General features: G+C 44.1%; 29 protein-coding genes and 1 tRNA gene. 3 read left to right on the forward strand and 27 right to left on the reverse strand.

The features are described from left to right. The 6 genes from DDR33_RS12840 to DDR33_RS12865 all read right to left on the reverse strand — a co-directional run. A partial coding sequence (locus DDR33_RS12840; RefSeq protein ID WP_202913736.1) for an AMP nucleosidase occupies positions 1-856 on the reverse strand: 856 nt, incomplete at its 3' end. A 50-nt stretch (positions 857-906) separates the two neighbouring features. Next, positions 907-2,148, reverse strand: a complete 1,242-nt coding sequence (gene clpX, locus DDR33_RS12845; RefSeq protein WP_109416206.1) for an ATP-dependent Clp protease ATP-binding subunit ClpX — start codon at positions 2,146-2,148, stop codon at positions 907-909. Continuing rightward, positions 2,141-2,845: an ATP-dependent Clp endopeptidase proteolytic subunit ClpP gene (gene clpP / locus DDR33_RS12850; RefSeq protein ID WP_109416207.1), complete on the reverse strand. Its 705-nt coding sequence runs from the start codon at positions 2,843-2,845 to the stop codon at positions 2,141-2,143. Before clpP ends, clpX begins: the two co-directional genes overlap by 8 nt. A 106-nt stretch (positions 2,846-2,951) precedes the next feature. After that, positions 2,952-4,298 (reverse strand): trigger factor, encoded by a 1,347-nt coding sequence (tig, locus tag DDR33_RS12855; protein ID WP_109416208.1) that lies wholly within the window; start codon positions 4,296-4,298, stop codon positions 2,952-2,954. A 64-nt stretch (positions 4,299-4,362) separates the two neighbouring features. After that, positions 4,363-4,444: transfer RNA gene (locus DDR33_RS12860), tRNA-Leu, on the reverse strand. Positions 4,445-4,590: 146 nt separating this feature from the next. Beyond that, positions 4,591-5,469, reverse strand: coding sequence for a response regulator (locus tag DDR33_RS12865; RefSeq protein WP_158280738.1), 879 nt, complete (start codon positions 5,467-5,469; stop codon positions 4,591-4,593). 250 nt (positions 5,470-5,719) lie between these two features. Here DDR33_RS12865 and DDR33_RS12870 point away from each other — a divergent pair, with 250 nt between their 5' ends. The 3 genes from DDR33_RS12870 to DDR33_RS12880 all read left to right on the forward strand — a co-directional run bounded on the left by DDR33_RS12870 (position 5,720) and on the right by DDR33_RS12880 (position 8,169). Further along, positions 5,720-6,259: a YciE/YciF ferroxidase family protein gene (locus DDR33_RS12870; RefSeq protein ID WP_109416210.1), complete on the forward strand. Its 540-nt coding sequence runs from the start codon at positions 5,720-5,722 to the stop codon at positions 6,257-6,259. A 12-nt stretch (positions 6,260-6,271) separates the two neighbouring features. Next, complete coding sequence (locus tag DDR33_RS12875) at positions 6,272-6,730, forward strand: ferritin-like domain-containing protein (protein WP_109416211.1); 459 nt, start codon at positions 6,272-6,274, stop codon at positions 6,728-6,730. A gap of 110 nt (positions 6,731-6,840) precedes the next feature. Further along, a complete protein-coding gene (locus DDR33_RS12880; protein WP_109416212.1) occupies positions 6,841-8,169 on the forward strand; it encodes a sigma-54-dependent transcriptional regulator in 1,329 nt (442 codons plus the stop codon). A 4-nt stretch (positions 8,170-8,173) separates the two neighbouring features. On the opposite strand, the gene DDR33_RS12885 is transcribed toward DDR33_RS12880, so the two are convergent. The 21 genes from DDR33_RS12885 to DDR33_RS12985 form a co-directional block, all read right to left on the reverse strand. Further along, positions 8,174-10,654 (reverse strand): hybrid sensor histidine kinase/response regulator, encoded by a 2,481-nt coding sequence (locus DDR33_RS12885; protein WP_109416213.1) that lies wholly within the window; start codon positions 10,652-10,654, stop codon positions 8,174-8,176. A 24-nt stretch (positions 10,655-10,678) separates the two neighbouring features. After that, entirely contained in the window at positions 10,679-12,097 is a 1,419-nt protein-coding gene (locus DDR33_RS12890; RefSeq protein WP_109416214.1) for an exonuclease domain-containing protein, read from the reverse strand. A gap of 21 nt (positions 12,098-12,118) precedes the next feature. Next, positions 12,119-14,194: a cation:proton antiporter gene (locus DDR33_RS12895; RefSeq protein WP_109416215.1), complete on the reverse strand. Its 2,076-nt coding sequence runs from the start codon at positions 14,192-14,194 to the stop codon at positions 12,119-12,121. 185 nt (positions 14,195-14,379) lie between these two features. Then, positions 14,380-16,737, reverse strand: coding sequence for a glycoside hydrolase family 3 N-terminal domain-containing protein (locus DDR33_RS12900; protein WP_109416216.1), 2,358 nt, complete (start codon positions 16,735-16,737; stop codon positions 14,380-14,382). A 3-nt stretch (positions 16,738-16,740) separates the two neighbouring features. Then, positions 16,741-19,401, reverse strand: coding sequence for a glycoside hydrolase family 2 protein (locus tag DDR33_RS12905; protein ID WP_238387793.1), 2,661 nt, complete (start codon positions 19,399-19,401; stop codon positions 16,741-16,743). Between the two features lie 101 nt (positions 19,402-19,502). Further along, on the reverse strand, positions 19,503-21,788 hold the full coding sequence (locus DDR33_RS12910) for a GH92 family glycosyl hydrolase (protein ID WP_109416218.1): 2,286 nt from the start codon (positions 21,786-21,788) through the stop codon (positions 19,503-19,505). Positions 21,789-21,927: 139 nt separating this feature from the next. After that, complete coding sequence (locus DDR33_RS12915) at positions 21,928-23,013, reverse strand: family 10 glycosylhydrolase (RefSeq protein WP_109416219.1); 1,086 nt, start codon at positions 23,011-23,013, stop codon at positions 21,928-21,930. Beyond that, positions 23,010-24,107: a carbohydrate-binding family 9-like protein gene (locus tag DDR33_RS12920; RefSeq protein ID WP_109416220.1), complete on the reverse strand. Its 1,098-nt coding sequence runs from the start codon at positions 24,105-24,107 to the stop codon at positions 23,010-23,012. The genes DDR33_RS12915 and DDR33_RS12920 overlap by 4 nt, the downstream gene beginning before the upstream one ends. Before the next feature lie 14 nt (positions 24,108-24,121). Further along, complete coding sequence (locus DDR33_RS12925; RefSeq protein ID WP_109416221.1) at positions 24,122-25,546, reverse strand: alpha-L-fucosidase; 1,425 nt, start codon at positions 25,544-25,546, stop codon at positions 24,122-24,124. 153 nt (positions 25,547-25,699) lie between these two features. Continuing rightward, on the reverse strand, positions 25,700-27,316 hold the full coding sequence (locus DDR33_RS12930) for a SusD/RagB family nutrient-binding outer membrane lipoprotein (protein WP_109416222.1): 1,617 nt from the start codon (positions 27,314-27,316) through the stop codon (positions 25,700-25,702). An 18-nt stretch (positions 27,317-27,334) separates the two neighbouring features. Further along, positions 27,335-31,030 carry a SusC/RagA family TonB-linked outer membrane protein gene (locus tag DDR33_RS12935; RefSeq protein WP_238387794.1) on the reverse strand — a complete coding sequence of 1,232 codons (3,696 nt, stop codon included), beginning with the start codon at positions 31,028-31,030 and terminating at the stop codon, positions 27,335-27,337. 11 nt (positions 31,031-31,041) lie between these two features. Next, on the reverse strand, positions 31,042-32,037 hold the full coding sequence (locus tag DDR33_RS12940) for a FecR family protein (protein ID WP_109416223.1): 996 nt from the start codon (positions 32,035-32,037) through the stop codon (positions 31,042-31,044). 125 nt (positions 32,038-32,162) lie between these two features. Then, positions 32,163-32,753, reverse strand: coding sequence for an RNA polymerase sigma factor (locus tag DDR33_RS12945; RefSeq protein WP_109416224.1), 591 nt, complete (start codon positions 32,751-32,753; stop codon positions 32,163-32,165). Positions 32,754-32,794: 41 nt separating this feature from the next. Continuing rightward, positions 32,795-33,979 (reverse strand): ROK family protein, encoded by a 1,185-nt coding sequence (locus DDR33_RS12950; protein WP_109416225.1) that lies wholly within the window; start codon positions 33,977-33,979, stop codon positions 32,795-32,797. Positions 33,980-34,094: 115 nt separating this feature from the next. Continuing rightward, positions 34,095-34,823, reverse strand: coding sequence for a copper homeostasis protein CutC (locus DDR33_RS12955; RefSeq protein WP_109416226.1), 729 nt, complete (start codon positions 34,821-34,823; stop codon positions 34,095-34,097). A gap of 26 nt (positions 34,824-34,849) precedes the next feature. Further along, positions 34,850-35,479, reverse strand: coding sequence for a nitrogen regulation protein NR(II) (locus DDR33_RS12960; protein ID WP_109416227.1), 630 nt, complete (start codon positions 35,477-35,479; stop codon positions 34,850-34,852). Positions 35,480-35,484: 5 nt separating this feature from the next. After that, positions 35,485-36,312 (reverse strand): alpha/beta fold hydrolase, encoded by an 828-nt coding sequence (locus tag DDR33_RS12965; RefSeq protein WP_238387795.1) that lies wholly within the window; start codon positions 36,310-36,312, stop codon positions 35,485-35,487. A 52-nt stretch (positions 36,313-36,364) separates the two neighbouring features. Then, positions 36,365-37,387 carry a N(4)-(beta-N-acetylglucosaminyl)-L-asparaginase gene (locus tag DDR33_RS12970; RefSeq protein WP_109416229.1) on the reverse strand — a complete coding sequence of 341 codons (1,023 nt, stop codon included), beginning with the start codon at positions 37,385-37,387 and terminating at the stop codon, positions 36,365-36,367. Continuing rightward, positions 37,387-38,559, reverse strand: a complete 1,173-nt coding sequence (locus DDR33_RS12975) for an alpha/beta hydrolase (protein WP_146198760.1) — start codon at positions 38,557-38,559, stop codon at positions 37,387-37,389. Before DDR33_RS12975 ends, DDR33_RS12970 begins: the two co-directional genes overlap by 1 nt. Before the next feature lie 4 nt (positions 38,560-38,563). Continuing rightward, entirely contained in the window at positions 38,564-41,020 is a 2,457-nt protein-coding gene (locus DDR33_RS12980; protein ID WP_109416231.1) for an alpha/beta hydrolase-fold protein, read from the reverse strand. Between the two features lie 157 nt (positions 41,021-41,177). Further along, the gene (locus DDR33_RS12985; protein WP_109416232.1) at positions 41,178-42,812 is read right to left on the reverse strand and encodes a beta-N-acetylhexosaminidase; all 1,635 of its coding nucleotides are present in this window, start codon (positions 42,810-42,812) and stop codon (positions 41,178-41,180) included. Positions 42,813-42,909 lie beyond the last annotated feature (97 nt).

Consider the following 42,909-nt stretch of genomic DNA (forward strand, 5'->3'; position numbering starts at 1 on the left):
TAAGGTGCTTCACAGTAAGCCCATTATTAATAAGCTGTTCCAGTGAATCAATACCTATCCGAAGATGAGTTTCCACAAATTTTTCTGTAACTTTTGAATCACTTTCAGCTGTCTTAACACCTTCCGGGATCATTGGTTGATCCGATACCAGCAGCAGTGCTCCTGTAGGGATCTTATTAGCAAATCCTGTAGTAAAGATCGTAGCCGTTTCCATGTCCACAGCCATTGCTCTTAGTGACTTCAGATATCTCTTGAATTCTTTATCATGCTCCCATACGCGACGGTTTGTTGTATAAACCGTACCAGTCCAGTAGTCCCTGGAATGATCCCTGATAGTTGTAGAGATCGCTTTTTGCAGGGCGAACGCCGGCAGCGCAGGTACTTCAGCAGGCAGGTAATCATTAGATGTACCCTCACCTCTTATTGCTGCTATCGGAAGGATCAGATCACCTATACTGTTTTTCTTCTTTAACCCTCCGCATTTTCCAAGAAAAAGCACAGCCTTTGGCTGAATGGCGCTAAGCAGATCCATCATAGTAGCCGCCAGGGGACTTCCCATCCCAAAATTGATAATGGTGATCCCGGCAGCCGAAACACTCTGCATAGGTTTATCAAGCCCCATTATCGGAGCATTATCATGCCACTCAGAAAAAAGCTGCAAATACTTAGAAAAGTTAGTCAGGATAATAAATTCCGTAAACTGATTTAGCGGTCTTCCTGTATATCTCGGAAGCCAGTTAGTAACGATCTCCTCTTTGGTCTTCAAGCCTTTTTTTACCGGTGTTTCCACCTCTTTTATCTTCTTTGCCTGTTCTACCACTTCAGGATCTTTCTTTATTTCCTTTTCTTCATTCATAATTATAAACTTTTATATACAAAAAACCCCGAATCTCTTCGGGGCTCTTGTTATGCAACTTTAAGTTTTTTAATATCCGACTTTGCGAACTTTTCAACCGCATAGTCGAGTGTGATAAACAACTCCTTCCCTTGCGGCTTGTCCGACGGCAGCTCAAACATTGCGTCAATCATGATAGCTTCACATATGGAACGGAGTCCCCTTGCACCAAGCTTAAACTCCATGGCCTTGTCCACTATAAACTCAAGCACTTCTTTTTCAAACTCGAGTTGTATCGTCTCGTACTCAAACAGCTTCTTGTATTGTCTGACGAGTGAATTTTTAGGTTCTGTCAAAATATTCAGCAAAGCAGCCCGGTCCAGCGGGTTCAAATGTGTAATTACTGGCAGACGACCTATAAGCTCCGGAATTAATCCGAAAGACCGAAGATCCTGGGGAGTGATGTACTTGTACAGGTTCTTAAGATCTATATTGACATCATCCTTCTTTACCTTGTAACCAACAGTTTGAGTTCTCAGACGGTTAGCAATCTTTTTCTCAATTCCATCAAAAGCTCCGCCACAGATAAACAGAATATTATTCGTGTTCACTGCTATCATCTTTTGATCAGGATGCTTGCGCCCCCCCTGAGGCGGAACATTCACAATAGTTCCTTCCAGGATCTTAAGAAGCGCCTGCTGCACACCTTCACCCGATACATCCCTTGTAATAGATGGATTATCGCTCTTCCTTGCAATCTTATCAACCTCATCGATATAGACGATCCCCCTCTCAGCTGCTGCTACATCATAATCAGCCGCCTGAAGAAGCCTGGTCAAAATACTCTCAACATCCTCTCCTACATATCCGGCCTCTGTAAGCACAGTTGCATCACAGATACAAAAAGGAACATGAAGGATTTTTGCTATAGTTTTAGCCAGTAAGGTCTTTCCCGTTCCTGTTTCCCCAACCATGATGATATTAGACTTCTCAATCTCAACCTCGTCTTTCTCAATCTTCTGGTTTAATCTCTTATAGTGGTTGTAAACAGCAACAGATAAAACCTTTTTAGCATCATCCTGACCTATTACATACTGGTCGAGATGACTCTTTATCTCAAGCGGCTTCATCAGTGTAAGCGCCGAATGAGCAGTTTTACTCTTTCTGGTAGACAGTTCCTCCGCAAGAATCTGATTAGCCTGGGCAACACATTTATCACATATGTGTGCATCAAGCCCTGCTATAAGCATCAGTGTATCCTGCTTACCTGAACCGCAGAAAGAGCATTTTATATCCTTTGAACTTTTACTCATTGTTTACTTTGTTTTCCCCAAGGACTTCATCAATCATTCCGAATTCCTTAGCTTCACTTGCAATCATCCAATAGTCCCTGTCCGAAGCATCGTGAACTTTCTGATATTCCTGTCCCGAGTGACTTGAAATAATATCGTAAAGCTCTCTCTTCAGCTTTAAAATCTCGCGGGCTGTAATCTCGATGTCAGATGCCTGCCCCTGCACTCCTCCAAGAGGTTGATGAATCATTACTCTTGAATGAGATAATGCGGCTCTTTTACCGGCAGCTCCCGCGCAAAGTAGAACAGCAGCCATTGAAGCAGCCATACCTGTACAGATTGTTGCAACATCCGGCGAAATATATTGCATGGTATCATATATTCCTAAGCCGGCATACACCGACCCTCCTGGAGAGTTCACATAAATCTGAATATCGCGTTTCGCATCAGTCGACTGAAGAAACAACAACTGAGCCTGAATGATGTTCGCATTACTATCATAAATCGCATCCCCAAGGAAGATAATTCTGTCCATCATCAACCTCGAGAAAACATCCATCTGCGCAACATTAAGCTGGCGCTCCTCGATAATATAAGGAGTCATTGACATAGGAAGAGCGTTTTTTTCTACCCTGGCAATGAAACTATCTACATGCTGACTGCCGATGCGATGATGTTTAACTGCGTATTTACGAAATTCGTTTTTATCAATATTCATTCGATTAAAAGTTATGTGGTTACTAAGTTAATTTAATTCATGTACAATGCCGGTAATAATTCTGTAAAAGATTAATGGCATAAGTACCACTTATAACCAATATCTTTTAATTCAGTTCCAGAAACTTGCTATATTCTATGTCCTGCTTATCTAATGTAACAACAGTTTTCAGGAAATCAAGGACTTTCGCAGTCTTCACCTCTTCAAAGATCTTGTTTGCATTTTCCTTGTTCTGTAAAAACTGAACAGTATACTGTGCCAACTGATCTTCAGGAAGAGCCTGAGGACTATACATCTTGAACTGAGCATCTAATCTTTGTTTTGCCGTTTCAAAGACGTCTTCATACTTAATTTCCAGGCTATTTGCAGTGATAACTTTGTTTTCAATGAGAGTCCATCTCAAATTACGCGCAAAATCATCGTACCCTTTTTCCAGCTCATCATCCGTCAAATTCTGATTAGTAGCCTTCAGCCAGCGTTTCAGAAAATCATCAGGGAGCTCAAGCTGAAACTTTTCAAGTCCGAATTTTACAATATCATTATGCAGTTTCTGGTCTGCATTCTGAGCCATCATAGATTCGATTTCCGCGCGGATTTTCTCTACAAACTCTTCCTCACTTGTCACCACACCAGCACCAAACAGCTTGTCGAAAAACTCCTGATCCAAATCAGCTTCTTCCAGCCTGTTAACATTTTTTACAGTAAGGCTGAATTTCGATTTAAGCTCACGGGCGTCCTCTTCAGAAATATTCAGAAGCTTCGAAATCTGAAATGCATCACCATCAAATGCTTTCTGAACATCTAATTCAACAACATCATCCTTTTTAAGACCGGTTAACGACTTCTTGATCTCTTCGTCCTTTATCTGGTCGAGTCTCACAGAAGCTGTGCTGTTTATTCCATCTTCAAAAACAGAGCCATCCGGAGATAACTGCGCCAACTGGGCATAAAGAACATCGTCATCTGACGAAACTTCCGGATTTGACATTTTGCCATAACTTTTTCTCAGGTTTTTAATCCTTGATTGAAGTGTTTCTTCATCTGCCTGGATATTGTAATAAACAAGCTTATCAGCCGAAGAGAAATCCAGTTCGAACTCAGGAGCAAGCCCAATCTCGTAATCAAACTCGAAATCGTCATTGTAATCCCAGTTAAACTCTTTACTTTCATCTACTTTAGGAAGCGGCTGCCCAAGAACATCGAGTTTACTTTCAGTAATATAGTTTGTAAGAGAATCGTTCAGGAGGTTATTTATCTCATCAACCAGTATACTTTTGCCGTACATCTTTTTAATATGTGCAGACGGCACCATACCGGGTCTGAAACCAGGAAGTTTTGCCTTCTTCGCCTGGACCTTAATAGCCTTCTCAACCCTATCGCGGTAGTCTTCAGGTTTAATACTTACTTTAACTACAGTGTTCAGGTTATCGATTTTCTCTTGTGTGATATTCATTTTGCGACATTTAATTCATTTAGCTCTATACAAAAATTCCCCCCGCTCTGCGGAGGGAATTAAGTGCGGAAGAAGGGACTCGAACCCCCACGCCTCTCGGCGCCAGATCCTAAGTCTGGTGCGGCTACCAATTACGCCACTTCCGCATTAGGATTAATTAATTTGGAATGCAAAAGTACGTTTTCCTCGCATATCTTCCAATATTTTTTTTCCAAAAGATTAAATAAAAAACATATCTCATTGTTTATCTGAAAGATGCAGTTATCAAAAAAAGAGGGAAAAGTTAAATTCATTATGCAATACCGCCTATTCGCGTATATTTTACTATCCGGCTATGCAGAATTTCCGGATCAAAGGGCTTGGTAAGAACTTCGTCAGCTCCGGATCTCAGCGCTTCAGTTCTCTCTTCTTCCAGGATAGACGCCGTCAGTGAAATGATCGGAATCCTATTAATTTCATCTGTCTGCTGCGATCTTATTATCCTGGTCGCTTCAAATCCACCCATCACAGGCATATAGGTATCCATCAGGATCAGATCGTATTTATTCTCACTTACTTTAGCAAGCACCATCTCGCCGTTATCTGCTATATCTACATCAATGTTCCAGGAAGACAATACTTTTTTTATCATAAACTGGCTGATGGAATTATCTTCCGCAACCAGTATACGTAGATTTTCAAACTTACTAAGCTCCTTCCGAACACTCTTCCTCTCCGGAACACACCTGTCCTTCAGAAGCGTAAGTTCATTTTGAACCCTGCCAGCCTCTGCCTTTTGCTGTTCCAGCTCATTCTTAAGCCTCACTAATGAAAGAAAAAGATCAAATTTAGCATTGACGATATCCGGATTTAAAGGCTTATATAAATAATCAACCCTGCCAACAGAAAACCGGTTAAACGTATTGCGCGAACCAATCAGATTCGTAGTCAGAAATATAAAGGACATATCCTTCAAATAACTGACACTATTAATATTTTTAACAACCGACAGATCGGTCATTTCAGCCATCTCAAGATCCACAACGGCAATAGCAATACTGTCCTCCGAACAAACTTTAAGAGCCTCGGCAACGCTGGAGGTTTTCACCAGTTCAACATTATCGCGTTTTAATAATGTCTCAAGTAAAAGAACATCTTCTGTCTTTTCACAGACCAACAAAACCTTCATCATGTTCATCGTATCAAATTTAGTCTTTGCTATTCATGAATACTATGACATAAGTCAATTTACGGCTAAAAAAAGCTATTAATCGACAAACGCCTGGTATCTAATCATTATTCCGGCATTAAACCGCCGCACAACGCTCAGTCCTGTATACGTTTTTGCCTGTTAAAAAGGTTTCAAAAATCAAGTTACACTTTACAAAAACTCTTTATCACCTCCCCTGTTAAAACGTAAAACAACCTTAAAACTAAATACCATGAAAAAACAAGAATCAAAGACAAGCAACATGCAAATGGAAGAGTCAGGGTTAAAAAACCTGTTTAAAGATGAACTAAAAGACATCTATTGGGCTGAAAAACACCTGGCAAAAGCACTGCCGAAGATGGCAAAAGGAGCTACTTCTGAAGAGTTGAGGACATCTATTGAGCAGCATTTAACCGAAACGGAAAATCAGATAGCCAGACTCGAACAGGTCTTCGAAATACTGGGAGTAAAAGCTGCGGGTAAAAAATGCGAAGCCATGGAAGGGCTCGTTGAAGAAGGCAAAACCATGCTGGAAGAAACCGAAACCGGAAGTATGACCCGAGATGCGGCTATTATCTCTTCTGCGCAAAAAATAGAGCACTACGAAATAGCGTCTTATGGCACTCTTCGCACCCTCGCTAATACCCTTGGACTTACAGAGGCTGCAAATCTTCTTGAGCAAACACTGAACGAAGAAAAGAACACAGATGTGAAGTTAACACAAATCGCTGAAAGCTTTGTTAACGAATCTGCAGGTAGCGAAAAAGAATAGCCTGAAAATTATATGGAAAACACGAATGAAAGAACAGTAGCCAATTTAAAACATCTTCTTTCTATATGTAATGATGGAAAAGAAGGATATAAAACTGCTGCTCAAAATTCTGACTCAGATGAACTCAAAGCACTCTTCTCAACCTACTCAATCCAGCGGGCAGGTTTTGAGATGGAGTTAAAGAAGTGTATTCATCAGTGCAACGCCGATCCGGATAATGAGATCGGAGGCCCGCTGGGCGTTCTTCACAGGGCCTGGATGGAGATCAAGACAATGCTGACCGCCAACGATAACAAAGCCATACTGGAAGCTTGTGTTACGGGTGAAAAAGCAGCAGTAGAGTCTTATTCAAAAGCGCTGGAAGATCCGGAACTTCAGACAGAGGTCAGGGAAATCCTGCTCGTACAATTAAACGGTGTCAGAGACTGCCTAAAGAATATTGAGTCACTTCAGCAGCGCTATGCTGCTTAAAAATTCGGAAATGGGGTGCATACTTTATGCCCCCATTTTTTTCGGCTAATCCCGATTAATATTCAGCTTTTCTTATTTTTGTCACGGGGTATAATAGCCCCTTTTCTAATATGGCCGATATCTTACTGGTTGAAGACGATACAACATTTTCCCTGATCCTTGAAAACTATTTACAAAAAAAAGGGCATAAGATTGTAGCTAAATATGATGTTAAGAGTGGTATAAAAGCACTCGAACAGAAACAATTCGATCTTCTCTTGCTTGATTATCGTCTTCCTGATGGAAATGGACTCCAGGTATTGTCTGCCGCCGGAGAAAAAGGACAACAAGTTCCGGCAGTTATCATGACCAGCTTTAATGATGTAAGAACTGCAGTGAGGGCAATGAGATCAGGAGCGTTCGATTACATCACTAAGCCGGTGAACCCAGATGAACTCAGCATGATTCTGAACGAAGCTCTCGAAGAGAAAGAGCCGGCTCAACCTAAACGAAAAAGCTCGCCATCTCCGTTTATAGAAGGAGAAAGCGAAGCATCCAGGAAACTTCACGAATATATCGGACTCGTTGCCCCTACTGATATGACGATCATCATCCAGGGGGAAAGTGGAACGGGGAAAGAATATGTAGCCAGTTCGATTCATAAGGCGAGTAAAAGAACGGATCAGCCGTTTATCGCTATCGACTGCGGATCTTTATCCAAAGATCTTGCAGCGAGTGAATTATTCGGGCACATAAAAGGCGCTTTCACCGGAGCCCTGCAGGACAAAAAAGGCCAGTTTGAAGCAGCAAACGGCGGAACGCTTTTCCTTGATGAAGTTGGCAATCTCAGCTACGATGTTCAGGTTCAACTATTAAGGGCCATACAGGAAAGGGTCATTCAGCCGCTTGGCAGCAACAACCGGATAAAAGTAGATGTACGGATCATCACTGCTACCAATGAAGATTTGTTAAGCGCAGTCAGCAAAGGGGATTTCCGTGAAGATCTTTATCACCGCCTGAATGAGTTTAAAATCCAGGTCCCGGCGCTCAGGAACCGGGAAAACGATCTCTCTATATTTATAAAGCATTTTATTGACCTCGCTAACACAGAACTCGACCGGAATGTTAAACGGCTTTCACCCGAAGTGAGCGGAATTCTAATGAAATACGACTGGCCGGGAAACCTGCGGGAACTTAAAAACGTGATTAAAAGGATGGTGCTGCTCACAAAAGGAGAAGAAGCAGGAGTAGAAGCTCTGCCGGACGAAATGATAAGCTCCGTTAATCAGGTTTCAAAACCGTCTGGTTCTGATCTTAAAGCGATCAACGAGGCAAACGAAAAAGAGCTGATCATTGAGACTCTCAGGAAAGTGAAATACAACAAATCGCAGGCAGCCAAACTGCTTAACATAGATCGCACAACCCTTTACAATAAAATAGAAAAATACCAGATAGAATAAGCTTTCAAAGCCTGAGGGAATCAAGTTCTTCCGTATACCCGGCAATTCTTCCTTTCAAAGCATTGTCGAGTATAGGGTTATTATTCAAATTTATTTCTTCAGCTCTGAATTTAGCAGCAAGATCTTTAGCTCCTACCTGAGCTGTCCGGCCTGCAATCCTGTGCAACAGTAAGGATACCTCTTCTATTTCATCCTTTTTTATCGCTTCTTTCAATTGAAGGATATCCAGACTTGTATCCTGTTCAAAACGCTGAATGATTCTGGCGATCAGATCCTGGTCACCAAAAGCCATTTTCTCTATCACGCTCCGTTCGGCTTTCGCATTCTTAACTTCATCTTTTTCTGCCGGAATCTTATTACTTCCTGGGCTCAAAAGACCAATCAGCTCAAATTCACGAAAGGGCTTCATCAGCAGTCCATCAAACCCGTATTCCAGGATCTTCGCCCGCTCTTCAGGCAGAGCCTGAGCAGTAAGGGCATAGATCTTCACATGGTTTTTTAGTTTTTTCCTCAAAAGTCCGCACAGTTCTGAACCGTTCATCTGAGGCATTCTCATATCCATTAAAACCACTTGCAGATCTTCCGGCGGCTCCTCGTTCAGAATATCTTCCGGCAATCGAAAACAGTTGTGTCTGATATGATGCTTATCAAACAAAGAACAACACAATTGCAGGATAAATTCATCATCATCTACAATCCACACAAGTCCCTCGAACTCATCATGCCCGGGCTTCATCCCTTCAGCCTTCTTACCAGTCTCCTTCACAGCCACATACTTTAGTTTCACAGTAAAACACGACCCCTTACCCGCTTCACTGCTTGCTTCCACAGTACCGCCCTGGCCTTCAGTCAAAGCTCTTACAATGCTCAGACCGAGTCCCGTACCATTGGCATTAACAGACACCGGCTCCTCGCCCTGCTCAAATTCATTAAAGATCTTTTTTAAGTCCTCATCTTTTATCCCCCTGCCGGTATCCCGTACTTCAAAAGTAAAAAACTGCTTCCTTTTGACGCCGCGGTTATGTACAGTTAAAGATACCTCGCCATCCCGGGTAAACTTAATCGCGTTTCCCAGTAGGTTAAATAAAATCTGTTTCAGCCTGAAAGGATCTCCTATAATAAAATCTACGTCCGAAATCTCTTTTACTAAAACTAAACGCAGCAACTTTCTTTCGGCCTGGGGGCGCATTACCATCATCACTTCATCAAGCAACCTTGAGATACTGAATGTGCTCCTTGTAAATTTAAACTTACCTGAAGTGATCCTGCTATAGTCCAGAACCTCATTCACGATATGAAGCAGATGCACAGACGAATGATAAATGGCATCCAGATCCTTCCTGTCTGGTTTTTCCTGCCCTCTCACCTGCTCCGCATAGCCGATAATGGATTGAAGCGGAGTGCGGATTTCATGACTCATGCTCGACAGGAATCGTTGTTTTGCAGTACTGTGATATTCTGCTTCATCCCTGGCAGTTTCAAGTTCTTCACGATATACGTTGCTTCTGCTGATATCCGTAAGAATAAGGTAAGCAAAAAAAGCAGTCACCAATATAAAACCGATCATAATCAGCTCAATGCTTCTGGCACTTCTGTTCACTACATCTGTAGCTCTCCCATTGTTAAGATCAACCTGCCGTATAGCCTCCTTTTCCACCTCCTGGAGAACGATTAACATTTGGTTGATTAAAATATTTCCCGCATTTGACAGCTCAATCTCCCGGTTTATAAATATAGAACTGCGTTGCCTCTGCTTCTTTTCAATGGTCTTCACAGCCTTCTCCATCGCCTGGATCACGCTGTCAGAACTGGCATGTGCAACCGTATCAACCGTTATGCTGACCTCTTCTTTTACAACCTGCTGCTCCTTGTCATTCTTCTTTCTCCCGAAGAGCTTGTTAAAGAATCCCCGGTCTTTGTCCTTTTTATTTTCACCTTCGGGTACAACAGTAGTAGTAGAGAACTTCTGCTCTGTTGTTACAACCGTGCTGTCTATCTCCGTAGAACTTTTACCAATAAGGTCGTTAAGAGAACTAAGCTGGGTTGTAAAATCTTTTCCATTTACCAGTCCTTCCCTCACCTTAAGATAACTGATAAATAAGCGGTCCCGCTCAGCAAGCAGCCCTCTGATTTCTTCAATACGCTGAATCTGGGAAGAATCTGAATGATAGAGTTTTTTAAGGGAATCCAGGCTGGCCCTCAGTGAATCAGATTCTCTAAGAAAGGCCCTGGAAGAAACAGATTTATTCCTGAAAGCCTGCGAACGCTGCACCTGGTCCAGTCTGGTGATATCACGAAAAAGATTATTCACAAGAGTAAGTTTCTTGTCCGGCGCTGAAATACTTTGAACAGTAGAAAGCATTTCATTAAACGCCACCTTACTTACCGCCCAGGCCAGAATTAACGCAACGAGACCAACACCAAAAGCGATAATGACCTTTCTCTTGATCGTATTGGTATAAGTACTACTTTCAGGATTTGCCATTTTTTTCCTTTTCCCGGTATATCCCTAAACTAAAAACTCCGGCTGAATGTTTGAAACGGCGATTGCTTCCTCCTTACTCTTCGAAACTACCTTCCATGGAAATCTTGAAGCATGATCAAGGATTAAATTCCTGATGTAGTCATTCGACGGACAAGGATTCAGAAGTACTTTAACAGCCCCTAAGTCTGTAACAGGATGAGCAGAAGGCACATACCCCATTCCGTAAAGATTCCCCTGCTCCATCAGAATAACACCCTTTTCATCATTATTCCGCCCTTTATCAACCAGTAAAAACGACGGTGAAGAGACCTTTAGATAAGAAATCGACTCTGCAACCCTCGCATTGTAATCTTCATATAACTCATTTCCTTCACACACTCCCCGGCAATAATGGTTCGATATGCCGGTACACGGATCATTGTTCACCTGAATGAAACATAGCTTAGGGCACAACTCAAACTTTCTAACCAGAGACATCAGGATATTTCTTCCCTCGCTAAGGCTATTGAAAGAAAATAAAGGAAAGGAGTTCTTCCGCCGTTTGTCAATCATCAGTCGCGAATATCCTCTCTGATCTTCATAGCTATACAAACCATAGAGCTGTTCATAACGCTTCATCGCCCGGTTATTGGAAGGCCATAAGCGTTTAATCTCAATCGCTTCCAGAATAAAGGCCATCAGCTCGGTACCACATGGCTCATAACTTACAGAACATATATTTTTCAGGAACTCCTGCCTTTGCCTTCCGGGATTGTTGCCGGTAAAATGCGACACCACACGCTTTTTAATATTAACCGCTTTCCCGACATAGATCACACGTCCTTTACTGTCTTTAAAATAATAAACACCCGGCGTAGAGGGCAATGCATCAATATCATCTCTGCAAAGGCCCGGAGGCAACTGTTGTTCTTTCAGCTTACCATTAAGCAGCAGGTTGACATAACCACTACTATCCTTCTGCAACAAAAGTGTAAAAAGCGTAGCTGTGGCCTTTGCGTCCCCGGCTGCCCGGTGTCTGCTGTCATTCAGAATATTAAGATGAGAACAAAGCTTCCCCAGACTGTAAGAAGATAATCCCGGAAAAATCTTCCGGCACAGACGGACAGTGCAAAGCTTCTTACATTGAAGATCGAACCCATATAACGAAAGATGATGTTTCAAAAATGAATAGTCAAAATTGACATTATGGGCAACGAATATTTTGTCACAGAGCAGTTCATAAATTTCGGATGCAACATCTTTAAATTCAGGGGCGTCCGCAAGCATCCCGTCATGAATTCCGGTAAGAGCGCGAATATAAACAGGAACTGGGATCCCCGGATTGATCAGGGTCTCATAATGGCGCACAACATGATTACCGTCATGTATTAAAACGGCAATTTCAGTGATACCGTTGGCAGATGCATGCCCTCCCGTTGTCTCAATATCCACTATTGCATACATCTTACAAAGATAAATATAAGCTTACAACTCTCCTATCGAGCCCAGGGGAGTGTCCTCGTACGAATAAACACTCACCTTTGGGTAGACAAGGATCTTGGTCACCGATCCCAAATAACGTTCCAGTTTGGTCTGCAATCCGTCAAATGCTTTCTGGTAAGATTGTGATTCTTTTCTTGCCGCAACAAAAACGAGAAGATCATCAGGTTTAAGCCGGCTCTTTATTGCATCTGTATCTTCCAGATCAAACTGATCCGCAAAGTTAAAATGCGCCGTAATCTTTCTTTCATCCAGGAAACTTGTTACAGCCGCCTGGGTCTTCAGATTACAATAGCAATAAACCGGGGCTGAGAGTTCTTTAGCCAAAAGGCAAACTTTTGATAACCACACAGAAAAACCAGCTTCCGATTCAGACAGGGGGGGACATAAAAGGACGATCCTGTCATGCACCGCAATCGGTCTCGTCAAATGACAAATAAACAGGTTCTTATCTGTACCTTCTATAATGGTTTCCGTTTTGTCCCCCATAAACTTATTCAGAAAAGTCGTCTTCCGCGGCCAGCCCGACATAATAATGGTGGCTCCCTTCTCTCTCGCTGTGCGGATCACACCGCTTGCTGCATTATAATCAATGGTGGTGATCACGTCGATGCCGGCTTCTGCCGCCGCTGCATAATGCAGTAAACCGTCCAGCCTCTTGCGGGCAAGTCTCAGATTATTCTCGGCATCTTCGTTATTATGAACTACAGATAAAAGCCTTATAGGATTTGCAGAACCCTTTTCCTTCAGCAGCACAGCCAGATCAAGCATCGCTTCCAGCTTATCAAAATTGGCTATCGGTACAAGAATATTCTCCGGTTCTTCCAGGTCTGTATTCTCCGGCAAATATTCTTCCTCTGTAGCCATGATTTTTTTAGCAGCATGCTCTGTAGCAAACGACGCAACAATACATGTTGCAAGAATAAGAATGATGGTACCATTAAGAATGCTTTTATCGATAATTCCTGCATTATATCCTACCAGAATAATTGCCAGCGTAGCAGCGGCGTGGGCACTGCTCAAACCAAATATCAGCAGAGATTGAGCTTTCGTGTATTTGAACACCGCACCTGTCAGCACAGAAGCAAGCCATTTACTTGAAATTGCTACTGTAGTCAGCGCTCCGGCAACAATTAACGCCTCCGGCCCTTCCAGCAACACTCTTAGATCTACAATCATCCCGACACTGATCAGGAAGAACGGAATAAACAGGGCATTACCAGTGAATTCTATTCTATTCATTAATGAAGAAGAGGACGGAATGAGCCGGTTAAGAGCCAACCCCGCAACAAAAGCCCCGATAATAGGCTCAACCCCTGCGAGCTGCGCCAGGAAAGCAGCAAAAAACACAACCGAGAGGACGAAGATATAGTGAGATGTCTTCTCACTCTCAAGTCTGGTAAAAAACCACTTGGTTATCTTCGGTATGAACAGGAACATGATTACAGAAAAAAGGGCCAGCGAAAGAACCAGTTGAATCCAGAACTGGTAATTCAACGATCCCTCACTTGATCCCATGATCACAGCCAGAATAATCAGCACAGCAGTATCAGTAAGGATCGTTCCCCCTACAGTTATTGCCACAGCCTCATTTCTTGATACGCCGTAACGCGTAACTACCGGATAAGCTACCAGGGTATGAGTAGCAAACATGCTCGCTGTCAGAATAGATGTAGACCAGGAGAAGCCAAGAAGATAATAACATACTGGCAATCCCAGCATCAGTGGTATAATAAAGGTGAAAAAGCCAAATGCAAAACTCTTATACTTTTTCTTCCTGAACTCATTCATATCAAGCTCCAATCCGGCGATAAACATGATGTAGAGGAGCCCGATGGTGGAAAAAAGATTAACTGCAGAATTTTTCTCCAGTACATTAAATCCGTTAGGCCCTATCACGATTCCAGATACGATGAATCCTATAATACCGGGCACCTTTATCTTCCCCAGGATCAAAGGAGCCAGCAGGATAATAAAAAGAATCACGGAAAATACAAGGACTGGACTTTTTAAAGGGAGTTGAAATTCAGACAGAAGATGATTAACGACACTATTACTCATAAGCTAGCTTCCTTACGGAAAATTCACACTTTTAAAGATGCTGAAATGCCTTAGCAGCATACCAGTTTTTATAAGCTATCCGTAAAGGTAGTAAATAATAGTAAAGGCAAAAACGCATCTAAGATGTCCGCAACTTAAGCCGCAGTTCTAAAAACGGACCGGGCATCTCCAGTTGACATCGGATCTTAAAGCTCCAGAACTCTCTGTAACCTTATATCTTCAGAAGAAGCTCCGATCATGACGGTAAATTCTCCGGGCTCGGTTACCCACTTCATTTCTGAGTTCAGCAACATAAAATCTTCCGTGTTTAAATCAAAACTCAGGTCTTTTTGTTCGCCTGCTTTCAGGTGCACCCGTTTAAACCTCTTCAGTTGCTTCAAAGGAGTGACCACCGAACTTACATGATCCCTTAAATACAACTGCACCACTTCATCTCCATCTTTCGAACTGCTGTTTCGGATCCTGCATCTTACTCTAACTGCAAGGCTGTTATTGCTTCCGCTCTTTTCTATTGACAAACCCGAATACCCGAAACTGGAATAGCTCAATCCATATCCAAAGCAATAAAGCGGTTTAGAATCTACTTCTACATAATCATGGGGAGTTGGTTTCTTCTGATTGTAATACACCGGCAATTGCCCAACAGACTTCGGCACAGATACGGGTAGTCGCCCGGCTGGGTTATAATCACCAAACAAGACATCAGCAATCGCATTCCCTCCCTCCTGCCCCGGATACCAGGCATCCAGAATAGCCGGTACATTACTTGCTGCCCAGTTAATATTAAGAGGCCGTCCTTTAATCAACACCAGCACTACCGGAGTTCCTGTTTTAACCACTGCCTTCAAAAGTTGAAGTTGTCTGCCCATTAAGTCAAGAGAAGACCGGTCGAACCCTTCCCCGCTTTCCATGTCACTCACCTTAACGTCCGATGCAGTAACTTTAGCAGCCCCAGTGCTCTGGTATTCCGTTTTAAAGTCTCTGGCACTTGATCCGCCTAGCACAACCACTGCTACCTCAGCGTTCCTGGCAGCTTCCGCAGCCTTTGCAATTTCATCTATTGTTGTATCTCTTATAGCACAGCCTTTCACATAGCGTACACTTACTGTTTTTCCTACCCTGGCTCTGATCCCTTTCAGTACAGTCACAATGGCCTGATCAGACTGGGGTGCTGTATAATCACCAAGCTGGTTATATATATTATCAGCATTCGGACCAATCACGGCAATACTTTTCACATCTTTCTTAAGTGGCAACAGGTTATTTTCATTTTTCAAAAGGATCAGGGACTCTTGTGCAACCTTCCTGGCCATTTCAACATTTGCAGCTTTTCCAACCTCTCTTGCTGCTTTTGCCGGATCAACATACGGGTTTTCAAACAAGCCCATCTCAAATTTTATCCTGAGCACTCTTGCCAAAGCGGTATCCAGCACCGCCTGACTTACTTTTCCTTTCTTCACCGCGTCAGCCAATGCACTTCCATACCCATAACCGCTTAAATCAGCATCCAATCCCGCATTGATAGCCAGAGACGCTGCGTCAGCGGCTGTAGCCGCCACCTGGTGGTTATTTACTAGTCCTGAAATGCTACCCAGATCAGATACTACAAATCCGTTGAATCCCCAATCTGCACGCAAAATATCTTTCAGCAATACAGGATTAGAAGAACAGGGTATCCCGTCTACCGAATTATAAGCGGTCATAACAGACAAGGCTCCTGCCTTTACAGCCCGCTTAAACGGCGGCAGATACGCTTGATGAAGCTCTCTCTCTCCAACGGTCACGCTTCCACCATTATGCCCACCCTCGGGTACTCCATATACAGCAAAATGCTTCAGGGTAGCAACCACGTTCTTCCCCGACTTGAGGTCGCTTCCCTGAAACCCCTGAACCATCGCCTCTCCCATTGCGCCATTCAAGACAGGGTCTTCTCCATACGTTTCCTCCACACGCGACCATCGCGGTTCGCGTGCCAGGTCCAGGACAGGTCCGTATCCGATATGAGCCCCCTGGAGTCTCGCCTCCGAAGCAATAACTTCAGCCATCCGTTTTATTAGTTCAGGATTCCAGGTACTGCTCTGACCTATCGATGTAGGAAACACAGTTGTACCGATTGCCATATGACCATGCGGACACTCTTCTGCAAGCAGAAGAGGAATACCCAAACGTGTTTTTTCCACGGCATATTTCTGTAGGGCATTGGTCGCCTTAGCTGCAAGGAACGGGTTCAGTCCCGTCTTCAGCGTTTTCTTCGTCCATGGATCAGCCCTCAACGTAGCCCATAACATCCCGGTATGCTGGTCCGCCTGCGCCTTCCGGTATACATCGCTGACAGAAACTTTATCCCCCTGCTTTTCATACATTTCCCACCCCAGCAGAACAGAAAGCTGTCCAACTTTCTCCTCAAGAGTCATACGTCCGATAAGATCACTGACCCGGCTTTCTACGGAAGCCTTGGCGTCTTTGTACAGGGGGCTTCTTTGCCCGCGAACAACAATGCTGAAAAAAAACAGGGAAACACAAAGCAACAACGATCTCTTCATAACTTATTTCACCGGTATTTTTTGTTCAGCCACATTCCAGCCTTTTACCGAAACAACAGGTACAATAGTCGAAGATGCCGGATAGTCAATGCGGATAGTCTTCTCCGATCCGGGGACAACAGATACATAATTATCGTCAAAAAATGACGGCAGAATCCGCTTGCCTGTCGACTGATCCAGCACCGATATCCGGTTAAAAAATGCAACAGGACTATGTGAAGGATTTCTCAGTTTCACTTCTATCTTACCCCTGCCTGTAGTTTTTACTTCTGTCACCACCGCTGCCTGTTTCATCTTGCCAAGACCCGAGTATTTGCCATTCTGATCCGGAAACCAGTAAAAATTATCACAAAGCACTTTTTGATCCTTATCCAGCACCTGCAATAAAAGAAAAGCGCCATCATCCTTACCCATCTCATCCAGCTCTTTTTTCACCGATAAGATCTTTTTTACTGACGAGGGTTCCATATAGGCAAAAACCTGGGTAATAAGCTTCTCCTTTCCAGCCATATCGAATGATTTAATCACCACCATCAGGTCCCTGTGTTGCTTAAAACCATTGTTCACCAGCATAACAGTTCCGTCAACAGGATTGCACATCAGGTTTAAAGGCCGGCTCCCGGCACGAAGCCCATACAGGCAGGCATTGGGATCAAGGTAATAATCATACATCTGCCCCCTCATTGCCGTCCATGGATTCTGTGTTTTCCAGATGATGACACCGGTATACCAGTCCCACATATGCGAACTGAATCCCTCAATAAGTCCCCGGTACTGATCATAATTTACCAGCTGAGCCTTCATAGCGAAATCATGAATATCATCAGGCTTCCCGTAAGGTTCAATAGACTGTTCATAACCAACCCCGGTATAAGTATGATACGTCCAGACAGAATCAGCTTCCTCCGAAGGTTGCTGGCCAGGACGAGGAACAGGAACTTTCATATTCTCTTTCGGAATAAATCGCTCAAGCGATTCATAATCTCCTACTCCCACAGACCCAACCTCTGAGTTAAAAGGCCAGGTCCTCTTTTCCCAGAATGAACTGACCGGCTGAATGGTATAAGGGCCGTCCCCGTTTCCGCCGATAAAATTATACGACATCTCGTCGGAATTAGAATAATCTATAAACCAACGGGTGCCGTCAAGTTTGGGAAGAATAGAATCCCTTAAGGGGACAAGGATATCGTCAGGGGGCATGATCTCATTCCCCCCGCACCACATAGCAAGCGACGGATGATTACGAACCATTTTGATCATTTCTGCCGCAGATTCAAGGAACAAACCATGGTCATCCGGATATTTCCGACGGGTCCATTGATCCTCCTTTTTCATCGGATCCAGCCAGCGCCCGTTACAATCACCCGACATCCAGAAATCCTGCAATACGAGTAAACCATACCGGTCACACGCTTCATAAAACTCAGGCCGTTCCACCAGCGCTCCCCCCCAGATCCGGATCAGGTTGAGGTTCATATCCCGGTGATAGCGGATCTCCGCATCATACCGTTCTTTAGAAAAGCGAAGCATAGCATCCGAAATAATCCAGTTCCCTCCTTTAATAAATATCTTTTGCCCGTTAACCAAAATCTGCTTGCTTCTTGTAAGCGGATTCCAGTCCGTCTGAATTTCTCTCACGCCGAAACTCAACGCCTCCTTATCAGACACACTGCCATTCTCAATAAACTGTAACTCCGTGGAATAAAGATTTTGAGGACCATATCCCGCAGGCCACCACAACCTGGGGCTCTTAAGGTTCAGACCTGGTAAATCAACCTGCACTGTTCGCCGCGCAGCGATACTCACCTTCTTGGATATTTTATTTCCTTCCAGTACATATTGAAGTACTCCTTCAACCACCCGGTCAGACGTATTTTCCACCTCCGCCGACATCCTGATGATTGCCGGACTTTGTGTGCCCTCCGGCAACCTCTTTCCCGGAACCCGCGTCACCAAATGCGGATCCTTTATATTCACAGTACCGGTTCGCTCGATATAAACTTTATCCCAGATACCCGTGTTGCGGTCACGAATAGGTCTGATCCAGTCCCATCCGGCAACATACTGATGCGATACATTCCGGGCAATTATTCCATCTCCTCCCTGCCCGCCATTAGGGTTTCCAACAGGATCGGGAGGATATACAATCACCGCCAAACGATTATTCCCCGTCTTTGATAAAAGCCGCGTAATATTAAACGACTTCCGTAGAAACATCCCTTTAAAAGGCTCTGCATTCACCTTTTTCCCGTTCAGGAAGATCTCACAGCTATAGTTAATACCCCTGAAGGTCAGCCAAACCTGTCTGCCGCCCCCCGGATAACCTTCTTTAAAATCTTTCGCAAACCAATAAGTATAATAATCCCTTCCTGTGTGATAAATGTCCGGAATCCTCTCATTGTTCATTCCCCAGAACGGATCAGGTACTTCCTTATTTTCCAGCATAGACCCGAGAACCGTTCCCGGAACCACGGCAGGTTTCCATCCGGTCAGTTGATAAGTGTCAGCAGAGATCGCCGTTCCCCTCTCCTTTACCTCCCCTGCGAGCCTCATCTTCCAGCCCGAATTCAGTTCATACCGGTCTTGCCCGTAAACCAGCGTACCAACCATCAGCCCAGTCAGCACAGGCATCAAATACTTAAAAATACCAGGTTTTCTAAACATAAAAATACTTTATAAACAATCCCCTCACTCGCACAACCCCACATCTCCTTACCCAGACTCCCCCATCCCTAACTTTAAACTTTTAACTCTCCACTTTTAACTCACAAAGGTCTGTCCCCCCTTCCAGTCCCCCACCCCGACGGCTTACTGCCCATTACAACAGACATCGTTCCACCCTTCACAATATCACTATACAGGATATACGACTTGCTATAAGGCTTACCATTCAGCTCAATACTTTGAACATATTTATTGGAGACTGAATTGTTTTTCACACTTATCCTGAAAGACTTTCCTTCCCCGACATTCAGCGTAGCATCATTCATCACAGGGCTTCCAATTACAAAAACTCCGTTCGTTGGGTTAACCTGGTAAAGCCCGAGAGCCGAAAGAACATACCAGGCCGACATCTGCCCTACATCCTCATTCCCGCACAGACCATCAAACTTATCCGTGTACAAATGATCGAGAATATATCTTACCCTGTCCGCAGTCCTCCATGGTTTTCCTGCATAATGATATAAATAAGCGATATGATGACTCGGCTCATTGCCATGAGCATATTGACCGATCAACCCGCTGATATCTGGAGACGCATGCGCGCCCAGATCCCCTTTGATCGTAAACAAAGAATCAAGCTTTTTCAAAAAGCGGTCCTCTCCTCCAAGAAGTCCGATCAGTCCGTATGGATCCTGAGGTACAAGCCAGGTATACTGCCAGGCATTTCCCTCGGTATAATCATTCTTCCCGTGAATAGATTCAAAAGGATTAAAAGGATCACGCCACTCATTATCCGAAATCCTTCCCCGCATGAAGCCGGCTTGCTTGTCGAAGTAGTTCTGGTAATAACGTCCTCTCTTATCGAAATACGCAAAGTCCTGCTGTTTTCCCAATTTCTTCGCGACCTGTGCGATTCCCCAATCTGCAATAGCATATTCAAGTCCCATCGCAACCGACTCAACCGTGCTGTCAGCCGGTATATATCCATACCTTTTAACATACTTAAGCCCCCGTTCATCCAGCATGGCAGAATTTTTCATTGCTTCAAAAGCCAGATTAGAATCAAATCCCTTAAACCCCTTCATGACAGCATCTGCCACAACTATAATTCCGGGATTGCCAACCATACAATCCGTCTCGTTGCCCATCAGGTGCCATACAGGCAACTTCCCCTGTTGCTGATAGATTGCGAGCATGGTATTGATCATATCATTCACCTTATCACCATGAAGAATAGTAAAGAGAGGATGTGCAGCGCGGTAGGTATCCCACAAAGAGAACGTAGTCAGATTATTAAAAGAAGCGTTTTTATACACCTTTTTATCCGTACCAAGATAGTCTTTATTATGATCGTTAAAATAAGAAGGAGCAATCATGGTATGATAAAGCGCTGTATAAAAAGTACGCAGCCTTGCAGGATCATCAGAATGAACCAGTGCTCTCGACAGCTCTTTATTCCAGGCGGTATCCGCAGCCTCTGCAACCTTATCAAAATTCCAGCCGGGTACTTCCGCATTCATATTATCAGCGGCATTCTCAACACTAACAGGAGACAGGGCGACCTTCACCTTGACGATTTCTCCGGGCTTCGTCGCAAAGCTGACCCTTCCGAACACGAACTTCCCTTTAAACCTGTCCCCCGTTTGAGCAGAAGTGCTGTCTGATACCAAAAATGACTTTATTGGTTTTGAAAAGATCATTTTGAACCAGATCCGCTGGTCTCTTGCCCAGCCGGACGAAAAACGATAACCGGCAAGAGTGGTATCATTTACCTTCTCCAGGTAAGTCTCCTTCGCCAGGTCCCAGCCAATGCCCTGCCTTAGATCTATGACGAAACCCGCATTATCTGATTGAGGGAATGTATAGCGATGAAAGCCCACACGGGCTGTTGCAGTCAGTTCAGCCTTTATATTATATCTTTTCAGACGTACCGAATAGTATCCCGGGTTTGCCTTCTCCTCTTTATGAGAGAATAATGAGACAAACCCGCTTTTAGGATCTTCCACGTTTCCCTTTGAAAACCGCACATCACCGGTAACCGGCATGACCGCAATATCACCGAGATCTCCGATTCCGGTGCCGCTTAAATGTGTATGAGAAAAACCAACAATTGTAGAGTCTGAATAATGATAACCCGAACACCAGTCCCAGCCCTCTGAAAGGTTCACCGGCCCCAGCTGTACAAGTCCGAATGGAACATTCGCACCAAGAAATACATGTCCGTGGAAACCGGTTCCAATGTAAGGATCTACGTAGCGGGTAAGGCACTCCGGTTTATCCGGTGTCACCCCGGGCTTCCGTTTTTGCTGTGCCAGAACACCCGTTGCCACCAGGCCAGTTAGAACAAAGAAAATACTCTTCCTGAAAATATCTGATAATTTATGCATAATATGGCTTTTATTGGAATACACTAACGTACCTTCTGCATCGCATTAATTATAACGATTTAGCAAGAGTAAAATTAAACATTAATCGCATCACTAATTCCAAAAAAACAAATCCTTTTTCCACAGCCCGAACTAATTATCAAGCTCTTACATTTGCCGAAGCCTTAGCCAGGCAAGCGAGCACGTCATCATTAACATCACCGAACAAAGAGACCCCGCGGGCGCCCCGGCTAAGAGCCAGTTCTATCCCCTTCTGCATTTCTTCCAAACCTTTAAAGTCCGGAATAAACAACCCGGCATAGAGAGGAAACTTTCCGTTTAACCAGTTCACCCCCTCCGCCACAGCATTCCCTATCCAAGCCACATTCTCCCTATAAAAACAGTGATAGATCATCGGGCAAACCCCATTTAGTTTCCAGTTAGTCCAGTCCTGTCTCACATTTCTCCGGGCAACCTCAGGAGTTGGAAATACGGCGGCCGTAAGCGGTTTCCTAAAAGAAGAAGCAACCTTTGATATTTCACTAACGATATCTGTAACCGCATGATACCTGAACTCCCGCCAGGACAGACTTGCCTCCGGATACCGGACATCATCGATTGAAATCCCCCGCCATGACCTAAATTTGTCCCGGCAGGCATCGCAATAGCAATAATCATACTCAGGAAGCTCACGGGTCTGCTCAATATGATAGTTATCCCATAAATTAACAGGAAGAATAACATCACAAAACCTCACATAATCAAGATGGATCCCATCAACGTAATCTTTGCTCAGGATAGATTTTACATCGTCAGTGAGATACTGCTTCACCTCCGGTTTCGAGGGACAGAGCCAGCGGTAATAGTCGACATAAGGAGGCTTATCAGCACACGATTCTCCTTTCCTGTTGACAGCGTACCATTCGGGATGAGATTCCAGCAATGACTTTTCACCCCTGTTCATCGTCCACATCCATCTGTGGGCCTCGAGCCCTTCTGCCTTAGCCGCCCTGAAATGCAGTTCGCTGTCAGCCTCAAAAAAGATTCCCCTGATTCCCGCTTTATAATATTTCTTATAACGGTTTCTAAGATCCGTCTCTTTTTCTTTCTTGTCAGGATTTGTCCAGACCCAGTGTTTCCACCCGTTACCCGAAGGAACAGGCACAGCCAGAACAGAGGAAGGTTTTAAACCTGCCGTTACTCCTGCAACACAACCGGCTATAATAAATTTTCTCCTGCTTGTCATTGTCTCGTTTTTATTACCTGCACCAGGCCATCCTCGTTTATCTCAATACTTTCACTACCTTCTGAATCTACCGACACGCAAAACTGTCTCGTGGAAGCAGTCATCGTCAATCTGTTAAGTTTATCACCAAGCCAAAAATCAGGATGGATCCCTAAGTCCTTCAGCGTAGGTGCATATCTTCTGTTTTTTTCAAAATACGCTCTTTGACGGTAGTAAGCCAGCCATAAATAACGTCTCTGCCGTTCACCGTAAGGTAAACTGAAAGAAGATCCTTTCCCCCTGCTAAACTGAACGTAGCCCCAGCGTTCAGGATAGTGCATATTGACAATCCCCTGTGGCGACCATACCCAATTATGTTCTGAAAGCTCTCTTCCGTCCCCCCCCCTCTTCTTCCTGTATTTTCCATTCTTAACGTCGCAATCCCATTCAACCCTGGAAAAATTAACGCGCCATAAATCACCCTCTTCCGGAACCCTTGTTTCATTCCCGATAGTTACCGCTTTAAATGGAATTGCCATTTCAACCGTCCATCCCTTATCTGTATCATCCGGCTGGTTAATGGTACCTGAAACTCTCACTGCTGACTTTAAGCCTGGCGCATCCCAGCTGATAAGCGCACCTGAGTTGTTTCTGTAGGGCTTGGACAGGAACAAGTCGAAAATGGTGTTCAGCGCATTTACCTCAATCTCAAAATACTGATGTGTATTATTATCAGGATCAATAAATATTTCAAAATCATTATCATGAAAGATCACCTGATCACGTTTAGAGAGATTTGCCCAAACATGAGGTTCTTCAAGCTCCGCTGCAATAAAGAGGCAACTGTCATTCCACAGCATTTTCACTCTGGTTTTCAGATAAGGGTCAGGTTTCTTATCTCCTTCTATATCTTTAAAAAAATCAGTCCAGGCAGCATTACTCCAGACATCTTCTTCAATATCTCCGTCTATAACCGGTGATAACGAAGAATAATAGCACATATAATGCCTGGGCTCTGTAAACAAATGCTCCAGCCCTTTGAACGAGGTCTGACCCATCGCAGAACAGCACAGGAGGATTGATAAAGCCCAAACACATGTATACCTTTTTACCATTTTTTAGTGCACCGTTAGTTTACGTCAAATGAAAAAGCAAGAGCAGGACTTGCCTTTAACGATGCAGGAAGACTTACATTCACCGCACTGCCGTCCGTATTCCACTTTACAGCTTTTCCAGTTTCCAGGAGGACCATCCTGCTCCCCTTCTTTGGAATGTTTCCCTTCCACGAAACTTTCCCTGGCATAGCAGCACCCTCTTTCAGGCAAACCATTGCAAAACACTTTTTCCCGTCTTTGCTTTGAGTAAACCAGGCATCCCCGTCATTATAGTTTCTGGTTATCCTTGTATTATAGATAGCTTCTCCATTAAGTGATGTCCACTTTCCGATTTCCTCAAGACGACGTACGGCTTCTGAAGGGATCGTACCATCAGCCCCGGGGCCAACCCCAAGAAGGAGACTCCCCCCCTTGGCAACTATCTCAATAAGAGAATGAATAACCTGGGAAGCTGATTTATACTGATCATTTGCCACATATCCCCAGGCATTACCCAATGTCATACAACTCTCCCAGGGATGCCCGATCTGCTTCTCAGGAATCCGTTGTTCGGGCGTCTGATAATTTTCGTAAGGGCCGTGAACCGTCCTGTCAACAATCAGTATTCCCGGCTGAGCACTCCTGGCCATTGATGCGATCTTGGGCATATCAATATCCTGGCTCCATGCAGGTATGGCAGCCCCCCATGAACGAACTTCTTCATTCACTGTCTCCAGCGGTCTCACCCATCCACCGTCCAGCCAAAGAATATCTACCGGCCCGTAATGATGCATCAGTTCGCCAACCTGGTTAAATGTATACTCTTTGTATTTATTCCATCTCCACGGATGTTTCCGGATATCATAATTATTGTTCCGGTCAGGAGTTGCATACTTAGGCCACCAGTAATATTCAGTATGCCAGTCGGGTTTGGAAAAGTATGCCCCTATCATAAAATCCTGTTTCCTGAACGCATCAAATACATACTTAGCTACATCAGCACGGGCATTTCCCGCGAACGGCCCCTTTGCAATACTAAAATCCGTCTGCTTCGTATCAAACATGCAGAAGCCATCGTGATGTTTGGTTGTAAACACAAGGTACTTCATCCCAGCATCCTTTCCGGCCTTTGCCCATTGCTCCGGATTAAACTTCACAGGATCGAATTTCCTGCTCAATCCCCAATACCATTTTTTAAAGTCATCATAAGACTGGGTACTATCCCGTTCTATCCAGTCCTCAGAACACAACGCCCATGACTCGATCATTCCCGGTACCGCATAGAGCCCCCAGTGAATGATCATCCCAAACTTCCGATCCTGCCACTTATCAAGCTTTTTTTTGACAGCAGGGTCTGAGGGCCACTCATATTCGTTTGATTGAGGATGAACGTTCGGTTGAGCATGCAGCAGATGAAAGGGAAGAAAAAATAATATAAGAAAGAAAAAGGATCTCACCATAAGAGTAATCTTAGCAAATAAAAGTTTATCGGTTTAGCAGGATAAAAATAACGACTTAATGTTATAAAAGTGCTAAAACCAATAAGAAGTTATGTTACGCTTCTGCAAAAAAGAGGCTGTCGTTACCCGACAGCCTCAACTTAAGATCATCAATTATCTTACATCCCAGAAAATCTTATTTGTCCGGACATCCTTCGATCTCACAGCCTCATAAGAACTATTGTACGTTTGTTCAACACTGGGATAGGTAAGGCGGGAAGGAGGCCGCTCATAACCAGCACGTGTTGCATTAGGAAAAGTTAACTGAGGATACTTGGTACGCCTGTATTCTGCCCAAGCCTGCACGGACTGCAGGAACCCGAAATGCAGCCACTTTTGAGTCCAGGTCTTTGCCAGTTTTTGTTCACTCGTGCCCGTATACGCGATGGTTGGCTTGCTCAGAAAACTCGAAATCTCTGATTCCGTTGGTTTTTCTAGGGGAGCTTTGGGACCGTTGCCCAAACTGTTAAGATAATAATAGAATACAACTGACTGCCTGACAGCTGTTTCATATGTAACCTGAGCATCTCCACCGCCCCAACGCTCAAAAGCCTCTGACTTAAGAAAATTACCTTCAGACGCTGTGAACAGGATTCCAGGCAGTTGCAGGTTATTCATAAACGTAGAAGAGTCAACAATTGAGTACTTTCTAAAATTTGCAGTCTGCTCTTCTGAAGTAAACGAAACCGGCATTGCACGGTATTCTGCATTCGGAACAAATTTATTCTGTACTGTTTCCCCAAATTTATCGAACATCACAGGGATGCGTGGATCATTTGCCGGCAGCATAACTGTATTAAGCATATAATCCGGAGCGTAATAGCTGGCAATCTCAAAAAGAGCACTGTTTAGATTTTTATTATTAGTTGTCAATTGTGCTAGCAACACATCCTTAGTTACGGGATTATAACTTCCAGAGTTATCTCCGTCGATAATTGGAAAATCTCCAGGACTTCCAAGCATTTCCATAACTTGCTGTCTTGCAGTCGACTCATCAGAAAAAGATATCCTCATTAACAGTCTGAGCCGGATGGAATTTGCATATTTCCTCCACATCGGCATATCTCCTTTTATAATTATATCCTGCTTCTTGAATCCTGAAGAAGCCACTGTCGACAAAGAGGCGGTGGCAAAATAAGTAGCTTCATTCTTCAATTCATTCAGGAATAAACTATAAAGCTCTTTTGCATCATCGAATTTAGGATTAGAAATAGTGCTGTTCTCTATCAGGCTGCCCGTCTCAGAAAACGGAATATCGCCCCACATATCAACCATTTGGGATGCCTGATCATAAACAAACACACGAGCGGCATGCATGAACACTTCATTGTTTGCTTTTTCAGCCTCGGGCAACTCGTTAAATGATTTCTCCATCTGACGATAGATTGCCAGGATACCCGTACCATCCTTATTTTCGTCATTATATGTCACTGAATAGAAATCTCTCCATCTTTCTCCGCTATATTTATCATCTTGGAGATAAGTATTCATTCCTCTTGGAAAAGCAATCGTTTGACTATATACCGAAGCATGCTGAAACAAAAAGGTCCTGAATTCATAATACGACGGCCTTACACGGTTGTTGTTGATCAAAGCGGTAAAGTACCCGGGAATCGAAGGGACGGAGCTCTGTTCGGGATTATTATATCGCTCTTCCAATTCATTTTCACATCCCAGGACAGTTATTAGCATCAGTCCTAGAAATGATATTTTGATTATAAGTGTCTTCATTGCCTAAATTTTAATCTCTTAAAAATTTGCATTAATTGTAAATCCAAAGCTGCGGGTGGATGCACTCGACCCTTCGTCAATTCCCTGACGATACCATTGCGATCCTATAGGAGCTTCCGGATCGAGATCTTTAAGTGTTCTGTGTAAATAGAACAAATTACGGCCAATTAAAGAAATCCTCATATTACTAACCTTCATCTTATTAGATATAGATGATGGTAAACGAAAACTCAGAGTTACTTCCCGTAATTTAATGTAATTGTTCTTATAAATCGCTCCTCTCTCGTTGTATGCATCGCTACCCCAGTAGAAGCTGTTAATATAATAACCCGCAGCATCCACAACAACCTTGTTTTCTTCTCCGTTTTCTGTCACTCCCGGAATGATAACCCCATCGTGGTATACTGTTGTTCCATTAGGCGCTGAAGCATTATGAGTAGGAAGAAGTGTTTTGATATCTTTCATCACAGGCTGGCCATTTCCGTCAACCCTGGGCACGCCATTTTCGTCCCTTTCTTGCTCCTGCCTGACATAATAAGGCAAACCTCCATGAGCTTCATCCCTGTATTGCATAGAATTCTCATACAGTCCAGCACTAAGCGCATATTTTAATGGCGTAGAGATCATTTTTCCCCCGAACCTGTAATCAATCATAAAGTCGAGTGAAACATTCTTGAAAGACAACGTATTTGAAAAACCGCCTACAGCTTTCGGCATAATATTACCTGCTTTTTTATACTGTGTCTTATCGATAGTATAATATCCTAAACTATTGATCACAGGAGTCCCGGAAGCGTCTGCCTTCAATGGATAAACATAAATATTTCCAATTTCTTGTCCCGGCTCGGCAAATATCCTTATCGCACTCTGATCAGCGTCGTAGAAAGATAAACGTTCAATTCCCGGTGCTAAAGATTCAACTTTAGATTTGTTAAATGCATAGTTAAAGCGTGTATCCCATCTGAACTTTCCGCTAACGGGAGTTGCGTTAAGTGCAATCTCGATCCCACTGCTCCTTATTTCACCGGCATTAACAATCTGACTTGTTGCTCCTATTGTCGGAGCTGTGTTCAAGTCCATGATCACTTTTTTAACGCGACTGTTATATACGCTTAAATCCACCCCAATCCGGTCATTCATAAACTTACTCTCCAGACCGAACTCCATTTCGTATTTCTTTTCTGGTTCCAACTGATTATTACCCCATTTAGATGGTAGTGTAAGAGAAGGAACAGAACCATTGACAGATTGAAGCGAGATCTGATTGTAAAGAATGTTCGCACGGTACATTGGTGGAGCGTTGCCTACGATTCCGTAAGATGCTCTTAGTTTTCCGTAACTCATAAAGTCTGGCAATTTAAAAGCATCACTAAAAACAAAGCCTGCATTTACGGAAGGATAAAAGTAGTGGTTGTTCGCAGGGGGCAGCGAAGATGCATACTCCTGCCTTGCAGTCCCTTCAAGAAATAAATAATCTTTAAAACTAAGATTTAGTATACCAAGATAAGCATACTTCAGTAATGATGCACGCGTGGCTGTGGTAGACAGAATTCCGTATGAATTGTTCAAAGTGAACCAGTTTGCCGTAACAAGTCCAGCCTGAGTGCCAGAGAATTGATCCCGGTAGTTTTCATCTCTGCCCTGGAACCCACCACTTACGGTAAAATCTAAATCAGAGAACAGCTTATTTGAATAGGTTAACAAGGCATCTCCATAGAATACTGAATAGCGCCCCTTCGATACACTGAAATTTCCGGTACTTGAACTAGTCCCGTTGAAAGCAATAGGATATTCGTTGAACTCTTCTTTTTGAATCGCCCGGGTAGTAAAATCATTCCCGACTCTTCCTCTGAATTTCAGGTTCTTCACCAACTCCCAATTTAAAGTTACGGTGGATAAGAAACGATCCTCATCCTCATCTTCATTATTTTTTAGCTGATTCCAAAAGAAATTTAAGATTTCTGGCTTCGTATTATAAAGAAAAGCTTCCTGCGGGTTTCTTTGAGAATCTGACGGGCCAACCCATTTATATCCTTCCGAAGTCTGATACTTCTGAAGAAATAGATTCATATCATCGGAACGATTAAAGAACCCATCATAAGAAGCCGTAAGCCTGTTAATTTGATATGGCCTGTTATGAACCTGAGTGTTAACATAACTTACAATCACATCCGTGCTGATCTTATCACTTAATTTAAGGCTACTGTTCAGATTAAACGTATTTTTAGCATACTTGCCACCTCTCTGAATGCCTTTGTAATCGTTACGGGACGCTGAGAATCTATAATTTACCTTATCTGTTTGGTTTGAAACAGCGACATTTAAATTGGAGTTAAACCCTGTCCTGAAAATGTCTTTATAGTTATCTGGCTGGGGAGACAGGGGCCTTTCCACGCCGTCCCACCACGTAATCATTCTGCCATCTAGTTTAGGCCCAAAATTTGCCCATGCGCTGAACCAGGGCCGGTAACCGACAACTGTTCCATTTGGACCGGGAACTGGTAACATCCCTTCCTCGTTTGTGTTATTCGCAACCCGGGTCTCCATATCATAACCAGGACCATACTCATTTTGAAATCTGGGGGTAAAAGCTACTTTTTCGACGTTTCCAACATAATTAAAATCAACACCGAAACCTCTCTCCTTTGAACCTTTTTTGGTAGTAATCACAATTACCCCGCTGGCAGCATCGGATCCATAAAGGGCCGTAGCACTAGCACCTTTAAGTACTGTCAGACTTTCAATATCGTTTGGATTAATATCCAGGATACCGTTACCCCGAATTCTTTGATCATCCCAGTAACCACCATTATTTAGGCCGATCTCTCCACCTTTTGGATTAACATTCTTTTCCTCAGCATTTCTGATCATCACCCCATCAACCACATACAAAGGCTGCGTATTAAAATTCAAAGAATTAATCCCTCTTATCTGCACATTCACAGCACTGCTTGCTCCGCCAGGTGCAGTTGTAATTTTTACCCCTGCCGCTTTTCCATATAAAGCAGATGCAAAATTGGTATTGCCGGCCTGGGTGATCTCCTTTGAAGACACTGTACTTACCGCATATCCCAGGGATTTCTGCTGCCTTTGGATACCCAAAGATGTAACAACCACCTCACTCAACGCCGTCGCGTCTTCCTTCAGCACCACATTAAGCGTCGTTCTGCTTCCAACAGTGACTTCCTGCTTTTGAAATCCAACAAACGAGAACACCAGTATATCGGTTGGCTGTGCTGAAATCGTAAATGTGCCCTGAGGCCCGGTCGAGGTCCCCTTTGTTGTTCCTTTAATAATCACACTTACTCCAGGAAGAGGCTGCCCCTGTGCATCTTTAACCGTCCCCTTGACCGAAACCTGCTTTGCAGCTCCACCCTCCACGATCAATTTGTCTTTCAGCACCGCAAACTGCAATCCTGTCTGTTCTGTAATCTCGTTCAGAAGAGAATTAACAGGAGCATTCTTCACATTTAACGATACACGGTTGCTGTTCTTCAAAACAGAGCGATCATAATGTACCTTCATTCCCGTCTTAGTCCCTATAGAAGCGAGTACATTCTCTACGGGAGAATTCTCCACATCCACACTGACCTTGGTTGAATCAGCCCATTTTCCAGCACTGGCTGACGCCGGCACTGCATACGCAAACGACCACAGTGAAAGGAGGGCCATCACTCTGCCGGCGCATTGTCTTGTGAGTAAATTAATTTTCATACACATGATTTTTAGTTGATTTGAATGGAATCTTTTGATATCACTTTATATGTTACACCCTCTGTCAGGCAAATTGTCTCCAGTACTTCTGTTAAGCCTTCCTCCCGGAACATGCCGGTATACTTCCAGTCCTTGATACTGCTTTTATTCTCAATGGTCACATTAAAGCGGTTTTCTATACTGGTAATCACCTCCTCGGCAGATGCATTATCAAAGCTCAATACGCCTTTCCTCCAGCCGTTTACTACAAGGGGATCTGAAAATGTTTTATTCTGAACTTGTGCTGAACCTTTTCTCAGCACAACCTGTTCATGAGGCTCAAGAAAACTTGATTTCGATGCAGCTCCGGGAGAATGCAGGTTGTCTACCCTCACCTTTCCTTCCACTAGGGCCACTGTGACTTTGTGTTCCTTCTGATAGTTCCTGACATCGAATGAGGTGCCCAGTGCAGTTGTGGCACACCCGGCTGTATATACAGTAAAAGGTTTCCTCCGGTCGCTTGCAACTGAAAAATAAGCTTCTCCCTCGTCCAGATACACCGGGCGCACTGGTCCGTCAAACCGGGAAGGATACCTGATGACACTGGAAGCATTAAGTGCAACCGGGCTGCCGTCTGGCAGGGTAAATGAATGAGTAAGCCCCTTTGGTGTCGTTATTATAACCCATCCGCCCTTTTCTGTTTTTGTAACAGCAAGTTTTACACCAGGCCCGATCCGGTTTTCAACCAGACTGCTGTAAAGAAAAAACGCTCCTGCACCGGCAAAAACCAGGAACACGGCCGCCACGCTTAAAAGTCGCCTCAGGTTGATCCGCCTGCTCTTTACGTGACGGTCAATCCCCGACTTTATTTGTTTAAGCCGCTCTTCAGTATCGTCATCCTCAATAACATCCTTATTCAAAAATACCGGGTCTTTATCCAGCCATTCATCGATCAATACACGCTCCTCGTCATTGACCCGACCCTCCTGGTACTTCTTCAGCAACTCTTTGATCTGATTAATATCCAATTTATTAAGATTTAAAAGTGAAGTCGCAGATAAGCGAACCCGGTACTATTTCAACGGTAAATTTTTTTTCATAAAAAGGCAGTAATGGAAATGGTAGAATTCAGCAGCGCACAGTAAAAAGGATGCTACTTAAGTTTTTCAAAAAGAAACATCAATATAGTCATGTTAGTCAGGTAAGTTTCTGCATGATGTTCCCTCAGAATACTGAGGGCCTTGGTAAGTTGGTTTTTTACTGTTTGAGGCGAAATCGATAACTTCTCAGCTATTGAATTTACCGAAAGATGCTCAAACCTGCTAAGAATAAATATTTCTTTCATCCTGCAGGGAAAACCGTCGATGGTATGCATAACCCCTTTTAACTGGTTCTTTTGATCAATATTATCAACCGGGGCGGTAAAATGGGTATTCACGTAATCGCCAAGTTCGGTCAGGTATTTCTGATACTTGTAATTTCTCCTGTACTGATCGGTTATTTTATATTTGATGGCCTGGAAAAGATAAGACTTTAAAGATGCTTCAATCCGAATTGTTTCTCTTTTTTCCCAGAGCGATATGAAAACATCCTGAAGAATATCGCTGCAAAGATCCTGATCATCCAGTCTTGCATACAGATAGGTATAAAGCATTTTGCTATAAGTGGTATAGATCCTGTCAAATGCAAAGGCTTCTCCCGCTTTCAGCGAAATCAGCAAATGTTCTTCATTAATCAATTTCATAACTTGATCGTTAGTTAGATTTCAAACCGTAAATCAGCACCTTACTGAAAATCGCAATTATCAATTACAAGTCCTGCTGCACCAACTAATTCTGCTTCGTGAGCGAGTTCCGAAACCACTATAGTAGTCTGTTCAGCAATTTTGGGTATACAAAATTCATTTATAGCTTGTTGAATCACAGGCAGGAACATTTTACCTGCTACAGCTCCGCGGCCGCTTAAAACAATCCTTTCAGGATTCATAATATGAATCAATGTAGAAATGCCCTTTCCCAGAAGATATCCGGACTCGGCCAAAACTGATAAAGCGAGGGGATCTCCCTTTCTGGCAGCTTCGAGAAACTGCTCTCCGCTAATCCTGGCAGAATCTTCAGAATATCGCTTAAGAACTGAATCCGCCCCTGAAGCCATGGCTGTCCTTGCTTTTTCTATCATCGCAAGAAGCGAAGTTTCAACTTCCAGGCAACCACGTTTTCCACAGGAGCAAAGGTTGTTGGTTTGCGACAGCGGAATATGACTAAATTCGCCTGCATATCCGCTATAGCCTTTGAATGGGCGTCCGTTAACGATCATTCCCAAACCTGTTCCCCATCCAATATTGACAACTAAGAGCTCTTTGATGCCCGCACCTGCTCCAAATCTGTGTTCTGCAAGGGCAACCAGGCTGGAATCATTATCTATAAATACAGGGAGACCGGTTTCATCCGACAGATATTGTCTTAAGCTAATCCTCTCTGTATAAAAAAACGATTCGTTAATCCCCTTTTCTGAATTTACAAAGCCCGGCATCCCGATCCCAGCACCCAGGATCTCTTTTTGAGACAGGCCGGAAGCCTTTATATGGCTCTTGATAAATGAGATCAGTTTATCCAGGCCGTCCCCGTCCTCAAATGGATTTAGTTCCATCTGCTGTACAGGGTAGACACAGTTCTTAAACAGATCGTATATAGCGATACGCGTCAAAAGCTGATCCATTGCCACAGAGACAATATACCTGGGCTTCTCTCTGTTAAAGAGGAATACAGCTGGCCTCCGCCCGCCGGTTGAAGGAGCAAGACCATGCTCTGCCAGAAAGCCATCCTGAATCAATTCACTTACCGTAGCTGTTATTAAAGGAAGACTTTTATTGGTTAGTTTGCTGAGTTCAGTAAGCGATAAACAATCTTTATAATATACGTTACGAAGTATATCAGCCCTTAATTGTTTATTCTTAACGTCGCTGGTCATATAATTAAAGTAAACTTAACTTTAATTTCACAAACAATCAAGAACTTTTTAATTTTTTATAAAAGTTTAGCAAGGTTTTATAATAAAACAACAAGTGGATGCCAATAAAACAGCATTACACAGACGCTTTCATTAACAATTTTCTCATCTCTTCAACCAGATCACTGGATGTTTGATAAAATTCAGATGAAATTATTGACTTTATTTTAAATTCACCACCTTCACCCTTTAGTACTTTCGCTGTACTATGAAGCTCATTTGCCCTGCTTTCTTTAGCTACAGACACTACGTTTGCTACATTCACCCCCGCGCCAGCCATCACAATGATCCGTCCATCCGCCTGCTCAACCAGTCGCCTTATTTTATCTCTTCCTTCATAAGCAGAAGTTTCACCTCCGGAAGTAAGCACCCTTTCACAACCAAGTGATATAATATCCTCCAGTGCCTCACGCTGATCCTTACTACAATCAAAAGCGCGATGGAACGTTACTTCCATTGGGCGGGCCAGGGTAATCAGTTCAGTGCATCTTTCCATGTCAACACAACTGTCAGTGTCAAGCACTCCCAAAACTACCCCTTTACAACCCAGTGCTTTACAAATCCCAATCTCCTCCTTCATTACCTCAAATTCCTCATCCGTATAAACGAATCCGCCTCCGCGCGGACGAATAATAGGAAAAACGGGAATATTCAGCAGATCGATACATCTTTTAATAAGGCCGTAAGAAGGAGTTGTTCCTCCCTCCGCCATATTATCACACAATTCAATCCGGTCTGCTCCACCCTTCTGGGCAGCTAAAGCCGATTCGATCGAATTAGCACAAATTTCAAGTTTATAGCTCATAAATAAGAAACAACAGGTTATCTGGCTTAGGTTCTCGCCTTATTGACAATCTTCTTGATCACATTATCAAGCTGGCCGGTACTTTCCTTTAATAAGGCAATAATGCTCCTGATGTCCTGATCATTACGCCCATGTTCCAGAATCTCAACCAGCCCTAATATATTTGCTAACGGTGCGCGGACAAGATGCGACTGGTAGAACGCGACTTCATCCAGTGCGTCCTCTTTCTTCTGTCTCTCTTCTTCTGCTAACGTTTTCCTTTTCAGTAATTCCGCCTCATATTTTTTCCGGTCTTCTACCTTATAGATGGTAGCATGAACGATAGGATCCTGCATTCCCGGATGCAAACAAGCTCTGGCGCTAAATAAACAGGCAAAGCCTGTCTTCTCTGTAATAATCTGAAAACTTATTTCTTTTGCTTCCTGCTCCACACGGAGCAGGGGATAAACAAATAACTGGTAATAAAGACGCCCGCCCCGGTCAAGCAGTTCAGTAAAATGTATCCCCCTTATCTCATGCTCAGTCACATCAAGCCAGCCAAGCAAGGTCTTGTTGGCATGAAGGATCCGCCCTCCTTTAAGGGCATAGGATACCAATCCGCAGGGCGACTGATGGTATAACTGCTTAAAATCTATGATTTCGTCGCCCTCACTCATCCTGATTAATTTATTCCCAGATATGCACTGATAGCCTCAACGGTTTCCTCGGGTGCACTCAGATGAGGACAGTGTCCGCTGGCATTCATAACGTAGAGTGTATTTCCAGGAGTATTCTTCTCAATATAATGCCCAACCGCAACTGGTGCCAGAATATCCTCAACACATTGGAGTGTCAGGCTCGGCACAACCACATTCTTGAGGTCCTTCCGGTTATCAGAAAGGAAAGTAACACGTGCAAACTCTCTGGCGATTTCCGGGTCCGTCGCACAGAAATTAGAATTGAGCTCTTCAGAAAGCTCAGGTTTTTCAGGATTTCCCATGATAAGCGGCGCCATTGTGCCCGACCACCCCAGGTAGTTACTGTCCATCATATCCAAAAGAGCTTCCAGATCTTCCTTACTTATCCCTCCGGTATAATCATCTTCATTTATATAACAGGGAGATGGTGTCACAAATATGAGGCTTTCAAAAAGTTCGGGGCGCATAATAGAAGCGCGGAGTCCGATCATGCTGCTTACGGAATGTCCCACGAACACGGTAGCCTTTATATTCAGGGCGTCCAGGATCTCTATAATGTCTTTCGCATAGCCATCCAGCGAATTATATCTGACAGGATTGTAAGCATCCAGGTCAGATTGACCGGCGCCAACGTAATCAAACAGAACAAGACGGAAGCGGGTTTTGAATGCATTGATAAGGTACCGCCAAACATTCTGGTCACATCCAAAGCCATGAGCCAGAACCATTGTCCGGGTCCCTTCTCCGATCACCCTTACGTTATTTCTTTTAATTACATCGACCATAAAACCCGTCAGCTCAAATTGTATCAAACGTATACGATAAAAGCTAACATAAGTTTTTTTTGTTATTTACGCAATTATTCTAGTAGTAGCTCCTACCCTTTATAATTAAATCCTGCTTATTAACATCACAAACCGCAAACGAAAATCCTTTCTGTATAGCGTAAGCTCCGTATTCGCCTTTTTTATTCAAAGCAAGAAAGCCTACCTGGATTTCTTTTGCTGTTTCAGGCTTTTTCCTGATAATCCTCATTACCGCCTCCTTACATGCTTCCTCTGGCCTATAGCCCTGCCGCATGAGTTCAACCACCAGAAAGCTGCCCACATTCCGGATCACTTCTTCCCCAACTCCCGTGGATGTCGCAGCGCCTACTTCGTTATCTACATAAAGGCCAGCACCTATAATTGGAGAATCTCCAACTCTCCCGCGCAGCTTAAACGCCATACCACTGGTTGTACAGGCTCCGGAGAGATTTCCTTTCGAGTCAAGTGCCAGCATACCGATCGTATCATGATTATATTGATTACCAGGCAGTTTCCTCGGAGCGAATGATTTATTTTCGATATTGATAACAGGCTTGTACTGAGACGTTTTCAACCATTCTTTCCAGGCCTTTTCCGATTGGGGAGTGAGAAGATCTTCCTTCTTAAATCCCTGTTCAAGGGCAAATTGCAATGCACCTTCTCCTACCAGCATCACATGCGGTGTCTTCTCCATCACCCTTCTGGCTACTGATATGGGATGAACGATGTGTTCAAGCGCAGCAACACTTCCGCAATTCCCCTTCTCATCCATGATGCAGGCATCCAGTGTAACTTTCCCATCCCGGTCCGGAAAGCCTCCGAGGCCTACTGTTTGATTCGCTGGATCTGCCTCCGGTACCCATACGCCCTGTTCAACTGCATCAAGAGACCGGCCTCCTTCTTTCAGCACTTTCCATGCCTCTGCATTAGCAGCAACGCCAAAGTCCCATGTTGAGATCACTATCGGACCACCTGATCCCATATTTTTAATACTCCTGGCCCCAGCCAGAAGATCTGCACCCGACAAAAGTGGAATCCCAAGCGCCGACAGCCCTATAAACTTCCTGCGGTTATATTTCATTATATATCTGTTACCTTTCCGTTTACAATAACAATCTCAGCTGAAAATATAAGATCCGGATCTTTTCTCTCCCCTGCCGTTTTCCGGATAACAGAGGCCAGCCGTTTCAGCTTCCCCCGGAAGATCTCTTTTCCAAGGTAGTTCACTTTAACCGGCTTATCAAGATCAGTCATCTTATCATTTAACCGTACAACCAGTGTATCACTAGAACTCTGATCAATCCTGATTTCGTTACCATTTCGCGAGGCAACGATCAGCCCTCCTGTTTTAACACTTTTTTCCGGAACGAAAAGCCAGTAAAAGTCTGAATGATGAACATCATCCTGCTTCCAGACAATCTTATCAGGCAAGGCATTTCTTCTGAATTCAGACATCCATTTTACAGCGACAGAATCCTCCCGGTTCATCCAGTGCCCCCGGCCTTCGTGTAATTGCACATGATGCCTGTATCCGCCGGGATCTGACGCACTTAAGCTATCGAGCATCACTGCCCACTTCCGGGCAATCCCATTCCGGTTGTAAGCACTGTCCAGTGCCCCCATATGAAGTGAAAACCCGATATTTCTTAACCCTAACGGGGATGTTTCGTTCGGATGTCCGGCCATCATCGAAGCCGCAGCCCAGCGATCTGCCATCCTAGGAGCAAGCTGGTAAACTCCGTCTCCTCCCGCAGAATATCCCATTAGATACACCTTGTTAGGATTTACATCCTGAAAGGCCATCGCAGCCTCTATCACCCTGTCAAATAAAGTGTCGATATGAGCCTCATGCCACAAATTCCATGTGTTGGTCGGCGCCCGCGGAGCCAGATATACACCTTCCGCTGGTGAATAAAGCTTAATCTGGTTATTCCATTGCTGATCGTTCAGCTCTTTTGTCGCATTTCCTCCTCCGTGCATAGATATATACAGGCTCCTTCCATCAGCAGGTTTTTCTCCCGATATCCTGTACTTAAATTTCATAATGCGGGCGCCTGACCGGATTTCTCCTGCCTCCCATTCCTGCTTCAGTTGAGTCCTGATCTCTTTCAGGCAATCCAGCCACACAGACTGACTGATTTCCTCAGCTTGTTTTCTGCTTAAAGCTTTTTCAGGCATCTTCTTCTGACCATACACGAATGAAGATAATCCGATCAGAACTATCCCTAATACCGCTATTTTGATATGATTCATAGAATTAATTAAACACTGCATCCTCGCCAAGAGCCCATTCATTGTTATAAAAACCGGCTGCTTTTACTCCTTTGCCTCCGGTTGAAAGCATATCCAGTGAAAAGATCATGAAATCCGGAAACCCGCTCGCACCGGCGAAATATTGGTTAGCCTCCGCCGCTTTCATACCTTTCAAGCCGCTGCCCCCTATAACAGCGACTGAATTCGCATTTGTATCCTTTAGCGGCCAGATAAAATAAGTCCCCAGATCATCTCCGCTCCATTCACGACTTCCGGCCTTCACCGAATTTCTCGAAACCTGCACCGGGCATCCCTTCAGAAGCCTGTTGTAGGCACCATTGGTCGAAGCATTTCCATAAATGATCACATTGCGCCCGGCATATCTGCTTTCAGAATAGTCTTTATCGGCAATCACATCAACAGCTCCGTTTCCGCGGTAATACCAGGCCTCAGCATCATAACGGGCTTTATTGATACTCCATTCATTTTCCTCCCTGCTGCCTCTGGTCCCGTAAACGAAGATCATTTTTTTACTGAAAGGTTCCTTAAAAGTTCCGTAACGGTGAGGGCCTTTCTCACTGAGAGAGGCAGCAGCACTGATAGCCCAGCTATTCCCGCTTTTACGAAGAACCAGGGTATCTGTGCTTCCCTTTGCTGTATAGGTCAATGCATTAAGAGAATCAAGTACTACGGTAACCTTCTTCCCGGATCCAAAATCAGAAAGTGCCAGTTTAAGTACCCTCACGTTAACAGTAGAACCGTTTATCACGCCCGCACTTTTATCTCTCTTCAGAATAAGCCTGCTGTATTCAAGTGGGTGTTCCTGCTGAACAACAGACGCCCAGCGATAGGTTGAACTGATGCCCGGACTGGCAGTCTTAAAATCGATTATGTTCACAGCTGTATCCGCAAGCCTCTTATGCCATTTAAAGAACTCAAACAAAGGTTTCCAGTCCACACTCTCACTGCCGTACCAGTGACTCCCGCCGGGGTATTCGTAATAGCTGAAATCCGGATGAAACTCAGCCAGGATCTTCTTCATCTGCCGCGCATAATCTACAGACACAACGGGATCAGCATCCCCATGATTAATATAGACTCCAAAAGGTTTATAATTGGTAGCCAGGGCCGGGACATCACTTTGATTGCTGGATCTTAGTAATACTTGTTCGATAGCAGAAGCTCCCTGATCGGGGATCAGGCCATCAGCCGAACCATATCCCTTTAATGTGGGATATCCGGCACAAGGAGCTATGGAAGCCCAGTTACCAGGATAGGTCGCTCCGAGGAACCAGGTGCCGTGCCCGCCCATAGAATGCCCTGTGAGATAAACCCTGTCAGGATCCGGATCAAATCTGCTCCTGGCAATATTCAATACTTCAAGCGCATCAAGCCGTCCCCAGTCTTCCCAGTTAAAACCCCGGGGTCTGCGGTTTGTCGGAGCAACCAGAGTGCCCCAGTCTTTTGCCTGGTAAGCCTTCGCCTGACCAATGGCTTCAACTCCTGCTCCATGAACAGAGAAAAACAAGGACGATCCTTTAACCACACCGCCTGCCTGGGGAGATACAGCATAGTATTGAAGACTTCCGTCTATGCCGCTTTCAAAGGTGCTCATATATTTATCCGTGGAAGACACACATTCCAGTTCCACTTTATTATCATCTATAACTTTACCATCCCGTAATAATTCAATCCTGCACAAAACCTTGCCTGTTGACTGTACGTTCCCTGCATCAAACGAGAATGCAACCTTCCTGCTCATCATACCGCTCACCGCCGGCAGCCTGCTTAACACTTCACTACCGGCAACGGTTGTCCGGATTGACAGGTCTTTTAAATCACTGCTCCCCGTATTAATTACCACCACTGCCGCCTTCAGATTTTTATTACCAGCTCCCTGGATGATATTCGAAACCGTAGGATCTTCCACATTCAGCATTATCTGCTTTGATGGAAATAAAAGACGTGCCGAGGAATATTGCCCTCTCACATAAAACTCATTCGTCCCTTTCTTTAACTGAACAGGAATGTACATCCAGCCAGACTGGTAAGGATCGCCGAAATGGATAGCCCCATTCACATAGACCGCGTTATTCCCCTGAACGTTCAACAAAGCTACCTTTGGCCCATCGGAAGGATAAGTTAGATACAGATATCCATTTCCCCAGTATCCGGCACCACCGAACCTTCCTGCCGAATCAGCAACACTTTTCTCCCATTTCATCACCGTCCCATCGCCATCACTGCCAAATATCCCTCCTTCAACGGGAGCCTTCAAAGTCCCCCGGTACATTTGCACAGCAAGCGCATCCGAATACAATGCTTCCCGTCCATACCTGTGTACCTTCTTCAGAATCAGCCCCTCTTTAAACTGGTACACGGACTGCGCCTGTGCAATCCCCGGGATTAACAAGGCAAGCAGGGACATAGCTATCCCGGATTTAAAAAAATCTATATTCATTGTTTGTTAGCGATCAGTTTTGAGCCTTTGGCAATCGGCTATCATCCTCCTGCTTACGTCTTACTTTCAATTGCACCTTTATGCAGAAAATGATTAAGTTGTCAGCAATCGGCTGTCAGCTCCTGCCTGCCACTCAACTTCAGTATTGTAAGTCGCCTTACATCTCTGTCACCACGGGACCATAATGGGCCTTCCATAGATCGTATCTTTTAAGCTGTTCACGCAGTCTCGGTTCAAAGTCATTCCAGTCACGTGTTTGCTTCGGGCTCCATAAGACCTCACTTAAAGCGCTCATCCTTGGAAACACCTGGTACTCTACCTTAGATGGATACTCCATATATTCAGACCAAACGTTTGCCTGTGCTCCCATTACATACTTTGATTCTGCTGCCGACAATTGCCGGGGGACAGGCTCGTAAGAATACACCTTTCTTACTGTCGTATATCCACCAATAGTCAGTGAATCATCCTGCTTCACCTGGGAATGATCAAAATAAACGTGGCTTCCCGGCGTCATAATAACGTAGTGACTTTGTTTAGCCGCTGCAATTCCGCCTTCCTCGCCTCTCCAGCTCATTACCATGGCATTCGGAGCCAACCCACCTTCAAGAATCTCATCCCATCCGATAATGGTTCTTCCCTTGTTGTTGATATATTTCTCCATCCTTTGGATAAAATAGCTCTGAAGCTCATGCTCATCCTTTAAGCCCTTTTCCTTCATGAGCTGCTGGCAAAACTCCGAACGTTTCCAGTTATCTTTCGGACATTCATCACCACCGATGTGTATATATTTTGAAGGGAATAGATTAACAACTTCATCAATCACGTCCTGCAAAAAAGCAAATGTCTTTTCTGTCGGGACAAACACGTCCTCAAACACCCCCCAGGTTTGCTGAACATGCTTCCTTGTGGTGTCACCCGCCCATACTGTCTTCGGAGGAAACTTCGTAGATTCATTTGGAAAACAACTTAGCTCCGGGTAAGCCGCGATAGCTGCTGATGCATGTCCCGGCATCTCGATCTCCGGCACAACTGTTATGTAACGCTTAGCTGCATAATTCACTATTTCCTTCACCTCTTCCTGCGTATAAAACCCTCCGTAACGTTTATTATCGTTGCCGGTCCCGGGGAAATGCCCGATGACCGTTCCATTGCGGTATCCCCCAACCTGTGTCAGCTTAGGATACTTCTTGATTTCAATCCTCCAGCCCTGATCATCAGTAAGATGCCAGTGGAAATAATTGAACTTATGGAGAGCCAGATAATCTATATACTTCTTCACAAAGGAAACAGGAAAGAAATGACGCGCTACATCCAGGTGCATCCCCCTGTATGAAAAACGCGGGGCGTCATTAACCGTAACAAACGGAACACTCAGGGAAGTGCTTTTCGCAGACGGCAGAAGCTGAATTAAAGTTTGTACCCCGTAAAACACTCCCGCAGCATCATTTCCCCGAATTCTCACCCCCTTTTTATCTACACTCAATGAATAAGATCCACTGGTTTGATTTCCGTCTTTCTTGATACTCAAATGGACACCAACTGCCCCGCTCTTCTCCACCCGGCTTTTAAGCAGGAACCCATAATACTGCACCAGGTAATCATTCAGAAAATCCGCTGAACTCTGCAATGCCGCTTCAGCGACCGTTACCGGCGTCTTCGCATTAATTGTTAAACTCTGTCCCCCATCTGCCATTACCATATTAACCGGCTTTGGAATGATACTTACCTGCGCAAATCCGCTAAAGAAAAACGTCTGCATAAGAATAACAAAAAGTGTATTTTTTTTCATAATTATTGGTTATCGGCAATTGGCCATTAGCAGTCAGCTTATTATTTGGCTAGCAGCATTCAGCCATCGGCCATCAGCTTCCTGTTTATCGCTCATA

It is taken from the genome of Pararcticibacter amylolyticus, assembly GCF_003130405.1.
Lineage (GTDB): Bacteria > Bacteroidota > Bacteroidia > Sphingobacteriales > Sphingobacteriaceae > Arcticibacter > Arcticibacter amylolyticus.

What these genes read in the sequence shown, in the direction of transcription:
- DDR33_RS12945 (WP_109416224.1), bottom strand. Translation starts at nt 32,753, where the DNA reads ATGAAATTGATTAATGAAGAACATTTGCTGATTTCGCTGAAAGCGGGA.
- DDR33_RS12955 (WP_109416226.1), bottom strand. Translation starts at nt 34,823, where the DNA reads ATGAGCTATAAACTTGAAATTTGTGCTAATTCGATCGAATCGGCTTTA.
- DDR33_RS12960 (WP_109416227.1), bottom strand. Translation starts at nt 35,479, where the DNA reads ATGAGTGAGGGCGACGAAATCATAGATTTTAAGCAGTTATACCATCAG.
- DDR33_RS12935 (WP_238387794.1), bottom strand. Translation starts at nt 31,030, where the DNA reads ATGAAAATTAATTTACTCACAAGACAATGCGCCGGCAGAGTGATGGCC.
- tig (WP_109416208.1), bottom strand. Translation starts at nt 4,298, where the DNA reads ATGAATATCACACAAGAGAAAATCGATAACCTGAACACTGTAGTTAAA.
- DDR33_RS12985 (WP_109416232.1), bottom strand. Translation starts at nt 42,812, where the DNA reads ATGAAAAAAAATACACTTTTTGTTATTCTTATGCAGACGTTTTTCTTT.
- DDR33_RS12865 (WP_158280738.1), bottom strand. Translation starts at nt 5,469, where the DNA reads ATGATGAAGGTTTTGTTGGTCTGTGAAAAGACAGAAGATGTTCTTTTA.
- DDR33_RS12880 (WP_109416212.1), top strand. Translation starts at nt 6,841, where the DNA reads ATGGCCGATATCTTACTGGTTGAAGACGATACAACATTTTCCCTGATC.
- DDR33_RS12920 (WP_109416220.1), bottom strand. Translation starts at nt 24,107, where the DNA reads ATGGTAAAAAGGTATACATGTGTTTGGGCTTTATCAATCCTCCTGTGC.
- DDR33_RS12975 (WP_146198760.1), bottom strand. Translation starts at nt 38,559, where the DNA reads ATGAATCATATCAAAATAGCGGTATTAGGGATAGTTCTGATCGGATTA.
- DDR33_RS12930 (WP_109416222.1), bottom strand. Translation starts at nt 27,316, where the DNA reads ATGAAGACACTTATAATCAAAATATCATTTCTAGGACTGATGCTAATA.
- DDR33_RS12870 (WP_109416210.1), top strand. Translation starts at nt 5,720, where the DNA reads ATGAAAAAACAAGAATCAAAGACAAGCAACATGCAAATGGAAGAGTCA.
- clpP (WP_109416207.1), bottom strand. Translation starts at nt 2,845, where the DNA reads ATGAATATTGATAAAAACGAATTTCGTAAATACGCAGTTAAACATCAT.
- DDR33_RS12900 (WP_109416216.1), bottom strand. Translation starts at nt 16,737, where the DNA reads ATGAAGAGATCGTTGTTGCTTTGTGTTTCCCTGTTTTTTTTCAGCATT.
- DDR33_RS12980 (WP_109416231.1), bottom strand. Translation starts at nt 41,020, where the DNA reads ATGAATATAGATTTTTTTAAATCCGGGATAGCTATGTCCCTGCTTGCC.
- clpX (WP_109416206.1), bottom strand. Translation starts at nt 2,148, where the DNA reads ATGAGTAAAAGTTCAAAGGATATAAAATGCTCTTTCTGCGGTTCAGGT.
- DDR33_RS12950 (WP_109416225.1), bottom strand. Translation starts at nt 33,979, where the DNA reads ATGACCAGCGACGTTAAGAATAAACAATTAAGGGCTGATATACTTCGT.
- DDR33_RS12970 (WP_109416229.1), bottom strand. Translation starts at nt 37,387, where the DNA reads ATGAAATATAACCGCAGGAAGTTTATAGGGCTGTCGGCGCTTGGGATT.
- DDR33_RS12925 (WP_109416221.1), bottom strand. Translation starts at nt 25,546, where the DNA reads ATGGTGAGATCCTTTTTCTTTCTTATATTATTTTTTCTTCCCTTTCAT.
- DDR33_RS12885 (WP_109416213.1), bottom strand. Translation starts at nt 10,654, where the DNA reads ATGGCAAATCCTGAAAGTAGTACTTATACCAATACGATCAAGAGAAAG.
- DDR33_RS12910 (WP_109416218.1), bottom strand. Translation starts at nt 21,788, where the DNA reads ATGCATAAATTATCAGATATTTTCAGGAAGAGTATTTTCTTTGTTCTA.
- DDR33_RS12915 (WP_109416219.1), bottom strand. Translation starts at nt 23,013, where the DNA reads ATGACAAGCAGGAGAAAATTTATTATAGCCGGTTGTGTTGCAGGAGTA.
- DDR33_RS12875 (WP_109416211.1), top strand. Translation starts at nt 6,272, where the DNA reads ATGGAAAACACGAATGAAAGAACAGTAGCCAATTTAAAACATCTTCTT.
- DDR33_RS12890 (WP_109416214.1), bottom strand. Translation starts at nt 12,097, where the DNA reads ATGTATGCAATAGTGGATATTGAGACAACGGGAGGGCATGCATCTGCC.
- DDR33_RS12905 (WP_238387793.1), bottom strand. Translation starts at nt 19,401, where the DNA reads ATGTTTAGAAAACCTGGTATTTTTAAGTATTTGATGCCTGTGCTGACT.
- DDR33_RS12895 (WP_109416215.1), bottom strand. Translation starts at nt 14,194, where the DNA reads ATGAGTAATAGTGTCGTTAATCATCTTCTGTCTGAATTTCAACTCCCT.